General features: G+C 40.7%; 41 protein-coding genes and 2 pseudogenes. 20 read left to right on the top strand and 23 right to left on the bottom strand.

The features are described from left to right. Nucleotides 1–309 precede the first annotated feature (309 nt). Both ACE1AT_RS19675 and ACE1AT_RS19670 read left to right on the top strand, forming a co-directional pair. On the top strand, nucleotides 310–1272 hold the full coding sequence (locus tag ACE1AT_RS19675) for a phosphatase PAP2 family protein (protein ID WP_374871338.1): 963 nt from the start codon (nucleotides 310–312) through the stop codon (nucleotides 1270–1272). 40 nt (nucleotides 1273–1312) lie between these two features. Then, a complete protein-coding gene (locus ACE1AT_RS19670; RefSeq protein WP_374871336.1) occupies nucleotides 1313–1933 on the top strand; it encodes a Uma2 family endonuclease in 621 nt (206 codons plus the stop codon). Nucleotides 1934–2231: 298 nt separating this feature from the next. On the opposite strand, the gene ACE1AT_RS19665 is transcribed toward ACE1AT_RS19670, so the two are convergent. Then, a complete protein-coding gene (locus ACE1AT_RS19665; RefSeq protein ID WP_374871334.1) occupies nucleotides 2232–3521 on the bottom strand; it encodes a glycoside hydrolase family 10 protein in 1290 nt (429 codons plus the stop codon). Nucleotides 3522–3805: 284 nt separating this feature from the next. Between ACE1AT_RS19665 and ACE1AT_RS19660 the strand changes: the two genes are divergently transcribed. Further along, the gene (locus ACE1AT_RS19660) at nucleotides 3806–4786 is read left to right on the top strand and encodes an aldo/keto reductase (protein WP_374871332.1); all 981 of its coding nucleotides are present in this window, start codon (nucleotides 3806–3808) and stop codon (nucleotides 4784–4786) included. A 166-nt stretch (nucleotides 4787–4952) separates the two neighbouring features. Here the strand turns inward: ACE1AT_RS19660 and ACE1AT_RS19655 are convergent, their stop codons facing one another. From ACE1AT_RS19655 to hslO, 3 genes are all read right to left on the bottom strand, one after another. Then, nucleotides 4953–5615: an NYN domain-containing protein gene (locus ACE1AT_RS19655; RefSeq protein WP_374871330.1), complete on the bottom strand. Its 663-nt coding sequence runs from the start codon at nucleotides 5613–5615 to the stop codon at nucleotides 4953–4955. A gap of 408 nt (nucleotides 5616–6023) precedes the next feature. Then, nucleotides 6024–8057 carry a chromosome segregation ATPase gene (locus tag ACE1AT_RS19650; RefSeq protein WP_374871328.1) on the bottom strand — a complete coding sequence of 678 codons (2034 nt, stop codon included), beginning with the start codon at nucleotides 8055–8057 and terminating at the stop codon, nucleotides 6024–6026. Between the two features lie 154 nt (nucleotides 8058–8211). Beyond that, the gene (gene hslO, locus ACE1AT_RS19645; protein WP_374871326.1) at nucleotides 8212–9117 is read right to left on the bottom strand and encodes an Hsp33 family molecular chaperone HslO; all 906 of its coding nucleotides are present in this window, start codon (nucleotides 9115–9117) and stop codon (nucleotides 8212–8214) included. Between the two features lie 87 nt (nucleotides 9118–9204). Between hslO and ACE1AT_RS19640 the strand changes: the two genes are divergently transcribed. Together ACE1AT_RS19640 and ACE1AT_RS19635 are read left to right on the top strand one after the other, a co-directional pair. Next, on the top strand, nucleotides 9205–9348 hold the full coding sequence (locus ACE1AT_RS19640) for a hypothetical protein (protein ID WP_374871324.1): 144 nt from the start codon (nucleotides 9205–9207) through the stop codon (nucleotides 9346–9348). A gap of 23 nt (nucleotides 9349–9371) precedes the next feature. Next, nucleotides 9372–9752 carry a hypothetical protein gene (locus ACE1AT_RS19635; RefSeq protein WP_374871322.1) on the top strand — a complete coding sequence of 127 codons (381 nt, stop codon included), beginning with the start codon at nucleotides 9372–9374 and terminating at the stop codon, nucleotides 9750–9752. Nucleotides 9753–9820: 68 nt separating this feature from the next. Here the strand turns inward: ACE1AT_RS19635 and ACE1AT_RS19630 are convergent, their stop codons facing one another. Beyond that, entirely contained in the window at nucleotides 9821–11035 is a 1215-nt protein-coding gene (locus tag ACE1AT_RS19630) for an HhoA/HhoB/HtrA family serine endopeptidase (RefSeq protein WP_374871320.1), read from the bottom strand. A 272-nt stretch (nucleotides 11036–11307) separates the two neighbouring features. Next, nucleotides 11308–12285 (bottom strand): DUF1517 domain-containing protein, encoded by a 978-nt coding sequence (locus ACE1AT_RS19625; protein ID WP_374871318.1) that lies wholly within the window; start codon nucleotides 12283–12285, stop codon nucleotides 11308–11310. Between the two features lie 649 nt (nucleotides 12286–12934). Here ACE1AT_RS19625 and ACE1AT_RS19620 point away from each other — a divergent pair. Beyond that, a complete protein-coding gene (locus ACE1AT_RS19620) occupies nucleotides 12935–14167 on the top strand; it encodes a glycosyltransferase family 4 protein (protein ID WP_374871316.1) in 1233 nt (410 codons plus the stop codon). A gap of 61 nt (nucleotides 14168–14228) precedes the next feature. Here the strand turns inward: ACE1AT_RS19620 and thiS are convergent, their stop codons facing one another. Both thiS and ACE1AT_RS19610 read right to left on the bottom strand, forming a co-directional pair. Then, nucleotides 14229–14441 carry a sulfur carrier protein ThiS gene (gene thiS, locus ACE1AT_RS19615; RefSeq protein WP_374871314.1) on the bottom strand — a complete coding sequence of 71 codons (213 nt, stop codon included), beginning with the start codon at nucleotides 14439–14441 and terminating at the stop codon, nucleotides 14229–14231. After that, nucleotides 14407–15552, bottom strand: coding sequence for a thiamine phosphate synthase (locus tag ACE1AT_RS19610; RefSeq protein ID WP_374871312.1), 1146 nt, complete (start codon nucleotides 15550–15552; stop codon nucleotides 14407–14409). Before ACE1AT_RS19610 ends, thiS begins: the two co-directional genes overlap by 35 nt. 478 nt (nucleotides 15553–16030) lie before the next feature. On the opposite strand from ACE1AT_RS19610, the gene ACE1AT_RS19605 reads away from it, so the two are divergent. Next, nucleotides 16031–17956 carry a DUF1565 domain-containing protein gene (locus ACE1AT_RS19605; RefSeq protein WP_374871341.1) on the top strand — a complete coding sequence of 642 codons (1926 nt, stop codon included), beginning with the start codon at nucleotides 16031–16033 and terminating at the stop codon, nucleotides 17954–17956. A 415-nt stretch (nucleotides 17957–18371) separates the two neighbouring features. Beyond that, entirely contained in the window at nucleotides 18372–19592 is a 1221-nt protein-coding gene (locus ACE1AT_RS19600; RefSeq protein WP_374871310.1) for a YARHG domain-containing protein, read from the top strand. 154 nt (nucleotides 19593–19746) lie between these two features. On the opposite strand, the gene ACE1AT_RS19595 is transcribed toward ACE1AT_RS19600, so the two are convergent. The 4 genes from ACE1AT_RS19595 to ACE1AT_RS19580 form a co-directional block, all read right to left on the bottom strand. After that, the gene (locus ACE1AT_RS19595; protein WP_374871308.1) at nucleotides 19747–20508 is read right to left on the bottom strand and encodes a hypothetical protein; all 762 of its coding nucleotides are present in this window, start codon (nucleotides 20506–20508) and stop codon (nucleotides 19747–19749) included. A 225-nt stretch (nucleotides 20509–20733) separates the two neighbouring features. After that, a complete protein-coding gene (locus ACE1AT_RS19590) occupies nucleotides 20734–22833 on the bottom strand; it encodes an S-layer homology domain-containing protein (RefSeq protein WP_374871306.1) in 2100 nt (699 codons plus the stop codon). Between the two features lie 126 nt (nucleotides 22834–22959). Continuing rightward, the gene (locus ACE1AT_RS19585) at nucleotides 22960–23805 is read right to left on the bottom strand and encodes a neutral zinc metallopeptidase (RefSeq protein WP_374871304.1); all 846 of its coding nucleotides are present in this window, start codon (nucleotides 23803–23805) and stop codon (nucleotides 22960–22962) included. Nucleotides 23806–23994: 189 nt separating this feature from the next. Then, entirely contained in the window at nucleotides 23995–24315 is a 321-nt protein-coding gene (locus ACE1AT_RS19580) for a hypothetical protein (protein ID WP_374871302.1), read from the bottom strand. A gap of 533 nt (nucleotides 24316–24848) precedes the next feature. On the opposite strand from ACE1AT_RS19580, the gene ACE1AT_RS19575 reads away from it, so the two are divergent. Then, nucleotides 24849–25058, top strand: coding sequence for a hypothetical protein (locus tag ACE1AT_RS19575; RefSeq protein ID WP_374871301.1), 210 nt, complete (start codon nucleotides 24849–24851; stop codon nucleotides 25056–25058). Nucleotides 25059–25100: 42 nt separating this feature from the next. On the opposite strand, the gene ACE1AT_RS19570 is transcribed toward ACE1AT_RS19575, so the two are convergent. Both ACE1AT_RS19570 and ACE1AT_RS19565 read right to left on the bottom strand, forming a co-directional pair. Beyond that, a complete protein-coding gene (locus ACE1AT_RS19570; protein WP_374871299.1) occupies nucleotides 25101–25907 on the bottom strand; it encodes a hypothetical protein in 807 nt (268 codons plus the stop codon). Nucleotides 25908–25950: 43 nt separating this feature from the next. Continuing rightward, nucleotides 25951–26334, bottom strand: coding sequence for a transposase (locus ACE1AT_RS19565; RefSeq protein WP_374871297.1), 384 nt, complete (start codon nucleotides 26332–26334; stop codon nucleotides 25951–25953). 546 nt (nucleotides 26335–26880) lie between these two features. Here ACE1AT_RS19565 and ACE1AT_RS19560 point away from each other — a divergent pair. After that, a pseudogene (locus ACE1AT_RS19560) lies at nucleotides 26881–27306 on the top strand (magnesium transporter MgtE N-terminal domain-containing protein); the annotation flags it as partial. 244 nt (nucleotides 27307–27550) lie between these two features. On the opposite strand, the gene ACE1AT_RS19555 reads toward ACE1AT_RS19560, so the two are convergent. After that, entirely contained in the window at nucleotides 27551–27808 is a 258-nt protein-coding gene (locus ACE1AT_RS19555) for a hypothetical protein (protein WP_374871295.1), read from the bottom strand. Nucleotides 27809–28451: 643 nt separating this feature from the next. Between ACE1AT_RS19555 and ACE1AT_RS19550 the strand changes: the two genes are divergently transcribed. The 7 genes from ACE1AT_RS19550 to sfsA all read left to right on the top strand — a co-directional run bounded on the left by ACE1AT_RS19550 (nucleotide 28452) and on the right by sfsA (nucleotide 36402). Next, a complete protein-coding gene (locus ACE1AT_RS19550) occupies nucleotides 28452–30059 on the top strand; it encodes a peptide ligase PGM1-related protein (protein WP_374871293.1) in 1608 nt (535 codons plus the stop codon). Nucleotides 30060–30236: 177 nt separating this feature from the next. Then, on the top strand, nucleotides 30237–32024 hold the full coding sequence (locus ACE1AT_RS19545; RefSeq protein ID WP_374871291.1) for a serine/threonine protein kinase: 1788 nt from the start codon (nucleotides 30237–30239) through the stop codon (nucleotides 32022–32024). A 411-nt stretch (nucleotides 32025–32435) separates the two neighbouring features. After that, on the top strand, nucleotides 32436–32999 hold the full coding sequence (locus ACE1AT_RS19540; RefSeq protein ID WP_374871289.1) for a pentapeptide repeat-containing protein: 564 nt from the start codon (nucleotides 32436–32438) through the stop codon (nucleotides 32997–32999). Between the two features lie 360 nt (nucleotides 33000–33359). Then, entirely contained in the window at nucleotides 33360–34544 is a 1185-nt protein-coding gene (locus ACE1AT_RS19535) for a M20 family metallopeptidase (RefSeq protein ID WP_374871287.1), read from the top strand. Between the two features lie 299 nt (nucleotides 34545–34843). Further along, nucleotides 34844–35095 carry a type II toxin-antitoxin system Phd/YefM family antitoxin gene (locus ACE1AT_RS19530; RefSeq protein WP_374871285.1) on the top strand — a complete coding sequence of 84 codons (252 nt, stop codon included), beginning with the start codon at nucleotides 34844–34846 and terminating at the stop codon, nucleotides 35093–35095. After that, complete coding sequence (locus ACE1AT_RS19525) at nucleotides 35092–35367, top strand: type II toxin-antitoxin system RelE/ParE family toxin (protein ID WP_374871283.1); 276 nt, start codon at nucleotides 35092–35094, stop codon at nucleotides 35365–35367. Before ACE1AT_RS19530 ends, ACE1AT_RS19525 begins: the two co-directional genes overlap by 4 nt. A 207-nt stretch (nucleotides 35368–35574) precedes the next feature. Continuing rightward, nucleotides 35575–36402 (top strand): DNA/RNA nuclease SfsA, encoded by an 828-nt coding sequence (gene sfsA / locus ACE1AT_RS19520; protein ID WP_374871281.1) that lies wholly within the window; start codon nucleotides 35575–35577, stop codon nucleotides 36400–36402. A 31-nt stretch (nucleotides 36403–36433) separates the two neighbouring features. Here the strand turns inward: sfsA and ACE1AT_RS19515 are convergent, their stop codons facing one another. Then, nucleotides 36434–37930, bottom strand: coding sequence for an aldehyde dehydrogenase family protein (locus tag ACE1AT_RS19515; RefSeq protein WP_374871279.1), 1497 nt, complete (start codon nucleotides 37928–37930; stop codon nucleotides 36434–36436). A 231-nt stretch (nucleotides 37931–38161) separates the two neighbouring features. Between ACE1AT_RS19515 and ACE1AT_RS19510 the strand changes: the two genes are divergently transcribed. Further along, nucleotides 38162–38608: a hypothetical protein gene (locus tag ACE1AT_RS19510; RefSeq protein ID WP_374871277.1), complete on the top strand. Its 447-nt coding sequence runs from the start codon at nucleotides 38162–38164 to the stop codon at nucleotides 38606–38608. 152 nt (nucleotides 38609–38760) lie between these two features. On the opposite strand, the gene ACE1AT_RS19505 is transcribed toward ACE1AT_RS19510, so the two are convergent. From ACE1AT_RS19505 to ACE1AT_RS19490, 4 genes are all read right to left on the bottom strand, one after another. Then, on the bottom strand, nucleotides 38761–41040 hold the full coding sequence (locus tag ACE1AT_RS19505; protein ID WP_374871275.1) for an FdhF/YdeP family oxidoreductase: 2280 nt from the start codon (nucleotides 41038–41040) through the stop codon (nucleotides 38761–38763). 216 nt (nucleotides 41041–41256) lie between these two features. After that, nucleotides 41257–42627 (bottom strand): hypothetical protein, encoded by a 1371-nt coding sequence (locus ACE1AT_RS19500; RefSeq protein ID WP_374871273.1) that lies wholly within the window; start codon nucleotides 42625–42627, stop codon nucleotides 41257–41259. Nucleotides 42628–42648: 21 nt separating this feature from the next. Next, nucleotides 42649–44289, bottom strand: a complete 1641-nt coding sequence (locus ACE1AT_RS19495) for a cyclic peptide export ABC transporter (RefSeq protein WP_374871271.1) — start codon at nucleotides 44287–44289, stop codon at nucleotides 42649–42651. Between the two features lie 143 nt (nucleotides 44290–44432). Continuing rightward, a complete protein-coding gene (locus tag ACE1AT_RS19490; protein WP_374871340.1) occupies nucleotides 44433–45725 on the bottom strand; it encodes a glycosyltransferase in 1293 nt (430 codons plus the stop codon). An 889-nt stretch (nucleotides 45726–46614) separates the two neighbouring features. On the opposite strand from ACE1AT_RS19490, the gene ACE1AT_RS19485 reads away from it, so the two are divergent. Next, nucleotides 46615–47727, top strand: a complete 1113-nt coding sequence (locus tag ACE1AT_RS19485; RefSeq protein ID WP_374871269.1) for a DegT/DnrJ/EryC1/StrS family aminotransferase — start codon at nucleotides 46615–46617, stop codon at nucleotides 47725–47727. A 66-nt stretch (nucleotides 47728–47793) separates the two neighbouring features. Here the strand turns inward: ACE1AT_RS19485 and mnmE are convergent, their stop codons facing one another. Further along, nucleotides 47794–49176: a tRNA uridine-5-carboxymethylaminomethyl(34) synthesis GTPase MnmE gene (mnmE, locus tag ACE1AT_RS19480; protein WP_374871267.1), complete on the bottom strand. Its 1383-nt coding sequence runs from the start codon at nucleotides 49174–49176 to the stop codon at nucleotides 47794–47796. Nucleotides 49177–49373: 197 nt separating this feature from the next. Between mnmE and ACE1AT_RS19475 the strand changes: the two genes are divergently transcribed. Then, nucleotides 49374–49565 carry a hypothetical protein gene (locus ACE1AT_RS19475; protein ID WP_374871265.1) on the top strand — a complete coding sequence of 64 codons (192 nt, stop codon included), beginning with the start codon at nucleotides 49374–49376 and terminating at the stop codon, nucleotides 49563–49565. 74 nt (nucleotides 49566–49639) lie between these two features. On the opposite strand, the gene ACE1AT_RS19470 is transcribed toward ACE1AT_RS19475, so the two are convergent. Together ACE1AT_RS19470 and ACE1AT_RS19465 are read right to left on the bottom strand one after the other, a co-directional pair. Next, nucleotides 49640–50368, bottom strand: coding sequence for a Uma2 family endonuclease (locus tag ACE1AT_RS19470; protein WP_374871263.1), 729 nt, complete (start codon nucleotides 50366–50368; stop codon nucleotides 49640–49642). 68 nt (nucleotides 50369–50436) lie between these two features. After that, nucleotides 50437–50740, bottom strand: a pseudogene (locus ACE1AT_RS19465) (hypothetical protein); the annotation flags it as partial.

Raw genomic sequence — 50740 nt, 5'->3', positions numbered from 1 at the left:
TGTAGTTTTGTAGGTTGGGTGTAGCGACAGCGAAACCCAACATTATAGTCTGGTTAATGTTGGGTTACACTCCGTTCCACCCAACCTACATAATGTCCTTTTTGAAAAACTCCTCTTTTCAAGATGGACGAGGTTTAGTTTTCTTGAGTACCTATGTTGATAAACATTCGATCTGTCTAGGTACTCAAAATATTGGATATTAGTAAGATAAAGACCGGAAGGAGGACAAGGAGGCAATTTTTCTCTATTGTCTTCTCCCACTCCAAGCACACCCCACACTCCCCAATTCCCGATCTCCAATCTCTAAAAATGGGCAATTCTGTTAATTATTTTTCCACTGGTAATTCTTTGATCCGAGCGATACATACTGCTGTCAAAGGTAGAGCTAGATATAAGGTAAGTGGATTGTATGATTCACCAGATTTCAAAACGTACCTTGAATCTAGATTGTCAGAGGAGAAAGTTGTCACACAAGTTCGTGCTAATCCTGTGACAGGAAATGTTCTAGTGCTTTTTCATCCTGAGATTAATGCAAATGCGATCGCTTGGCTGATCCAAGAAATTGTTGTAGATTACAGTAAACAGAATCAAAAACTAGCTCCAGACAAGAATTTACCTATCCTGAGTACACCTGTAGAGAAAGAACTAGCCAAAGCTGGTAGCGAACTTGCTTTGGTGTCAGGTGCTGTTTCCACCCTGGTTTTCAGCACTGTATTACTACATAGATGTGGGCTAGACGAAGTAATTTTATTAACAATTCAAAAATTACATACGCCAGTTTTAGACCGGATCATGCTTAGTATCACTTTTTTGGGTGATCCGCTTTTTTTGCTGTTGCTTTGTCTGGGATTGGGAACTAGATCGGCGTACAATCAGCGTCCTGGGGAAGCAACCAGCTTGGGTATGGCCGTAGTTGGTGCGATCGGCTTGAATATTTTTCTCAAAGAACTATTTTGTAGAGCGCGTCCTGCACTGTGGGATCATCTGGTAAATGTGGGTCACTACAGTTTTCCTAGCGGACACGCTATGGTATCAATGGTAATTTATGGTTTTATTGGTTACACCTTAGCCAAGCAATTTCCTCAACATAAGCAGCTTATTTTTGCTTCGACTGCTGGCTTAATTAGTGCGATCGGTTTGACTAGGCTTTATCTCGGTGTACACTGGCCGACTGATGTGTTGGTTGGCTACGCCGCAGGTTTAGTGTGGTTGGCTGTGTGTTTAAAAATTGTCAACCAAGGCTTGATGAAATTGAAAAATGCACATGGTTGAATTACAGGACACTGCATGAACGTCCAATAAGGAGGTAAAAATGACACAAGCTTTACCAAAACTCTTGACGTTTGAAGAATTTGTAGAGTGGAAGCCTAATGAGGGACGCTATGAATTGCATGATGGAGTGATTATTAAAATACCACAGCCGCTAGGAGGTCATGAAGAGGTTACAGGATTTTTATCAATACAGCTGGGTGTTCAATGCTATCAATCAAAGCTCCCCTATCTCATACCAAAAACAGCATTGGTTAAATCTCAACAAAGCGAGTCTGCTTACTCACCAGATATACTAATTGTTAACCAAGCGCAACTACAAAATGAACCGCTTTGGGAAAGGGAATCAACTGTAATTTACGGGTCATCAATTCCTTTAGTGATTGAAGTAGTTAGTACTAACTGGCGTGATGATTATTTTACAAAATTAGGTAAATACGAAGAAATTGGAATATTAGAATACTGGATTGTAGATTACCTAGCTTTAGGCGGTAAGCGATTTATTAGCAATCCTAAACAACCAACTATATCGGTCTATTCCCTAGTTGAAGGTGAGTACACTGTCACTCAGTTTAAGAACAGCGATCGCATAGTATCACCAACATTTCCAGAATTAAATCTAACTGCTCAACAAGTTTTTCTAGCTGGGAGAGGGAAAGAGTAGGGCGATCGCAATCAATAGAAAATTTGAGGAACATGTAAGAAATACAGAAAATGTCAGCAGAATTAAATACAGGAATAATAACTTGGCTAAAGTTATCAATTATCAGTTAACAAGTATAAAATTTTGACTGATAATATCAGGTTCGGATAATTAGTTATACTTCCCACAGTCATTGCACCCCACCCCCAACCCCCTCCCCGCAAGCGGGGAGGGGTGGCGAAGCCGGGGTGGGGTTCAAAGGGAATTATAAGTAATCAAGCGAACCTGATATAACTGATAACTGATCACTGATAACTGTTTACTGTTGAGTGTTGATTGTGGCTTCTAATGGTTGTTCAACTCTGGCGCGGAGTGCAGGATTTGCAAACAAGGTTCTAAATGCAGCTTGTCGCTTGTCTGGTGGTTCAGGTGCGTATTCCCACAAGCTTTCGTAATAGAAGAAAGCTACACCTAAACCGCGTTCTTGGGCAGCTCGCACCTGGGAATTAATTTGTTGTATAGGTACTGGATTATTTCGCAACCCTGTCATAATACCAATGCCAGTTGGTATCTTTTGTTGTGAGAGTTGAATTTCAGGACGGGAAATCTTGGCGACGAAACTTTGCAAATTGGGACGATACACTTGCATGATCAGCTCATCGACAATATTTTGATCGAGCCAAGCTAGCCAATCTTGCAACTGGAATTTATAAGCAAAGTCGTAGTAATTGGGAGAAACAGAGAAAATTGCACCAGGTTTTCTGGCTTTCACAGCTTGATTGAGTTGTACCATAAAAGCTGTGATTTTATCTGCCCGCCAGCGCATCCATGCTGCATCTTCAGGATTACTGGGTGGGTTCTTTTTAGTTTCCTGCGTATACAAGGCAGTTGTGTATTTATCGTAGCCAAATTCGCGGGGTAAACTCATGTGGTCGTCAAACTGAATACCATCGACATCATATTGAGTGACGATTTCCACCACAAGATTAGTGATAAACTCTTGGACTTTTGGATGAAAGGGATTGAGCCACATTACCTCACCCGCAGCACTGATGGAAGTTTGGCTACCATCCCGTTTTTGGGTAAACCAATCTGGATGATTCATGGCTAGTTCGGACATCTGGGGAGCCATAAAACCAAACTCAAACCAGGGAATCGCAAGTAGTCCCTTGCGATGGGCTTGGTTAATTAAGTCTGCTAAAATATCATGTCCGTCTGAGCCTCGCAATACAAAGGGTTGAATACCTTCGCGTTTAGCTACGGCGCTAGGATACATGACATAACCAGAATTCCACACTACAGGATAGATTGTGTTAAAGTTCAAATCCCGTAATTGACTAACGGCATTTTCGACTTTGGCACGATCTCTAAGGGTGTTAAAGTCATTGTTGGTCATCCACACACCACGAATTTCCTGACGAGGAACCTGTGCTGTGGCAAAGTTAAGGTTGTTGCTTAAGGACACCGTCAAGAATGAGATTAAAAAAAGTAGTGGGAGAAGAAATTTCAGCGATCGCCTGCGAAGACGCCACCAAGTTTGAGATTTGTCTGATTTTTTATCTACCCACATGTGCGATCGTCTGCTTGGTTGATGAAGTTTACTAGCCATCGTGTCTACGAACTGGTTAATCAGTAGTTGTTCATTCCGTGCGAATCTAGTTACTGCCTGTCTTTTGAAATTGAAGCAGACTAAGCACAGTGAAATAATTGACGCAGCAACTAACACATTAGTGCCTAGTATCACTTTCGCATGAAGGGGAAATACTTAATCCAGGGATAAGTTTATTGAATGTATTGAATTGTTTAATAATGAATTTTGGAAAGTAAATAAGCCTAAAAAGTACAGACGCGATGTTCCTCGCGTCTCTATCAATGACTAATAACAAATCACAAATGACAAATGACAAAAAACTTTTTCTGCCAACAATGGGTTGTGGAACTTGGGCATGGGGCAATCGGCTGCTATGGGGATACGATGAAAGTATGGATCACCAATTGCAAGCAGTCTTTGACCTGTGTGTGAGTAATGGTGTGACTTTGTTTGATACGGGTGACTCTTACGGAACGGGGAAATTAAATGGTCGTAGTGAGTTACTTTTGGGAAAATTTACTCAAGAATATCAAGGTATAAATCAAGAAAATATTTGCATTGCGACTAAACTTGCTGCTTATCCTTGGAGATTGACACGCCAGTCGATGGTGCGAGCTTGTCAAGCTTCTGCTGAACGCTTGGGAAGAAATGTGGATTTGGTACAAATGCACTGGTCTACAGCTAACTATGCTCCTTGGCAAGAAAAAGCGCTGTTGAATGGTTTAGCGGATCTCTACGAACAAGGTTTGGTGAAAGGAGTAGGTTTATCGAATTTCGGCTCGAAACGGCTCAAACAGGTACATAAAAAATTTGCAGAACGAGGAATACCAATTGCGACTCTGCAAGTTCAATACTCATTACTATCTACTTATCCTGTCACCCAACTGGGAATTAAGGAGGTTTGTGACGAACTGGGGATTAAATTAATTGCTTACAGTCCTTTGGCGTTGGGAATATTAACAGGTAAATATTCTGAACAAGGCCCGTTTCCCAAAGGTATCCGGGGAATATTGTTTCGACAGTTATTACCAGGAGTGCGATCGCTTTTAGAGTGTTTGCGAGCGATCGCTCAATCTCGAAATAAAACCATGTCTCAAGTAGCTCTCAACTGGTGCATCTGCAAAGGAGCAATTCCCATCCCAGGAGCCAAGAGTGCAGAACAGGCGCAAGATAATATTGGTGCTTTAGGTTGGGAACTCAACTCTCATGAGATTGCAGAACTGGACAAAGCTGCTGCAAATACAGATAAAAAAATGGTACAGAATATTTTTCAGACGAAATAGGGCGATCAGGGATCAGGGATCGGGGATCGGGGATCGGGGACAAGGGAAGGGAGACAAAGAGGACAAGGGAGAAAAACTAATGACCAATGACCAATTACTATTGTACAGACGCGTAGACGCTCGTCAGAGCGGCTTCAAGGTAAGAGTATAATCGCGTCTCTAATGACTACATATAACTAGTATTAGAAACTTTTTGAATTTCTTCTTTGATACTATCGAGATCAATAAAGCAGTCGGCATAATTAATGAGACTTTCGCTAGTCATTGAGTGCAGACTGACGATTTCTACTCTCACTCCTTTGTAGGAAACTGCATTGACAGCATAGGCTAAGTCTCCATCTCCACTCACTAAAACTACAGTGTCGCAGTAGGAAGCCAAAGTCAGCATGTCTACAGCAATTTCTACTTCTAAATTGGCTTTTTTAGAGCCGTCAGGAAACTGAACTACATCTTTGGTGACAACACGATATCCATTGCGACGCATCCATAACAAAAAACCCTGTTGTTTGTCGTTGGTGCGGTCAACTCCACTATAAAAGAAAGCACGTAGCAATTTACCGCCTTTTGCGAGATGAGACAGTAGTTTGGAGTAATCAATTTCAATCCCTAATTGCAAAGCTGCATAAAAAAGGTTGGAACCATCAATCAAAACAACTATACGACCGCGATTTGAAATGTTATAAATAGCACTTTCTTCCGAAAAATCTGGTATTTGAATGTCTGTATCTTGATTATCTCCCTGGCTAAGATTTTGTTCCTGATATGGAGATTGGTGCCGCAATGCTTGATTTTGATTGTTTTTTTTATTAAAGTTAGTAATGTTAGTCATTATTGCCTCTATATAAAAATTCAAGAAATTTATTGATATTGCAGCCACTGGAAGGCTATATTTACCACAATCAGAGTATGATAGGTTATTCTGCAAGCAATTTTATCTTTTTTGCCCCATAAGTCTCCTCGACCAGGTCAGACGAGAATAAACCCTTGGTCATATTATTACTTTCCAGTGAAAAATCATAGCTCATTATTAAATCATCCATGCCGAATTCAAAGTTGGCAGGAAAGTTTTTAAATTGTCTAATTAGCAATTAAATCATTTTTATAACATGTATGTATGAATTCAACCGAATTATGTTAGATTTCTGATTTCACAGAAAAAGGATGTAGGGGTATAGGGATGTGAGGGTGTAAGTGGAATAATTTTTCATTCTATTCCTACACCCATAGGGAATTCAGATTACTGCTGCGGTTGAAACCTATTTGGCAATAATGGGTCAAATTGTTGCTCTGGTGTAGGTGCAGGATTCAGAAATTCGCGCCAAGTACGAATTTGTTCTTGTGCAGCATTGTAAACAGCCGAATTGCGTGGAATGAGCTTGGCTGTTTCGATCGCTCTGGAAATATCAGACTCACCTTGAGAGCGTGCTATATCCAATATTTGCTGACTCCATTGGTCGATCGCAATGCTCGCATCACTACTTAAAATATTACTACGAGGTACTCGATTGGCTAATCTAATTGCCTCTGCTAGAGCTTGGGGAGTACCAGTTAATGCCACTTCTCGCGCTCTCTTCCAGTTTTCGCGGGCGCGAATTTGCGATCGCCAATCATCTATAGCGGCTTGTGCTTCACCAGATAGCGCCCTACCTGAAGGTATTTGTTGAGCAACGTTAATAGCGGCGCTAAGGTTCCCACTCCTAGCTAGTTCTCGCGCTTGATCCAAGTAAGGTTGGTCTTCTATGCGCTCTATCTTCGCCGTCCAAATGGCAATTTTCCTCTGTGCTTCTCTATATAATGCCCGTCCTCGACGAATTTGGTTAGCTTCAGCGATCGCCGCACCCAAAGAGTTAATATCTTCTAACACAGCGATCTCTTCAGCGCGTTCTAAATAAGGTCTATCTTCGATTGTCTGTATTTGAGCAACCCAACCATTGATTTCTGCTCTTGCTTCTTCCCCACGCGGGTTGTTTTCGGGAACTTGTTGTGCTTCTGCAATAGCTGCTGTTAAATCGTTGATTGTTCCTTGACTCGCGATTTCCCTTGCTTTTTCCAGTTTAGAGACATCTTCAATTTCTAGTTGCCAACGCGCAATTAACTGTTGTGCTTTGTCGTAGACAGCTCTCGATGGATCAATTTGTTGAGCTTGGCTAATTGCTGTCTCTAAACCAGCAACATTACCAATCCAAGCATTTCTTTGGGCTTCTGCGATCGCAACGAAGTCTTCTGTTTCTGACTGTAAGCCTGTACTCAGAGGAATTTGTTGAGCAATAGAGATGGCTTCATCGGCTTCACGATTATCTAGTCTTTTCTGTGCCAAATCTAGCATTGTGCGCCCAAATTGGGGGATTGCTTCTTGAGCTTTTTGGTAAACGTAACTTTCCTTTTGGATTGACTCTGCAATTTTAATCGCTTTGAGTAAATTATCTACGCTACCGCTTTGGGCAAGATTTTCCGCTTTTGCGAGTTTATCGCCATCTTCCCGTGCGGTCGTGATCAATCTATTTAATTGGTCATATTTTATACTTGACCAAAATTTATTATCTACTCGTAATAATTTAGCAGCTGCCATAAATGCGTCGTGCCAGTGTTGTTCGCGCATTTCATTTTCTGCTTGTTGGTAAATACCCTCTGCTTCTGACCAAATTTTTTCCCAGTCGGTAATTTGCTCTGTTACTAATTTATGAGCAGCCATGTCTTCAGGGATTTGTCTCGCAGTGGCGATGGCTTCTTCTAATTTGCCTTGTTGGAAACTTTCGTCAGCTAATTTTAAAATATCCCGTGACCATTGTTCTAGTAAACGGTCTATTTCTGATCGTAAAGGATGGCTTTGTGGTAATTGTTTCACCAGAGCGATCGCTTGCAGTAAGTCTTTGACAGTTTGTTTAGAAGCAGCTAGTTGAGCACAATGTAAGCGTACTGACGCACTAGCCAAAGGCCAAAAAATAGATGGGCAATTCGGGGCAGATGGCAACTTTAACAGCATTGATGTTGCCATAAATGCTATACTTCCGGGTACTAATGTTAACAACAGCACCCACAGAACCCAGCTTTTTAACCAGCGTGGAACTTTCCCAGAACCACGACCACTGGGAGGTAGTTGTTCAGAAGTGTTTGGTTTGGACTGCTTCACAGACTTGGAGCTAGAGTCGGCAGGTGGTACACCAGACATTTTAGTCTCATTTAATTGCCCTGAGCGGGATAATCTTGTTGTTATATCTGGCTCTCTGGCTTTGCCTAGTGACCAACTTTTTGGAATATCCCGTTCTGTCATCTCTCACACCAAAGTAGTTTAATAGCGATTTGCTCTGAATCGCAACTATGCTGTTGCCATGGTAACTTTCTCACCAAGAAAAATCTACCTCTTGCATGGTTCTATCTCCATAGATATCATTACTACCCTCGAAACCCAGGATAATTTTATACTCTTATCTTGTAGCAGATGATTCTGCTTGCAAATCAACGATTAATTGAGCTAAATGATCGCTACTTGCTTGGTAAACTGTCCCACAAAAATCACAAGTTGCCTCTGCGCCATCATCTTTTATGATCATGTCTTGCAGTTCTTCTTCTCCCAACATTTTTAGCGCTCCTAAAACCCGATCAAAAGAGCAAGCACAGTGGAAACGTAGTATTTGAGTTTCGGAAAATAACGACACTCCCATATCTCCCAGCAAGTCTTGAAAAATTTCTGTTAAAGACTTACCAGCTTGCAGCAGAGGCGTAAACCCGCTTAAAGCTGCAACTCGTGATTCTAAAGTTTCGATTAAAGCTTCATCCCTGGCTGCTTTCGGCAAAACTTGCACTAGTAGACCACCTGCTTGTGTCACTCCACTTGGTTCTACAAATACACCTAATACTAGTGCTGAAGGTGTTTGTTCTGATGTTACTAGGTAATGAGCCACGTCATCTCCTATTTCACCAGAAACAAGTTCAACTGTACTAGAGTAGGGATAGCCGTAACCAATATCGCGTACTACATAAAGAAAGCCATCACCAACTGCACCACCGACATCTAACTTGCCTTGAGCATTGGGGGGTAGTTCCACTGCTGGGTTGCCTACATAGCCACGCACTGTGCCATCTAGACCTGCATCTATTAGTATACCACCCAAAGGACCATCACCTTTGACTCGGATGTTGACCCTAGAGCCAGTTCGCTTCATGCTAGATGCCATCAACAAGCCAGCTGTCATAGTCCGACCCAGAGCAGCTGTTGCAACATAAGACATCTGATGGCGCTGTCGTGCTTCTTCTGTTATACGAGTAGTGATTGCACCGACTGCACGAATTCCACCATCGGCTGCTGTAGCGCGAATTAATTGATCCGCCATGAAAATCCTTACATTTCTTTACAATTTTACTTTCTTTATTTTAAATTCATAGCTTGATCAAAAGTGACTAAATATTAGGAAACAAGGATGATAATAACCGTACCAACCACAAGCGGCTTTCCCCTATCCCTTGCAACGCCGATATTTTTGATTTGGAAGTCTCTAAGTTTGCGATCGCTATCGGTGTCAGATGCATTTAGTACTGCTGATCTCAAGTCTTTGTCATACTAAAAGAAAAAGCGATCGCGTTAACAATGCTAGGTAATTTCCAAAAAACTCAACTCAGGATAGAAATAGAAGCACCAGCAACTGCTATTAGTGACAGTCTGCTGCGTCCTGCACAACTAGAAAAATGGCTACTCTCTGGTCGTCTTTCCATCGGAATGCCAGAACAATTACATCCAGGATTTCAGTTTACAACTCGATTCGGGCCAGTTGCGATTCATCATCAAGTCGATGTCGCAGATTCCAATCGTCTGCGCTTAATCTTGAGTCAAGGAATTGATGGTTTTCACGAATGGTACTGGGGGGAAGGTTGGGTACAATCTCGCCTAGAAGGAATCTCAATTTTGCCACTTGCTTTAGGACAAAGTTTGAATTTACTAAGTTTGCGTCAGTTTTTAGTAAAAAAGTAAGTTAGTTGGTTGTTGTTTGTTGTCTGGAAAAAACAACAACCAACAACCAACAACCAACTAGTAACTAATTACGAAGCACCCTTTAATTCATCTGTGCGTACTGATAATTGCTGTGTCTGATTTCCGCGTTGGACTTTCACCTGTAATACTTGGCCGATACGAGTGTCTTCCACAAGATTTTGCAGTTGTTCAGCACTAGTAATTGCTTGTCCATCGATTTGGGTGATCACATCTCCGCGTCGGATACCTGCTGTAGCAGCTGGAGAATTAGGTAAAACCCGCATTACTAAAACCCCGTTCACTTCTGGAATCAGGAACTGAGAATTGGGGTCATTGTTGCTTTCTTTGGCTAACTGGGATGTGAGAGTGATCATTTGCACACCCAAGTAAGGATGAGCTACTTTACCACCGCGTTGCAGTTGAGCTGTGATTTGTTTGGCTTTGTCGATGGGAATAGCAAAACCAATCCCCATTGCATCAGCACGAATTGCTGTGTTAATACCGATGACTTCGCCTCGGTCATTCAATAACGGTCCACCAGAGTTTCCAGGGTTAATTGCAGCATCTGTTTGAATAAAGTCCAAGCGCTTGTCAGGGATACCAACTTGGGCGCTAGAACGTCTGAGGGTACTGACAATTCCCAAGGTAACGGTGTTGTCAAATCCCAAGGGATTACCAACTGCGATCGCCCAGTCTCCTACTTGGACATTAGAAGAAGAACCCAAAGGTGCTACAGGCAAATCACCGCCAGCGTTAATCTTAACTATAGCCAAATCGGTGACTTCATCCACACCTTGAACTTTGCCCTCAAAAGTGCGCCCATCTTTAAGGCGGACTGTGACTTTATCAGCATTATCGACTACATGGGCATTAGTCATAACTAAGCCACTTTTGTCAATAATGAAACCAGAACCTAAGCCACGTAATTGTTCCGGGGGTAACTGTTGAGGGAAACTTTCACCAAAAAACCTGCGGAAAAATGGGTCCTCATAAATATCAGGGAGACGACGGGTAACTGTACGCTCAGTATCAATCCGCACTACAGCCACACCCACACGATTCACAGCCGCAGTCACAAAGCTGCTGTTACCAATAGCTGCTGTGGCTGGTGATTGCTTTTGAGCAATAAGTTGTGGTGTGTCATTTGTAACTGACTTAGGTGCTGGGTCAGCTTGGGAAGGTGACACTTGGAGAGTGCCAACAGTTAGTACAACTCCTAAAATTATGGCTAATAAATGGGTTCCGAGTTGTCGAATAGACCTGGGTAGTTGGGAAAATCGCATAACCACAACCTTATTTTTCAGTCTAGTTAATTACGTAATCGTGACAGTTTCTCTAAAATTATTGTTGCAGATTTAATGAGAATCCTTACGTGTTGACGCTTCCTTTCATGTTGGAGTTTCGCAATGACCAAAACTAGGGGTGTGGGGTATAGGAGTTGTCAGTATTTAGAGAGCCTGATCCCCGACAACTCTTGCGAAGTCGGGGATCTTGTTGTTTACGACGAATGATTTAGAAGCAAAATTTTTCGGTTATCCCGACACAAACAAAACAATTAAACCAGTTTCAGTTCTGGATATTGTGCCAAAACATCTTCACTGGTAAGGACATCGCCTTCTGCTTGTGGAGTCCACAGTACTTCAAAGGCTAACAGTTGTTCACCAGGAATACTACCGATTTGACGTAAGGCTTGACGCAAGTCATCGGCGTTGTTGATTTGTGGTATTTCAAATTTACCAAGAGTCGCAGCCAACAGAGTCACAATGATGTATTCTCCTGGTCCTTCGCTGATTAGGCGAGTTGGGTTGTCGAGTTCATCCGCAGACGGTAAAGCCTCTTTGCGTGCGGCTTTGAGCTGATTGTTGAAGTTAGACAAAGTTTCTTCGCTGAACTTGCTACGTTCAGCCAATGCTAAACGGTTGAATGTTGATTCTGCTGCATTCAGACGTGCTTGTTGAGTACCACCACCTGCATAGACCCAATATTCTGGATGACGGAGTAAAGCGAGGCTAGCTTCTTGTAAGACTTCAGCTCTACCCTGTGAAGAATTGGTATCAGCAGTTTCGGCAATGTAGTTGAGTTCTGGTTGTAAACTACGGGCATTAGCTAATAAACCCACCTGTAACTGACTGATGGAAACTGTAGGGTTGCTGCTGTAATCGATATCGTCACCACCACCACTCACAGCACGACGGAATGATTGTACTAAAAAGCCAGCGATCGCCAAAAAAATCAACAGGCCAAATAGTCCACCACCAAAACCAAATATTGGCACTATAAAAGGAAATCCGAATCCACCACCTGGATACCCTGGATAATATCCACCGCCGTATCCCCCACCAGGAGGTGCATAAGTGCGGGGTGAGGAGTAGCCACGACCACTACTAGGCATTCGGAAGGAACCACCACCAATTCGACCCCCACTAGCTGCTAATGCGCCGTCAGCATGACTCAGCGCCAACGTGAACACCAAAAAGAGGAGGAGTAGCGGCTTTAAAAGTGGTTTGAAGACTTGTTGTAGTTTTTTATGCATAACACAGTTACTTGAAAAACGATATTGATTAATTTGTCCAAAGGTGGAATGTTTTTGCGTTTGGTGAGTGACGCTAGCCTGTACCATGCAGGGAATATAAAAGTGAAAGTAGCTCTCATCACTAGCTACATATTAAATTTATCGTTTCTTATCCTGTGTTTGCAGCTATCCTCTAGCCTAATCCGGTCGCAATAACCGTACTTGTTTGGGGATCGGGGAGCGGGGAGCGGGGATTGGGAGGACAAGGGAGCAGGGAGAATAATAATCCCCTTTCCCCTTTCCCCGATCCCCAACCACTTCTATTCGGCATTTTGGCAGAACATTTTGATGGTATTTAGTTATTCTACTGATTACATCTATACTAAGTAACGGTTACACAATTCTTTGCGATTATGCAGCTAGAGATGTAGCGATCGCAACTATAAAACCCAAGACCTACAAGTTCTTAAAAGAATAGTTAAGAGTTGATTAATAAAGTGAATATCAAATCTGAGAAGTGTGTTAAGAATGTGTAGCGCACTACTGAATTAGTTGTGTGACAACACTTGAGATTGATGTAATTATTAATTCAGTAGGGGCGTACATTTGTACGCCTTTACTATCAACCAACAGCGAAATCAGTTTTTAAATTTTATTTATTAAATTTCTGATGGAACAGATTTCATCAAGGGTAGCGACCGTTGGAGAACAAACTGTATCTCCAGATATTCTAGTCGTATGCCGCACTTTTCTACCCAGAGAAGGTGGTATTGAGGAGTATATTTATAATCGCTGTCTACAAGATACAGATCGGGTAATTCTTCTGACTGCTAGTTGTGCAGGAGATCAAGCTTTTGACAAGTCACAGGTATTTCCTGTGTATCGTTGGCACATTCCCCAGTCTTGGCGTGATGGTTTGAGCAAAAATATCCTCAAACCAACTCTAAATATAATTTGGTCAGCTGTTTTCGCAATAAAACTTTATTTTCGCTATCATTACCGCTATATCGAATGGGGTCATGGCTACGATTTTATTTCACTGTTGTTTTTGAGCTATCTTTTACCGATTCGCTTTTTTATCTATCTACATGGAAATGATATTTTATATACTTTACGCAATCCGATAATGCGATCGCTGTTTGCATTGACTTTAAAAAGAGCAGAAGGTATTGTTTGCAATAGTGGCTGGACACGAGATTTACTCACCACTCATTTTCAGATCAACACCCCCACTCACGTTATTCATCCTGTAGTTAGAAGAAAAAAATTTGGTGTAGCCAGTCCTACCGCAATTGAGGAATTACGTCTACGGGTACGCAACAACCATGACATTCCAGAAAATGCAGTAGTAATTCTCTCGGTCGGCTATCTACAACAGTATAAAGGTTTTGATTTAGTCATAGATAATTTACCACTACTGCTCACTTTCGGGCTGGAAGTTCATTACATACTGTGTGGACAAGGCCCTTTTGAGGCAAAATTACAATCTCAAGTACGACGCTTGCGCTTAGACAGATGGGTACACTTTGCTGGACATGTTGCTGAACGGGAATTGGCTGGTTACTATGCAGCCTGCGATATATTTGCTTTACTAACTTTATTTGATCGCAGTGCTAGCAGTCACTTAGGTTTTGGCATGGTCTACTTAGAAGCAGCTTACTTTGGTAAACCTATTATTGCCTCAAACTTTGGTTGGGTGACAGATACAGTTCGTCATGGGGAAAACGGCTTAATTGTCAATCCCTATTCTGGTTTAGAAATGTTTCAAGCATTTCGCCAGCTTTGTGAAAACCAGCAACTACGCGAACAACTAGGACGTAGGGGAAAAATACTAGCAAACAAAAGAAGCTTGCACCGATGGCTTTATATACCCGAATCCCGCTATTCTTGTTTGCTGACTTAGGAAATTTCAAAACATAAATCCTCCTTTCCTTGTCTCCCGTGTCTCCCCCTGCAATTGAATATTAACCCCCACCAACAATAGTGACAATTTCTAAGCGATCGCCTTGCTGTACTTTTGTTTCTTGCCAACACTGACGGTGTAAAATTTCACCGTTGTATTCTACTGCCACCAAGCGAGGATTAAACCCTAGTTGTTGAAGTAATTCAGGTAGAACAGTTTCAGGTACACAGCTACGAGGTTCACCATTGATCTGGATAGTAATTTGATTCGACATAGGAATGATCAGGATCTGGTTGAATACGATTCAGCTGCGATAGAAAATATTGTGTCACTAAAGTAGGTTGTTCGGCTTGCATAATGCCACGCACCACTGCTACACGCTTCGCTCCAGCATCAATCACATCATTGATGTTGTTGGGATCGATACCGCCAATAGCAAACCAAGGGATAGAACAATTTTTCGCAACGTAACGAACATAATCTAAACCAGCAGCAGCCTTACCTTCTTTTGTAGGAGTTTCATAAACAGGCCCAACACCGATATAATCTGCTCCTTCTTTGACAGCCCGTTGCATTTCCTCGGAATTTGTGGTAGAACGACCAATCAAGCGGTGAGGCCCCAGCAATTGTCGAGCCATAGCAATAGGCATATCTTGTTGTCCCAGATGTACCCCGTCTGCATCAACAGCCAAAGCTATATCTACTCGGTCATTGATAATAAAAATGGCGTTATAAGTATGACATAACTGCCGTAATTTCTGAGCTTGTTGGAGACGGACAGCATCATCAACTTTCTTATCGCGATACTGTACTAAAGTTAATCCTCCCTTGAGAGCAGCTTCGACTGTATCTAGTATTTTGTCACTGGGGGAGGTAACAAGATATAAATGCGATCGCACAAGTAACTGATGTCGTTGATAACCCATCAAATTACTTTCTAGGGTGTAAACCCGGTAACGCATCTGCTTCAAAGCTTTCCCCATATTTGGGTGATAAAGCTTGCCATATTCTTCCAGCACCCGCATAGCTTCTTCTACTCGACAGAAGTTAGCTTGTAGCAAAGATTTGATACTAGCACGCTGTTCTTCCTGGGGATGGGTTAATTCAGTACCAGGATCACCCGGTGTATCTCGAGCCGCCCTTAAATCAGCAGTATGCCAGGTTGCTAATTCTTGCCGCATCCGCTTGCATTCCCCAGTTAACTGGGTATTATTTAAACCAAAGCGACACCATTCCTCAATAATTCGCAAACCTTCACGCGCACGATCTAAATTTGCATCTAAGATGCGACAAATAACTTGACTTACTTGCTCTCTTTGGCTGTATGGCTCGACCATTACAACAATCCCATTAGTGTTTTGATCGTAACAGTCAGTCCCTTTCATAGTTGCAATAATTTTTTCATATATTTTGTTTCTTTAAATTAAAAATTTGAGGTTCGAGATAAAGAATTAGAAAATAGGAATTATAAAATATTTTTACTATAACCTCTACTCCTGGAGTGAAGGAGATCGGGGATCGGGGAATGGGGATCGGGGATCGGTTATTCTCATTTGTCACCACGTCTTACTGCTAAGAGTTTCCTTGTCTCCCTTGTCTCCCTTGTCTCCCTTGTCTCCCTTGTCCCCCTTATCATCCCCGATCCCCGATCCCTGATCCCCGATCCCCAATCCCCGATCCCATATGTGAGTGATATCATCGACATTTTTGCAATTTAGAGAGTATAAAAATTGCTAATTGGTTGTAAGGAGTGCAGAAAAAGTGAATTTACCCCTCGTTGTTTCTAAGTCTTGTCAGGCTGACGTTCTAGCAGCACAGAAGATTAATTTAAAGCATAATTCACATCCGTACTTAGAAGTAACAATGCTTTTTATTTATCATTCGGCGCGTTTGTTTCTGAACGCTGCTGGTATAGGAGTTGCAAGTCTGATGCTTATTAGCTGTTACTTTAATAGCGCCATTGCTCAGACATCTCCACCACAAAAGCAGATACACCATACTGAGAAAACAATCTCTCAGGTAAATGCGTTGTTTGTCAACCCAAGTGTCGGAAATGACAAGCAGGGAACCGGGGATGAAAATAGTCCTTTGAAAACTATTACCCAGGCTTTGCGAGTTGCTAACCCCAATACTGTGATTCTGCTTGCTAAGGGAACTTACACCACTGAGGCAGGAGAAGAGTTTCCATTGATACTCAAGCCCGGTATTAGCATTCAAGGAGATGGTAGTAGCAAAGGCCGTGACATCATCATCAGTGGAGGTGGTGATTACCTGAGTCGGAGTTTTGGTAGTAAAAATGTCGCCATTGTCAGTGCCAAAGGAGCAAAACTAACAGGGATAACGGTGACAAACTCCAATCCACGTGGTTACGGTTTATGGATTGAGTCTAACAATCTTACTGTTACAGATAATACATTTGTTGGTAATACTCAAGATGGAATTACTGTCACTGGCAACACTGCACCGATCATCCGCAACAATTTATTTGAGCGCAATAGTGCTAACGGGATTACTGTGACTGATACCTCTGGTGCAGAAATACGAGAGAATGTGTTTCAACAAACAGGCTTTGGTATCAACATTGCTCAAAAAGCTCATCCTCTGGTGGTAGGTAATCGAATTATTAACAATAGAAGTGGAATCATTGTGCAAGCTTCTTCTCGACCCATTTTGCGGAATAACGTGATTGAGGGTAATCAAGAGGATGGGTTGGTGATATTATCCCAAGCACAACCAGATTTAGGTAACACTTCGGAAGCAGGTGGTAATCAGTTTCGCAACAATGGTCGCTATGATATCAATGCTAGTGCTACTAAGCAGATTATTACTGCCTATGGAAACATTATTGCTGGCGATCGCATTGCTGGCGATGTTAACACAAGTGGTACAACAGATGCGATCGCTCAAAATTTACCATCCCTTCCCACTACCACAAATAGCATCCAGAAAACACCAGTAAACCAGGAAATCACCTTTTCTGCTCCCAGTGTCTCTACTAACACCATAACCACTACGGCTACTTCCACCCGGAAATTACCCCCTCTTCCCGTTCTCCAATCTTTTCAGCCGTCACTACCTCCCTCTCCCTCGCCTGTTGTATCTTCTTCTGTTAACAGGGCTTCCAAACCATTAAACAGACAACTACTACCACTACAACCAGCTAATTCGACTTCTAAGGTTGTTGGCACTGTTACCAAGCCAAAGCAATCCATACAACCAGCCACTCCTAGATTAGCTACGACTTCTAGCCAACCAAAATCACCAACCTCAAGAAACACTGCGAGATTTCCTATTCCTAGCAGCTTGACAGTTAAACAAACAGCTACAGGTTGGCAACAAGCAAGTACACCACAAATCAATTATGTACAGGTAGCACCAAATACAGTCGAATTTGTTGCACCTCAACCCCAATCTCCACCTAATCCAGTCACACCCACATCAGTCAAAACGGCAACAAATCAAATCCCATCATTGCCAGTGGTGCAATCTCCAGCTATTCCTAGCAATAATGTTCCTGTTAAGAATCAACTACCAGTATCCAAAAATCCTTCAACTACAGCCTATGCTGGCGGTTCACTAGGCACGCGCTACCGGGTAATAGCAGAAGTACAAACTCAAAGAGATCAAGAATTAGTCAGATTTCTAGCCCCTGGTTCCTTTCCCACTTTCTGGGAAGGTAAAGCAGTTATGCAAGCAGGAGTGTTTAGCAATCGGTATAATGCCGAGCAAATGTTAGCTATTCTTAACAATAATGGTTTGAGAACTGTGATTGAGCCAATTGGATACTAGGGCATGGGGCATGAATCAGTTATCAGTTAACAGTTATCAGTGATCAGTGATCAAATTAAACTGGTAACTGATAACTGAGAAGTTGTCCCCCTTGTCCCCGATCCCCATTTTTAAGACAGTTAGTTCTTTAATAAAAATTTAACAATTACTTCTTCACCCTTACTAATACGCCCTTTTTACCATCTTCTCGCGGTTGCTATTTTCACGCGAGTATAGAAAATTGTGTCAAAATTGATAGTCAAACAGTTGCAAAATTCCACAGTAGATTGAGAAGATAGAAAGACTTCATCGTAAAAACCATAACAGTAACATCTTTTTCCTAGTACTTTTAGTGAGAAACACTAGTGTGGAAATCCTTCCACAAACACCTCTTGCACTTGCAGCATAGACAACCACCTAGACTCTCAACAGCAACATGGATACTTGCAAAAGGACCACTTTCAACGAAACGAACTGCGATAAACCTGATGATACACAACAGGGGGAAGTGTTTGGCATCCCTAATCTACTCTCACTCCCATTAGGAGAGAATGATCCCGATATGATTGATCTCCAGTGTTTAGAAACTGAAGCAGATCCAAACAAACCTGAGTCAGACAAACAACAACAAGAAATTTTCCAGCAAACTACCTTGATTCAAAGAGTTGTTGTACCAAGAGCAGACTTTATCAAACAAAACTCCTGTGGTAAATCTGCTGAAATACCAATATATCCAATTCAACGCTATCCCCTTTACGAACCTACTGAGTCAACAACACAATCCACCCAAGAAAACTCAGTCTATAAACCTGTGAAGCAGGAGAAATTGCTGGATACAATTTCTTATATATTTCTGGATGATGAAAATCTCGATGAGATTGACCACTACACTCGAGAATCCCGGACATCTTCACCACAGTCCAGACTACAAACAAAAATGCCCAGCCGAGCATCAACCGTAGGGTTCAGTTCTAAGGTAGGGCTAGCTTCGATGATGTTTGCTGGAGGATTTGCTGTTGGAGGGGTTTCCTGTTGGTCTGTCATATCAGATCAATTTGCCTCAGCTAACACTAAGCAGAATAAATCAGTACAGAAATATGCCAGTAATATTTCTGCATACAGCACCAATGCCTTAGAAAAAATAAACATCAGTAAACCCGAAATCGAACTCCCAGAGTCAAGCTTTACAGCACTTGAGCCATCTGAGGAGAACGAATCGCAGGTGACTTCGCAACCCGCCAAAAAGTCTAGTTTGAATCAAACTGCATCTCCACTGTCTAAATCTCTTCCTAAAAAGGCTAATCCACAACTAGCTAATAACCAGGCTAATCAAAATCAAACTGAACCGCCACTACCTCAATCTCAAGTATTGGCTGCAACATCAAAGCCTTTATTCCAACAGCGATTGCTCACTTCAGCAGACCTTAAGGGTCGTAATGGGAAGGAATTAACGCTGATGCGTAATGAAATCTATGCCCGTCATGGTCGTCGTTTTAAAGAGCAAAAGCTACAGAGTTACTTTGAAAGTCAAAGTTGGTACCAGCCTCGTTATGCACTGGGAGAGTTTCCTGACTCTATTCTTTCTCAAATAGAGTTAAAAAATGCCGTCATGATACGTGAGTATCAGCGTATTCACGGTTTAATGGTTGATCTATAACTACCTTTGTTTGAAGGGCGACTTCAACCAGGGTGTTTTTCTGTCGCCCCTGTTATATGAAAGACTTAATTATTACTGACGTAAGATATTTCACAATCTAAAATCTAAAATTCAAAATCAAATAACGCGATCGCATTAATTATTATTTCAAAATTTAGGGTATTTCACCATTTATTGTTTCTTGAGCATAGGCACTTAGTAGCTTGTCATTAGACATCGCTTTCAGTTTTGAGGTAAATGACTGAGAGCGATCGCTTGTTTGGGGAGTAAATTGCTCAATCGGAGAATGATTTACAGCAGTTGGAAGCAGCTTGCGTTGTGATTTGGGAGTAGGAGTGGCGGGGAGGGAAGAAGACACGGTGACGCGGTGAGTGGGAGACGCGGAGAAATTATCAATATATCTCTCCGTGTCCTCATGTCCCAGTGTCCCAGTGTCCCCGTGTCCCCCTTGTCCCCCGTGTCCCCCTTGTCCCGGTGTTCCCGCGTCTGCGTATCCCCGTGTCTCCAGGTTTTCCTGCTTCACTTCATCGGGACGAGGGTTGTGGTAAGCAGAAAATTGAGACCATGTTGGCACTGAAGTCAAGCTTTCGGGAAACTTACTGCAAATTAGGCGCTCAAATTCCATATTGAAATGAAAGACAGCCTGCCCTCGTCGTTGCCAAAGTGTTAATATTTGCTGTACTGATATCGCTTTATAACGCCCCTGATACAGTGCTTCAATCACTGCCATATGTAACCAACTATCAGAGAATTGCTGTTGCCAACGATGAACTAGTTCACTGGCCTGATAACCACTGAGATCAAAACTATAGTGAATCAATAAGGCTATTGCCAAGTCGGCAGATGTTCCCAAGCTTGGTGTAAAAGGTGGAATTTCGGTTTGAGGCAATAGGGCTAAATCTTGCTCCCGTTGCATATGGCTAGCTTTTTGCTACTGTTTTTTAGATTGTTTTAAATAAGTTTATTTGTTGTGAAGACTCTTAGGGGATTGGGGATCGGGGATTGGGGATCAGGGATTGGGGATCGGGGATCGGGGATTGGGGATCAGGGATTGGGGAAAGGGGAGACAAGGGAAGGGGGAAGATAGGGTTCCCTTTGGGGATAAGGGGAATCATTAAGTGATAAAAGAGTGTCTTTCATTCTACTCTTTCCCCACTGCAAAAGGAGAAACAATATATGGTGAATTAATTTTTGGAGATCGCCCGATTGCAACTAATGCTTGGTATACCATTGCTGCTACTTCTGCCCGTGTTGCTTCTTTTGTTGGTGCAATTTGTTTAGTATCTGGGTAATTGACGATGATTTTTTGCAATGTTGCGGTTGCGACTGCGGTACGAGCATAATCGGGAATGCTATTGCGATCGCTAAACCCAGATAATACATCAGCATTAGCTGCTGGTAAACTAAGTCCGTTGACCAAAGAAACAATCACCTGTAACCGTTGCACATTTTGCTGCGGGCGGAAGGTGCGATCATTAAAACCACCGACAAACCCACCCTGTGCTGCTTGTTGAATAACTTTGTATGCCCAAAAATTCTTGGGTACATCAGTAAACTCTGGTGCGGAACGTTTAGCAGTGGGGTTAAAAGCTGCTGCGATTAAAGCAGCATACTGAGCGCGAGTCATTAGTTGATTTGGTTGGTAGCTACCATCAGCAAAACCACGGGTTAAATTCATACTCACTAATGCCCGAATAAATCCTTCTGCCCAGTGTCCCTTAAGATCGGTAAATGAGGGAATATCAGCATCTGGATTGACAATGTAAGGAGAAATTATTGGTTTTTGCTTACCGCTAGTTACCAGTGCTTGATAAATTAAAGCTACTACCTCAGCGCGAGTGATGTCCCGCAAAGGTTCCAGTATTTCCGTTTGCGGATAGTTTACCACTAGGAGTTTCTGGGTAGCAATGGCCACAGCTTCAGTAGCATAACTTGGTATTTGAGCGCGATCGCGATACACGGTTAACACATTTGGATTACCACCACTTAGTTGTAACCCATTTACTATCGATACGATTGCTTGAATTTTTGTTAAGTTTTGTCCTGGTCGAAATGTATTATCCGGGAATCCGCTTATAAAACCCATACTAGCGGCATGTTCGATGGCTGCGGCTGCCCAGAAATCTGGTTTAATATCAGTAAATTTACTGTATTTATTTTTTAGAGGTAGTTCAAAAGTTTTAGCAATCACAGCAGCATACTGAGCGCGAGTGATTGGGGCTTGCGGCTTAAATGTACCATCACCAAAGCCACTAATTAAGCCTTTATTGAGTAAAACTTCTACAAAAGCAACTGCCCAATGTCCTGACATGTCAGAAAAACTCGTGTTCACAGATGTTGGTTTGGCAGTGTCTTCAACAGTTGCACTCAACTCTACCAACCCCTTGATCCCCACAGGATTTAACAGGTTTCCAGCCGAAACTAATTTTGCTGATGTGGCATTTTGTACATCAAAACCAGAATTGTTGCGAAATATATTACCAGCCGGATCTTGTGTGCTACCCAAATCAGGGATCGCGTTACCATTTACTAACAAACCACCTTGGGAACTTTTTTCGATGACATTCTGGCGTAGTACTGGCCGTGGATCACGAGATAGAGCGATCGCAGTCTGATTTTCTGATAGTTTGTTATTTGCAATCAAAGGAGCAGCAAAATCACTGATAGCGATACCAATGGCATTTTTTTGCACAACATTCCGTAGCACTTCTCCTTTACTATTACGTGCCATTACTAACCCAGAAGCCCCATTTTCAGAAAATATATTGTCGAGGATCGCTGGTTTGGCCGTACCAGTAACAAATACGCCTTCTCGACCACATTTAATCAAACTACTGTTAGCTAAAGTTGGTGCTGTAGATTCAATCCAGATACCAGTACCTTTGGCGATCGAGTTAGTTACAGTCACACCCATGAGACTAGCATTATCCAGTAATAGCAGTGTGATGTTTTGCAATCCAAAACTTTCGCTTTGATACTCTCCACTTCCAGAAATAACGATACCTTGACCTTTTGTTGCTTCGTTACCCACCACCATTACCCCAGCTGGGACAATCAGTGGAAAAATCTCACCATTAGCACTGGTGTAGTTACCCGGTGCAAGCTGAATGATCATTCCAGTTTTGGCTGCTTTTAAAGCACTGGTAAGGGTTTTATATGGAACTAAGCGTGACCCAGCATTGGCATCATTCCCCATCATGGGGTTGACATAGATTGTAGCAATCAGGGTAGAGCTGACCATCGATTCTTGTGATTAAACGAATGTTTAAATTATGACTATCAAAAAAAAAGTAACTCTACTACTGACTGATGACAAGAACTTTAGTATGGCGATAGCAAAAAGTTTCGCGTCTTGTTCGATTAAATTCTAAGGATTTGCGACTGCAAAAGTATCACATTGTGCTGGATTACCTGTCTGAATACCCTGCTTAAACCATCGCACTCGCTGGGCTGAACTACCATGAGTAAAAGACTCTGGGACGACATATCCTTTTGACTGACTTTGCAAGCGATCGTCTCCTATACTGCTAGCAGCGTTTAGTGCTTCTTCAATGTCACCTGCTTCAAGAATTTGTCGTGATTGATCAGCATGATACGCCCAAACGCCAGCAAAACAATCGGCTTGTAATTCCTGTCGTACTGAAAGTTGATTGGCTTCTACTTCATTAACTTGACGTTGCAATCTACTGACGCGACTGGAAATACCCATAAGATTCTGGACGTGATGTCCGACTTCGTGAGCAATCACATAGGCTTGAGCAAAGTCACCTGGTGCTTGATATTTATTTTTTAAATCCTGATAAAAACTGAGATCAATGTAGAGCTTTTGATCCGCGGGACAATAAAAAGGGCCAACAGCCGAGCGCGCAAAACCACAAGCAGATTTGACTGCATCTGAAAAAAGCACTAACTTCGGTTCTACATAGGTTTTTCCACTTTGCTGAAACAAATTACTCCACGTATCCTCTGTATCAGCTAGAACAACCGAAACAAAATCAGCCGCCTGATCTTCCGTTGCAGGACGTTGCGTTTGAGAAGAGCGATCGCTCGGTGTTTGTGTTTGATCAAATATGATACTGGGGTCGCCTCCCAATAAGGCAACAATCACCGCCAAAACCACAGCCCCAATACCACCTCCGACCACAGGCGCAGAAACCCGACTTCCACGTCTATCTTCAACATTTGTACTTCTACGACCAAATTCCCAGCGCATAACCTATTATCTCCCAACTACCCAACCAAGAATTTCCCTGATTCACCAAAGATATTAGTGGTTTGACTTAGCCAGCTCATCTGTCACAAGGAAAGATCAATAGTCATACTTAGGAAAGGTGTGAATAAAAATTGCAACTGCGGAGGTGGTCGATGATTTTTGCTTCGCATTCAATATCTTGGGTAAGCTTTAATGGTTTGCGCCCTCCGACTTTCGGTCAAATAGTTCTAGTAAACCAACTGTGCCTACAAAAAAAGTATAAATTCCATATTTGATTGGTATATTATTCTTTGCAGATGCATAAAAAACTGCGATCGCAGCTTCAATTAAGTGAGCAGTTATAACGAAACGTCCCATCCAGAACATCGGACTCAGGCTGCTTGGTAACTGAAAGTTATGCAGTAATGCGTAAATATTTGCCAATTCTAGAGCGATCGCACTTGTAACCACAATAATAGATACAACTTTGATTAGATGAGACAAATATTGATTTTTAAGCTTTAAATTCATTTGTATGGCAAGAATTTGAGTTTAATCGGCGTTGCTGCTATGAGTTTAGCGTAGCTGGGAATTGGGATTGATGGGAGAAGGCATAGCTGGGAAAAATAAACACACATAAACCAGCTAGCCTCTAATAATCAAATGACTCAGCAAGACAACTCACCATTTCTATCTCACTCTCATTCCCCCTCCTCGCTTGCGGGGAGGGGGCTAATGTGCGATCGCATTGGGGAAACAGATCATACTAAGAGAAATTCGCTTGTCTCAGACATCGCCGCTTTTTACAGTAGAGTATCAGTAGTTAATTATTGATACATTTGCTGGAATTCTTCTAAAGTATTCACAGTTTAGAGGAGTTGGGGGAGTGCGATCACATTTAGTAAGGGTGCGATCGCATAATATTTTTGATTTTGGTTGTGATGAAACTTGACAAATAACTTGGCAGTGTCCTAGTTAGCGGTAGTGACTTTTTAGCTGTTAGTAAATATTCTACTTAATGTAAATACCTGTTAAAACTGTAAATTTATTAATCTAATTTTTTTATGCCAGACTATCCAGATGAATATTTAGAATTGCTGATTTTTTATCAACAAGAAATAGAAGAAATTATACAACAATTAAACTCTATACCAGGTTTACCATACTCATTAATCACAAAAGTTACTAACCTTCAATTCCGCATCAATTGGGATATACAAAATCAAATAGATAGAGGACAAATACCAGCGCCTACTGATCCTATTGATTTTTAAAGATCAAACAAATTTAATTCTAAATGTTTTAAGAGCAACTATTTATTTTTTTGTTTCAGACAACTCCTGTATTTTATGTATTAAAAATTGAATCATTTTTTCTACATTAGGTGTTTTCTTATAAAATTCTTTGATTTTTGGTTGCTCTTTAAGAGCTTCTTTAATAGCATTAAGTGCAATTTCATATGGTTCGTATATACCAGGCGAAACTTTTATCATTGCTGAAGCATACCTTTCTGGATCAAACTTTCGAGCTTTTCCATCTTCAACACTATAGCGCAACCAAATAATACAGTGACGGATGTTCTTGTCAATTTCATGTATGTATTCGTCATTAATTTGACATTTTGAATTTGATACTGAATCCATCGCGACTTCTATCAATATTCTTTTATTATCTCTAATATCCAGCCAATTAGCGATTTCTTTATCTGCTTTACGACGAACTTTGAATTGATTATTTGCTGATCGTATACTTTCAAATTTATCTATGATTTTCTGGCGTTGTTCATAAGGAATTTCTAAATCATCAATCTCTTTTTTTAAATCCTCTATATCTTTGCTATAGTCATTTTTAAACATATTCATCTCTTGGTCAATTTTCTCTGCTAAATTTGTATTTGTTTTTGCTTCAATTTCTTTAGAAACGATAGAGTCAATCCATTTAATACTACTAATAGTGATAGCAGCAGATCCAAAAATATAAGACCAGATAAACTTATCTCTTTCAGAAGGATTTTCAGAAATCTGGCTATATTTATAGCCTATTAATCCAGTCAATATACCAAAAAAAATAATGAAAACTGAGGAGGGTCTGAGCATGAAAAATTCTTTCCAATGATTTTTCATATTAAAAATCCTAAATCTCTAAAATGAAGTAAAAAGAATAAACTTAAAAATTCTTGAGGATATCAATATCTGCAATTTTATATATAATTTCTTGCTCCTCAATCATCGCCCTACGAATACGCTCAATCATGTAACAAGCAGTATTCTTATTAACCCCAATCTCTTTTGCAAGCTGACGCACACTGATACCTCCTGGTGAATCCAGCACAAGTCGAATCGCTATAAACCACTTCTGTAATTCTACATGAGTCTTGTGAAACAGAGTACCAACCGTAACACTATATGAAGTAAAACATTCGTTACAGTGATATCTGCGTTCACTTTTGTATGCAGTTGCTTTAGTTGAACCACAATACGGACACCTTGGCTTTCCAGCCCAGCGAATTTGCTCAAGCAGGGCAATGCATTCGTCGTTATTTAGTGTCATCGTTATGCTCGAAACTCTGAGCATAACAATGTCAAATTTTACTCTTAAATTCCTAGAGTTTTATTTATAAATTGACAAAAAACGACAGGAAAATATATCTTGTCGTTGTGTTATATTTTGCTTAATAATGTAAATATTTAAGTGAAATATTATTTACCTGTTCTTAACCTTTTCTCTCGCAATAATACATCTACCCAGGTTACATTTTTTCTGACAATGCGGGTACTGGTTGTTGACTGTAATCTACGATTCAATCACATCCAGACACCAAAGCCTGTATAGTAGGGTGCGTTATGCCTAACGCACCCTACAAAATTACACCCTGTTTTACCTAACTAGAGGTATTGACGGTTTTTGTCAAACCTGAAAATATGCAAGTTAACTGTTGCCAGGATAAAAAACTATAAAAATCTAGATAAAAACTTTACATCCACCCTAGCCCAAAGCAGAAAAAAATCATAAATTTGTTTTTTCCAATTCTCACTTTCCCCTCGACTAGGGGTAGCCTGATTCAAATTGGATTATCCCATCACTTTGATTGTTATTATGCAAACTCCAAACAATACGTCTCCTGTTCTCCAAGATTTTTCACGCAGGGAATTGCGGGATTTAGTGCGAGCGCAATTACAAAGTTTATTGGAAGTTGGGGACTTGCGTGGAGCTAAAGCCATTTTAGTACCTGTACAACCTGTAGATATTGCTGAAGCTATAGAAGGATTACCGGAAACAATGCACGCGATCGCTTTTCGGTTACTTTCTAAAGATGAGGCGATCGAAGTATACGAATATCTTGATTACACTGTCCAAGAACGATTGATTGAGGAACTCAGAAGTCAGGAAGTGCGTGAGATTGTCGAGTAAATGTCACCGGATGATCGAGCCAAGTTATTTGATGAGTTACCAGCAAAAATCGTCAAGCGTCTGTTAGAACAACTTAGTCCCGCAGAAAAAGAATCTACAGCTCAAATGATTATTTAGTAACTACTATTTGGCGCAAAAAGCCTGTAAATCTCCCAGAAGATGCTCTGATTGGAGTCATGTACCAAACATTTCAACCCAACGCGGATATAGTCATTAATCACACAGCACCAAATTGGCTGCTTACCGATACACAATTAATGCAAAATCACAACCAAGCATCTGTCAGTAGGAATTTGCAATCATCTAGTAAACACCCCCGTTCCCCCTCCCTATCTCCACAAATGATACTTAACTGTTAAAGTTGTGAATCACTGTCAGGGGCGACAATTTCACCTTCACCTAAACTCAGCACTAAGTCCTGATCGACAATCAGATCAGTGAGTTCCTTAGCTTGCAAATTCATTTCTTCACAAGCTTTTCTTAATTCCTGTGCAAAGGTATTCAAATCATCACCATAACCACATTGATAAGCGGCGGTTTCAATTCCCTGTTTGGCATTTGCTCTTGCACAATCCACTAAATCAGTACCATGCAAACGTGTTTTAGATGACATAATAAGCAGCTTTTTTTGATTTCAATTTGTTTGCCATATTATCAATCTCTCAAAGCTAACTCATCTCTCAAATGAAAGGTAAAAGTAGGTTTGTAGTGAGGACTTTAGTCCTCTAAGAGCTTAAAAAATTATAATCTCTAAAAATAGAACTCTTTGCTTACTACTTGTCGCTAGAACAAAAGTATGTAAACAAAAGAGCTTTTCCTCACACCAAAAGCACGCTCCTTGTTAACGAACCTCACTACACAAATCTGCCTTGATTAAAAATCGCTCCTCTCAGTAATTAAATTAACTGTTAAGTTATGGCAATTTATCATTCTCAAGATATAAACAAAAATAAAAATATATCAATCTTAAGAAGTAAACAAAATTAGGAAAATTTATTTCTCCTCAGTATTACTTTAGCAATAAAATTAACTCTTGTTTTTTAGCCGTGATTAATGGATGATTCACTATATATTGATCTCGATGAAAAAGAATCAGTTTTTCACTGAGTTTTTTATGCAATTCGTAAAATTTCAGCAACAAATTAATTAATTTCTAAGAAGTGTTGCATACCGTCCGCATTGGTTTATTACTTAGGATATATGTGAAATTAGGAAATCTGGCTGAGGGAACAAAGCAGGAGTACAGGGGTAAGATTATGCAAATATTAAACTTTTCTGATTTAGAGCAAACTGACCCGTTTAAATTTCTTCAGTTAACTTTGCGCGATCGCTGGCAAAGTATTGAAGGCCCTACCGAAAGCAGTGATGTAGATATATTAGTTATTCCCTCTCTTAGTATTGATCAGCGAGAACTTAAAAAAGTCGAAGGTTACGAACACTATGAAGAGCGATTATTATTCTCACTGATTCGTTTGTGGAATCCACGCAATCGATTAATTTATGTCACATCTGTGCCGTTACATCCTAGTATTATCGACTATTATTTACAACTTTTACCAGGCATACCCTTTTCCCATGCTCGCAATCGTTTGCTATTACTTTCCACCTATGATTCTTCCTTAAAACCCCTCAGTCAAAAAATTTTAGAACGTCCCCGCTTGCTGCGTCGTATTCGCCAAGCTTTAAGGCTTGATAAATCATTTATGATCTGCTATAATTCAACGCCATTAGAAGCAGAATTATCTGTCAAATTAAATGTACCATTATATGCTGCGGCACCAGAGTTGCAGATTTGGGGAACAAAAAGTGGTAGCCGTCAAATATTTGCAGAAACGGTCGTGCCATATCCAGATGGTAGTGAATTAGTTCACAGTGTTACCGATTTGGAAGAAGCTGCTGTGCAATTATGGGAACGCCAGCCGACATTAAAAAGAATGGTTGTAAAGCTCAATGAAGGCTTTTCAGGAGAAGGAAATGCGCTATTAGACTTAAGATCAGTGGCGGATGTCGCACCTCCTAATGGTTCTCATGCTGAACGTTTAGCAGCGATTAGCGATCGCTTGCCCAAAATGGGTTTTCAAACTAGCCAAGAGACATGGGAAAACTTTTCCGGACGGATTGCTGAGTTAGGCGCAATTGTAGAAGCATTTGTGGAGGGTGAAGTTAAGCGATCGCCCAGTGTCCAAGGACGGATTACACCGCTAGGTGAAGTGGAAATCCTTTCTACCCATGACCAAATTCTTGGTGGCCCAGATGGACAGATTTATCTTGGTTGTCGATTTCCTGCGGATGAAGCCTATCGTGTCCAACTGCAATTGTTAGGCACAAAAATTGGGATGAAATTGGCAGAAAAAGGCGCACTCGAACGATTTGGAGTCGATTTTATCGCCGTTGAGCAAGACAATGGACAATGGGATCTACAAGCAATAGAAATTAACTTGCGTAAAGGCGGAACCACCCATCCCTTTATGACCTTAAAATTATTAACCAACGGACGTTACGACTTTTCTACAGGCTTATTTTACTCCCAGCAAGGACGTCCCAAATACTACATCGCCACCGACAACCTGCAAAAAGATCGTTATCGAGGACTCTTACCTAACGACTTAATGGACATTATCGCCCATCACAGGCTGCACTTTGACACCGGCACAGAAACAGGTACTGTTTTTCATTTGATGGGCTGTCTGTCCCAGTTTGGTAAGCTAGGCTTAACCAGCATCGGCGATTCTCCTCAACAAGCAGACGAAATATATAATAAAGTCGTTAAAGTCTTAGATGAAGAAACCCATAGCAACAATCAAGATTATTCCTCCGTCTTAGAACATACTTTTCCCATGGCTTGGGATGGCTTTAGTTGTTAGGGAAAGGGGATCGGGGATCGGGTATTGATGTTTATTCTCTCTCTTGTCCTCCTTGTCCTCCTTGTCCCCCTTCCCAATTTTTAATTTTTAATTTTTAATTTTTAATTGATCAGCCCCCCTATCCCCAATCCCCGATCCCCTGATTATAATCAACTCAGCCATTGTCTTTGAGCGGTTGTGTTCAACACTACTGAAATTCACTGCATCAATCCAGACTGTCAGCGTCCCTATCCTCAGCGTTGGGGGAACAAATTCTGCCATTGCTGTGGTGCGCCTCTACAGCTGATAGATCGCTATGTCCCTATGAGGCGCTTGGGATCGGGAGGCTTTGCCCAAATTTACACAGTTTGGGATCAAAAAACTCAAACCCAAAGGGTGCTAAAGGTGTTGGTAGAAGATTCACCAAAAGCACGAGAGTTGTTTGCTCAAGAAGCATCAGTTTTAAGCAATTTGCGACATCCTGGCGTTCCCAAAGTCGAGTCAGATGGTTATTTTCAACGCGTTTGGGTTCATGGGAAGGGACAGCAGACTCTACCTTGTTTGGTGATGGAAAAAATTAATGGTCAAACTTTGGAGGAAGTATTATATAAGCAGTATCCTCAAGGATGTCCACAAGATTTGGTGTTGAATTGGTTAAGCCAAGCTGTGGAAATTTTACGGCATTTGCACCAACGCAATATTATTCATCGTGATATCAAACCTTCTAATTTGATGCTGCGTACTCTGTCTAAATCCCCCCTTGATCAAAGAAAAGGCAGAGAAGCAAATCAGCTGGTACTAATTGATTTTGGCGGAGCAAAACAATTTGCTGCAACAAGTGTTATTTCTCAACCACGATCTACAAAGTTGTTTTCTTCTGGTTATAGTCCGCCTGAACAGGTGATGGGAGGCCATGTTGAACCCAGTGCTGATTTTTATGCTCTGGGCCGAACAATGATTGAGTTACTGACGGGTAAGCATCCAGTGGACTTAGAAGATCCCTTGACGGGAGAGTTGCACTGGCGTTCACAATGTCGTGTTCACCCACAGTTAGCAGATTTGCTCGATGAAATGATCCAAGAAGAAGCGCGATCGCGTCCGGAAAAGACAGCTGTCATCCAAAGACGTTTAGCACAGATTGATCAATCACTACCAAATCCTGTAGGGACAAACAGAACAAACAGTCGCAACATAACTTTAGTTCTTACCAACACTCGATTATCTCCGATTCTGAGATTTTTCTCTAATTTAAGAAAACAAATTCAAAACTCTGTTGTTAATTTTGTCCAAGCCATTGGTCAAATAATTCTTTTTGTATTTGGTGCGATCGCTAAAGTTATTCGCGCCTGTTTGGATACTATTTGGACAATGATTCTCACCAGCGTTGGCGCTGCTGGAGGTACTTTTTTTGGTTATGTTTTAGCCAATTACACAGAATGGGGAAAACAAGTTGGCGAATCCTTGTCTAGTCAATTATCTCTTTTGTTAGGGAACAATCAGTCCGTGTTGGGATCAGAAATTCTTCTGTTTGCTGGCGCTGGATTAGGTACTGCATGGGGAATAGTGACAGCCGGAGGTTATGGACAGCGACGACGGTTTTTAGCTGCATCGTTGATGGGAATTTTTGGTTATGGATTTGGCTGGTTCATTCTGCAATTAATCACACCAAAAGAAGATGGTGAAGGATTGATAGCCTTGATTTTAGCAGCGGTTTCACTGCTAACCCTGGGCTTAGGTCTGCGTAGCCATCATATAGTTCATGCTGTGGTTACTGCTTTTGGTACAGCACTACCATTTGCATTTTTGCTTTATGTCGGTCTACCACCGAGCATATTCAACGACTTTTTTAATCCTACCAATAACTGGCATGAATTATTGTGGAAAATAGGTTTTTTTGGTTTGGTAGGTGTTGTAATTAGTTTTTGGTTGGGAGTGAGTCATTACTTAGTCGTGCCTGGATTGCGCTTGTTGGGATGGCGTGATTGAAAAGGGCATGGGGTATGGGGCATGGAGAAGAGACTTGTTAAATAATTCTCCCTTGTCCACGCCACGTGCTACAACGCTCTTAACCCGCAAGGGCGCAGTGGCTCCCCTTGTCCCCCCCTATGCCCAATATCAGCAAAATTAAATACTCAAAATAAGAATTCCCCCTTGCCTTTTGGTTATTTCGGCTTGGGGGAATGCAATATTTCGTTGGCTATAGAGTTTCAGTATAATGTTTGATGTTTTTATTCTATAAACTTTAGTTTGGTTTTGACTAGTGAAATCACTAGGTTTTACAGTAGTTTTACAGTTTCTTGATGTCTGCTTTATACCGATAAATTTTTGCGTCAATCCTATTATGATAACAGTACATCACCTAAGTGAATTTTCAACTTTGAAATTACTGTAAAAAACATGAAATTCCAGATTATCGCCACAGCTGCCTTGTTAGCCTGTATTGGAGTTACAGAGCAGGCTTTTGCTTTTAATCAACTAGATTTAGACCAGCTAAAAGCATCAGGTTCTTGTCCTCGGTGCGATTTAAGTGGTGCTGATTTAAGTAGAGCTAATTTGACTGGAGCAAATTTACGCGAAGCTAATCTGAAAGCAGCTATTTTAACTGGTGCGAATCTCACCAATGCCGATCTGACAAGTGCAAATCTGGAAAGTGCTACATTAACTGGAGCAAATCTCACCGCTGCTTCTTTTACAGGTACATATCTTAAAGGAGCATCCCTAGATAATACAAATCTGAGTTTTACTGGTTTTATTGGTGCCAATCTCGAAGGTGCTAACCTGAAGGGCGCTAGAGAACAATTTACTAATTATCGAGGCGCAAACTTCCGAGTCACCACTCTATCCAATGGTGTGATCACCTCTAATAAGCCTTATTGGTGGTCTTTACAGCGTTTTTCCCCAGGACAATGTAACAAATTTAACGAAGATAAAATTAGTGGCTCAACCTGTTCTACAGATTGATAAGTAAAAACAAAAAGCCTAAAAGCTTTATCAGACTGAATTTTAGTGGTTGGAATGTTGACTTCATCTATTTCCATCCACTTATTAATATTTAAGTATAAAAAATACATTATATTAAGCTATTAAATTTCTTCCTTATCCCCCTTGTCCTCCTTGTCCTCCTTGTCTCCCCAATCGCAAGAGCCAGAAACTGAAAACAAGCTAAATTACTCTTGACTGCGGAGTACTTTAAATGTCAAAGTACTTGGTCAATTAGTTTACATTAACTGAGCTTCAGTAACACTCGTTGTTGTGAATAAAAGTTATTTGTAGATTAACACTTCTTTATCATTAAACTAAAGACTTTAAAATAATAGAAAAATGCTTAGTCGTATTAAAGATTTAGCAACAATGATCGCTCCACGTCTAATAGAAATTCGTCGCCATATCCACTCTCACCCAGAACTGAGCGGTCAAGAGTACCAAACAGCCGCCTTTGTGGCTGGAGTTTTATCTTCCAGTGGACTGCATGTACAAGAAGGAGTAGGTAAAACGGGTGTGATCGCAGAATTGCGAGGTACAGGTGAGGATAAACGGATTTTAGCAATTCGTACTGATATGGATGCTTTACCCATACAGGAACGTACCGATGTAGAATTTACTTCTCGTACAGAAGGTGTGATGCACGCTTGTGGTCATGATGTTCACGCCACAGTCGGTTTGGGAACTGCGATGATTTTGTCTCAGATTTGCGAAGAGATTCCTGGGAAAGTACGATTTTTATTTCAGCCCGCCGAAGAAATTGCTCAAGGAGCAAGCTGGATGGTATCAGATGGAGCAATGGATCAAGTTAGTGGTGTTTTGGGTGTTCATGTTTTTCCTTCGATCCCCGCAGGTTCAATAGGTGTGCGTTATGGCGCCTTGACGGCGGCGGCTGATGATCTAGAGATTATGATTATGGGCGAATCAGGACATGGCGCTCGTCCCCACGAAGCCATCGATGCTATTTGGATCGCTTCCCAAGTTATTACTACACTACAGCAAGCAATTAGCCGCACACAGAATCCTTTGCGCCCAGTAGTATTAAGCATAGGCAAAATTAACGGTGGTAGAGCGCCGAATGTGATTGCTGACAAAGTTCAGTTATTGGGAACAGTGCGATCGCTTCATCCCGAAACCCGTGCTAATTTACCCAACTGGATTGAAAAGTTAGTTGCTAGTGTCTGCAATTCCTACGGTGCGAAATATGAAGTCAACTATCGTCAGGGAGTTCCTAGTGTGCAGAATGATTACTTCCTGACACAGTTATTACAATCATCCGCAGAAGAAGCATGGGGAAGCGATCGCGTCCAAGTTTTACCAGAACCTTCCCTTGGTGCAGAAGATTTTTCTGTATATTTAGAACACTCTGCTGGTAGTATGTTTCGTTTAGGTGTGGGTTTTCAAGATCGGCTCATAAATTATCCACTCCACCATCCCCTATTTGAAATTGATGAATCAGCGATCGTCACTGGAGTTGTGACAATGGCATATACAGCCTATAAGTACTGGCAACACGTCATTTAGCCTTTAAATGCTCGAAAATTAGGGCTTTTATCTTGAGAATTGACAAATAAATTGAGTAGCAAATTTGCAGTACCTTAAAAGTCCGGACACTCGGAATCTACCACGTTCGGATGGCAGTAGTGTCGGAGAACCGTTGGCACTTCATCACCAATCCACAACGCAACTTTGTCAGGGGTCACGCCAGAGGTAATAGCCCAAGTGGCAAATGTATGACGCGTGGCGTAGGGCTTGAGAACTAAAAACAAGCAGATCAACTATAATAAATATACAAATTTTATATTTTGTACATTTTGTTCAAAATGACAAATTCTATCAGTGCAACAGAAGCCCGTGCCAATCTCCAAGAGTTAATAAATCGTGTCGAGTATGGACGGGAACGTATTGTAATCGAGCGACACGGCAAAGCAGTGGTTGCAATGATCGCCCTAGAAGACCTCAAACGACTAGAAGCCCTAGAAGATGCCATCAACTCTGAACAGTTACGCCGTGCTGTTGCAGAAAACGATGGATTTACAACTTTAGAGGCAGTCATAGCCCGTTATGAAGAATGAGCGATCGCTACACTCTGAGAATTGCTAAAACCGCAGAAAAAGATTTATTAGACCTACAATCCAAGCAATTCAAGCAAGTTGTATCAAAAATTTTCTCTTTACAAGGCAACCCTAGACCGCAAGATTGTAAAGCTTTAAAAGGCTATGAAGGCGGTTATCGTGTTGACCAAGGAGAATATAGAATCCTTTACACGATTGATGATGACAATCAACTGGTTGATATTTTCCGTGTAGGAAAACGAAACGATGATGAAGTTTACAAAAACTTATAAGTAATCGCACAGAATTATTTACACTCAATATTTTGCCAGACTCAGTACCGTACAATTCTTAAAAAATTGTGTAAATAGTAACAAAGCCGATGTGAGTGCAAACATCGGCTTTGTCTTGAGTAGCGTTAACTAAGCTGATTGAAACATTTAAAATAGACACTGGCAATAAGCTACTGAACCTCAAAAGATCCCCTAAACCACTAACTAATGACTACCGACTACCTTTACTATTACCCAACTTTATATCCTGGTGTCTTACTCAGACGCTATAAACGCTTTTTTGCTGATGTTGAACTTGCTTCTGGGGAGGTAGTTACAGCACATTGTCCCAATACAGGGCCAATGACAGGAGTTTGCATTCCTGGTAATGCAGTGCAGCTTTCTAAAAGCGATAATCCTAACCGCAAATTAGCTTACACTTGGGAATTAATTCAAGTGCATGACAATGAACCAACGTGGGTAGGGGTTAATACAGGTTTACCAAATCGCATCATTAAATTAGCATTAGAAAAAAATCTTTTTCCCCAATTGGGTAAGTATAATCAAATTCGTGGTGAAGTTGTTTACGGACAAGATAAAAAAAGTCGAGTAGATTTTTTTCTATCTACAACTGCAACAGTAGAGCAACAATCAAACTCACTCTCAATTGAAATAGATCACCCAATTCTATCTCAACAAGCATCACGAGAAAACAGTGCATTACTATTAGCTGATCATGAACGTCCGATTTATTTAGAAGTCAAAAACACCACTTGGACACAAGGTAAATTAGCCCTATTTCCAGATACAGAAACAACACGAGGACAAAAACACCTGCGAGAATTAATGGCACTGCTCCCCCAAAGTCGAGCGGTCATGCTTTACTTTATTAATCGGGGAGATTGTGAAGAATTTGCCCCTGGTGATAGTGCTGATCCTATATATGGAAAATTATTACGGCAAGCAATATCTTTAGGTTTAGAAGTTCTTCCTTGTCGTTTTGAAATCTCACCAATAGGTATCCGCTACTTAGGATTGGCAAAACTTAAAATCTGATATTATAAATAAAAGCATTTGTGAACAATTCCTATTCGCGATTGTCAATCTGCGCTCGTTGCAAGCTACCAGAAAAGTCTACGTACACTGTCTTCCACTCCGTGAAAACGTCTAAGGCGGTAGTTCCAGCTTCTCGGTGTCCGTTACCTGTTTGTTTGACGCCACCAAAGGGCAAATGTACTTCTGCACCAATAGTCGGACCATTAATATAAGTTATTCCCGCTTCGATATCGCGCATGGCTGTAAAAGCGCGGTTAATGTCACGGGTGTAAATGGAGGAAGAAAGACCGTATTTGGTGTTGTTGAGGATTGCGATCGCTTCCTCAAAACTATTCACTTCTATTAATGCTACCACTGGGCCGAATATTTCTTCTTGGGCAACTCGCATTTCTGGCGTCACTTCGTCAAGAATAGTTGGTTGAAAGAAGTAACCGTGTTTTAGTTCTCCATCTGTTGCTATTTCTCCGCCAATTAATACTTTTGCTCCTTCTGTATGGGCAATATCCAGATATTTGCTAACTCGTTGCAGTTGTCTTTCGTTGATAATCGGCCCGATTTCTGTATTCGGATCACTACCAGCACCAAGGCGCAATTTACTAGTACGCTCTTTCAGCATCGTGGTAAATTTTTCTTTGATATCCCGATGCAGGATCAAACGACTGGTAGCGGTACAGCGTTGACCGGCTGTACCAAATGCTCCCCAGACTGCGCCATCTAAGGCTAGTTCCAAATCTGCATCTTCCATGACGATTTGAGCATTTTTACCACCCATTTCCAAACAGACACGTTTGTGGGTGCGTCCACAGATAGAGCCAACTTCTGCACCTGTTTCGGAAGAACCTGTGAAAGATACCAAATCTATATCAGGATGAGAAACTAGGGCTTTTCCAACTTCTTCGCCCACGCCATGCACTAGGTTAATTACACCTGGTGGTAAACCTGCTTCGACAAAAATTTCTACTAATTTTGTCGCACAGGCGGGGGTATCTTCTGCTGGCTTGAGGATAACGGTGTTACCACATACTAAAGCTGGCATTGCTTTCCAGCAAGGAATAGCAACCGGGAAATTCCAGGGAGTAATTAAGGCGCAGACTCCGATAGGCATCCGTACCGTCATCGCAAATTTGTTGGGCATTTCTGATGGTGTGGTTTGCCCAAACAAGCGTCGCCCTTCGGCTGCACTATAAAAAGCACAGTCAATACCTTCTTGTACATCTCCCCGCGCTTCTGCTAGGGGTTTACCCATTTCCTGGCAGATTAATTGTGCCAGTTCTTCTTTGTATTTGCTTAAAATTTCCCCAACTTTAAAAATATATTCTGCTCTAGCTGGGGCGGGGACTAATCGCCAACTCTGGTAAGCTTGGCGTGCTGCAACTACTGCTGCTTCTACATCAGTTGCAGCAGAACGCGCAAAATTAGCAATGACTTCACGCTTGTTAGCAGGATTGCGGCTTTCTAAAGTAGCTCCCGCAGTAGCGGTTAACCATTGACCATCAATATAATTACGACAAGTTAGTGGAGTGGTCATTCAATTTTAGATTTTGGATTTTGGATTTTAGATTTTGGATTTTAGATTTTGGATTGGTTTTACAGATAAATCTGGTAACTTCCCAATCCCCCGTTCCCCATTCCCTGTTTCCCATTTTCAAGATAGGCTTTACAAGAAATTCTACTGAACGTACTAATATCACGGACGTAGTTATGGACGATCAGTTTCTATAATTAATAAGACGAACGGGAGAAATCCACGAGGCAATAAATGAAACTCAAAAATTTGTCACTCATAGCCGCAGCTGTTGTTCTCAGTTTTACAGCCATGCCACAGCGCTCTGTGCAAGCAGAAAGCGCTCCAAAAGTTCCCTTGCAACTTGCACAAGCTAGCCAACAAGCACAACCACCCCGTATTCAGCTATCACAGCAACAACAACAAAAGATTTCCCAAATTCGTGCTAACGCCCGTAATAGCATTGAGAAGGTTCTGACACAGAAGCAACGCGATCAAATTAAGGTTGCTATGCAATCAGGCCAGCCTCCTCAACAAGCTTTTGCTGCACTAGATTTTACACCACAACAAAAAACCCAATTGCAGCAAATTTTGGCGTCTTCACAACAGCAGATGGAAGCTGTTCTGACTCCCCAACAAAAGAAACAACTAGACGAATATCGCCAAAATGTAAGACGCCAGCAACAACAACAACAAAAATAGTAACCTACAACATATCCGGTTATTAACTATATCGACTCCTTGTCCTGTCAAACCGCAGGTTTGAATTGGTTAGCGGTCAATTCGTCACCGGCCAAAAATTCATCCCACATCTGACCTGTACTCAGGCAGTGTGAGATGAATTTTTGTTTAAGCTAAAGTTTCTTGTTCTCGTTGTTAATCCCCGATCCCCGATCCCTAATTTCCAATCGCACCAGAGCATTATAGTCTGGTACACCTTCGCGCGATCGCTTGCTTTTATCTAACAACACATTCCCCTCTGGCCAGTGAATCTGCAAATTACCAGGCTGAATCGGTGCAATATATACTTTTCCCTGAAACTCTCCCAACTGATTTTTGAGCATGACTGCATCCCCATCTTTCAACCCCAACCTATCTGCATCAGCAGCATTCATTAATACCGCTTCTCGGAATGCGCCTGTAATGGCATCTTTGCGTTCTTGTACCATACTGTTAAATTGTTTACCCCGACGGGTTGCGACTAAAAAACAATCTGGTGGTAAAGGTGCATTGCTCTGCGCCCCTACACTAGGAGACAATGGTGCAAAATGCGCCTTGCCATCAACTGTGGGAAAATTCCAGCCAAAGCATAGATGTGAACCACCATACTGAAATTGATCGCCTGCTTGCTGCAAATGTTGAATCCCTGCATACAGAGGAATAACTTGAGCAATTTCTTGCCGCATCATAGCTGTATTTTCAAAATTTAGAGCCGCTAAATTTCGCGTCTCTACAACGCGCCTTGCTAATTCCATAAACACTTCCCACTCCGGACGCGCCTCTCCTATTCTGGGGCCAGGAATTTCTGGACTGAAAATGACTCGGCGTTCGGTACTAGTCTCTGTCACTCCTCCAGCTATTTCGTAGCGAGTTGTCGCGGGTAAGAGTACTACAGTATCGTTTGGTTCCACTAACATTTGACTGGAGAGAACAATATCCATGTGAACTCGCAACGGTACACGCTGAAGCGCCTCTTCCACATAATCAGGTTCTGGTAGCACTTCCAAGAAATTTCCACCCACAGAAAACAATACATCTAATTGCCCGTTGTATGCAGCATCAATCATCTCTGGAGCAATTAAACCCTTACTTGTAGGTACTTCAAACCCCCAAAGCTGACTTAACTGGGCTGCATTTTCGGGAGTAATGGGTTTACCACCAGGAAACACCGTGGCGTAACATCCCATCTCTGCGCCACCCTGCACCCCAGAATGACCGCGAATTGGCATTAAACCACAGCCTTCGCGACCAACAAAACCTCTAGTGAGAGCAAGATTAATAATAGCTCTAACATTATCTTCGCCGCATTCATGCTGAGTAATACCCATACTCCAAACAAACACGGCTTTTTTGGCTTCTCCTACCATTTTGGCAAAGGCGTACATCTGTTCACGAGTACTACCCGAAAGTTTTTCTAATTCTTCCCAAGTTTGATTTTCCAGGCTTGTCTTTAAATCTGCAAAACCACTGGTGTAATGATCAATAAACGATTCGTCTATCCAACCATTGGCAATTATATGCTTGATGGTGCCATTTAAAAATGCCATGTCACCACCCATATTGATCAAAAAGAAATCTTCAGCAAATTTGGTGCCAAACAAAGCACTTTCAGGAATGGAGGGAACCCAGTAGCGTTCCATCCCTGGTTCGCGGTAGGTGTTAATGACAACAATCTTTGTACCAGCTTTTTTGGCATAATGCAGATATTTGACTGTAACAGGCTGATTGTTGGCGACATTCGAGCCAATAAAGACTAATAAATCAGTACCCACCCAGTCTTTATAAGAACAAGTCGTCGCCCCCACACCTAAAGCTGCTTTCAGTCCGGCGGTGCTGGGAGAATGGCAAATACGGGCAGCATTATCAATATTGTTTGTTCCCATCGCCCGTACAGCTTTTTGAGTAGCATAATAAGTTTCGTTGACAGTGCCACGACTGGTAATGTAGAAACTGAGGCGATCTGGTGTCGTGGCACGGATATGAGTAGCAATTACATCTAAAGCTTCATTCCAGCTAACTCGGCGGAATCCTTTTTCTCCACATCGGCGGAGCATCGGGTATGGGAGGCGTCCGAATTCCCGCAATTCAGCACTTTTGTACATCTGTAGCTGTTCCACATTAGCCAGTAATTGGTGGTCAAAAGCTGGCATGGTGTTCATGCGTAATAACCGCAGGCGAACGTTACATAAATGTATTCCTTCTAACGTCCAATCTTTCATCCCGGTTGTACCTAAAGCACAACCGTCACAAACTCCCTGATTAAGAATCTCCCAAGCATAGGGTAAGCGATCGCGCGACAACCAAATCGCTCGAAATACCTCCCAGTAGTTATTCGGATACTGCTCTCCAATACCAAATGGCTTCCAACTTGCCCAGTTTGACGGTGTCCAGTATTTCTTAGGTTTAGGCAACATGACGAACTTTGCAAAGATAATAAATCCACCATTTTTAAGCTAACGTTTTGAGTAGCAATTGAGTACAATCGATGCTGCTCAAAAGCTTCAATACTGTTTCTCCAAACCGCGCACTCGAATTAATAGAAGAACAGGCACAAAACGAGCTTTTCATATCGGAGATCAACCGCCAAAGGTTTCTCAGATGATTTATACGCAAAATGCCAGTCTTTTATTTTACCAACTAGCTTTTGTTTTACTTCCTTGTAGTATGTCAGGATTATCTAAACTTTTCTTCTTGATATTTTGAGAATTTAAAAAGGCAATTACTAAAGTTTTTACCTTTTTAAATACTGTTTTTATATTTATTTTATCCCTCCCCTGTAAGATTTTCAAAAATTGAATTGGTTCTGCAAAAATAGATAAAGGTATTTGATTAGATACTATGAATTTAATATTATGGACGCCATAGCATAATTTCAATCCTTGATAACCACTATCCCATCTAAATATTTGTTCAATCCAAGCGTTTGTTTGTTCTTCCCCAGTTGTCATGTCGGTAAGACTAGGAGTTCTGTTTATGGAAACAACATCTAAGAATATTTTGCCTATAAAACCCGCATGTTTAGCTAAAATAGTAAGGTGAGAATCTTCACTTCTTGTACCTGGATACCTTTGAGAAATTACCACTAACAAGCTAATGAGAACATCAGTCTTTCCTAGTGTGCCTCCTCCTGGCATCCATTGGTAGCCGATGTATCTACCATGAACAGCATCTAGAAAAAATTGAAGAGGAGGAATTTCCTCACTAAAGTTAGGCAGGAGAACTTTCATTCCATCTAATATACTTTTTTGGTAAACAGCAAATTTGTTTCTTGTACCAAGAATATCTATTTCGGGTTCATTCTTAAGTTTGTTTACCATTAACATAAGACCATTAGATTCTGGCTCTATAAATGCATACTTTTGCTCCACTAAAAATTGAGATTCGGCATCAAAAGCAACTAAAATTGCAGGTGGTATCCATCCATTCTCTATACTCCTGAGTAGTAAAGAAGCATAAATATCTCCCAAAACCCGGATTTTACCTGCTGTATATTCTCCCTTTTTTTGATGGACAACAAATATTCTGTGCTGGGAAGATTGGTAATCAATATTGCTTAAGGAATAAACTTCTCCTTCACACTTTGCATTATCAAAAATTTTAGCTGGAATATTGTTTGCAAGCTTTTCCCCAGTATATAAATGAATGACTTGAACATTTGGAATCAAACTAAAGCGTTCAATAACAGACTGACATTCAAAGCCATTATTCAGACCAATAACTATATCAGCAATCACCCCAATTTCAGAGATTTTTGTAATGATCTTGGGGATAGTATATGGTAAATAATTTTCGGCTCCTTTTGCCACAGCAACAACCCCCAATATTCTTGTGCTATCAAAAGTATTATTAGTTATAGTCTTAATCCATTCTCTACAAGACAAAACACTCTCTACGTCTGATCTCAATCTTATATTTTGTTTTTCACGTAATGAAACTTTTGCTTTAAAATTATTAGTTAACAAGCCAGTTTTAACGATTTTATTGAGATTTGTAAAAAGCATTTTTTGGTACTCCTCACAGAATCAAATGTTAAGTAACTTAGGATTTTTGTCGTATTTAACTTTGCCGTATTCCAGCTTTACGATACGGTCTGCAATGTGAAAATATCGGTCATCGTGGCTGATAACGAGGACAGTTTTACCTCTACTTTTTAGTTCTGGTAGAAGTTGTGTGTAGAATATTTCTTTAAAAACAGGATCTTGGTCTGAAGCCCATTCATCAAACATATAAATGGGACGATCTTCTAGATAGCTAGTGAGTAAAGCAAGACGCTTACGCTGTCCCTGAGAAAGATTTGTTGTAGAAAGGACGCCATCCTTGACCTTAACTTTATGGTCAAGTTGTAGTTGGACAAGATAGTTTTGAGCTTGAGCATCTAGGTTGTTACTTTCTAAACCTAGTAAACGCTCAAAAATATAGAAATCAGAAAATACTACTGAGAATTGCTGACGATACCATTCTCTATTGTGATTATCGATGAGCTTCCCATCTAGATGAATTTCTCCAGTTTCAGGGATATAAAGACCAGAAATTAGTTTAGCAAAGGTAGACTTACCACTACCGTTACCTCCTACGAGAAAAATTAATTCTCCTGGATGTAATTTCAAGTTAATAGGGCCAAGAATAAAGTTTGTTTCCTCTCGCTCCTGATAATAAGTATGAGTGACGTTCACTAGTTCTAAATACTGCCAAAAATTTTCTGAATAAAGCCCTTGTTCAGAATGAGTTTCGTTTGAGTAGTTAGGCAATGAAAGACCCAGAGATTCAACTTTTTTTAATGCCACTAAGACTCTAATTATATTGGGCAACATACCCATGATGTGTTCCAAAGGTGACATCACATAGATGATAGTCAGGGCATAAGCAGATAGGATTGTGGGAGGAATTTTTGTGATAGAAGGTAGAGTGAATAACAACAAACCGATAGCAACAAAAAAAAGAATTTGTCCCCAACTACCAGTAGCTGCAAAAACACTCATTCCGACAATATTATGATGGCGGGATGATAGAGCAGTAGTACGAAGGTCTTCTCTGAGAAATGATAGCCGTCGCTCACGATGCAGCTTGAGTTCCTTTGTACCTTGAGTTATGGCGCAGAAATGCTTAAATAACCTATCTTCCTGCTCGCGAGCCAATTTCAGTAAGGACATGGCTTTGATCATTGGTAGTAAATAGCTGAATATTCCCACCAACAGGAAGCAAAAACCGATAATGAATACAGTAGTAGACAGCCAACCGAGGTAAATTAGGCAGGCAATTACAACGGCGATATTGATACAGAAGAAAGGAATAATTAAAACTGTGCTAGAAATTGTTCCAATATCTTCAGTCAGGGTAGCTAAAAGACGATAAGCACCAATTTGTTCTAACTGACGTAAGGGAGAAGCTAGTATACGGCGGCTTAACAACATCCGCAGGTCGAAAATGGCTTTTTCTGAAAGATTAATGAGTAAAACTTGAGAAGCTAAATTAGCAATTAGTCGTACTAGACACAGAGCAGCAAAGCTCCAAACTAAGGTATTAGTTGATGGTTGATTCTGATTCAATGTGGCATTAATTAGGGCAATCAGACCAGCAGCACAACCGCCACTAAGAATACCAGCCAACACGGCTAGGCTAAGGAGAAGAGCGGAAGTGCGTAACAGAAGGCGGAAAAGGTTCATTGCTTATCCTTAACTGCCAAAGGATTTAAATTTCAGAGCAAACGATATTGGGTTTTGTAGAGCAACAGATTTGGATCTGCTCTTTATTTAAACATTTAGGATGCTCTCTTCAGTACGTCGTATCCTTACTTTTAGATTTAGAGTTATCTCTGCTTTAGCTTTGCTATTTGAACAAGTTCATAAAGTTTGTTCTCAAATTTTTGCATACATACTGACCAATCAAAATTAATTACAGATAGACGAGCCTGTTGAGACATTTCTTGTTTGAGGTCAGGATTTTCTAGAATTGTAATTACCTTTTCTGCAAAGTCTTTTGGGTTATTAGGTTTTGCTAAAAAACCATTTTGACCGGGAATTACCTGTTCTACATTTCCTCCTGCACGGGCGGCTACAACAGGTGTTCCAGAAGCTAATGCTTCACTATTTGTTGTACAGAAATTTTCAGTAATGGAGGGGTTAACAAATACATCTGCTCGAGCAAACCAACCCAAAAGTTCTGTTCCGTAGGATTCACCCCAAACAGTAACACTGGATTTAAACCTTTCGGCGTCGCGGCGGATCTCCTTGTATTGGGAACCCTTACCAACAATGACTAGATGAACATCAGGAATTTTGGCGGCAATGAATGAAAATATGTTTAGCAGTTGAATGACGTTCTTTTCTGGAGCAAGACGTCCGACAAACAGGAGAGTTGGTCGGTGATCGTTAGGAATTGGGTTATAACAGAGATTGAGGGGGTGAAATTTTTCGCAATCGACTCCTTGATAAGGTAAGTACTCACTGCGCTGACATTTTAAGCTTTTATATTTAGCAAGCTGTTGTTGAGAAGGAAATAAATTTAGGTCATAAGCCTTACTGAACTGCTTGACTAGAGTGGGAATAATAGGACGTAGTAAATTGAAGAAGAAGTTACCTAAGTAATATCGAATGTAAGCAATGATATCAGTATGAAAGATAGATATGATTGGAATACCTCTTTTATTTGCATATTCAACTCCTATCGGCCGACCGTAACCTTGCAAGAAAAGTGAATAATACCCCCTTATATGGGGTGCTTCTTCAACAACCACGATATCAGGTTGAAAGCCTTCCAATAATTTGGAATCATTCCAATGGCGGTAGTTCAGTGGTTGAGGAAGAGTCTTGTATAAAATTAGCGGTTCTGTTGGATATGCATAGGAGCAAAAATTAGGAAAAGACTGTAGCTCTGTTAGTCCTGGCATCGGACGACAACTAATCTCTTTAGGATACTGCTCGTTAATTTCTGGGTGAATAAGAAAGACTTCATGCCCCTGTTTTAGTAACCAATGCGCCCGTTGGTGTACAGCAACTGAAACTCCTGTTAAGAATGGCGCATACGCTCCTGTAATCAGTGCAATGCGAAGAGGCCGCTTTATCTGACGAGGTTGCTTTGTTAGAAGAAGTTGCTGTTTCATAAAAACTATATTTCCTGCTAAATTTGTCATTACAAATACTTTCATTCAGTACTTCAAGATTAATTTTTATAAAAAGATATAGAAATCAAATTTGCATCTTGTAAGTACACCGAGAAAGAAAACTTTGTATAGCAAGCTTATAGCCAGCTTTTTTTACATCAGATCGGATTCCTATAGCAAAATCGATTTTTATTATTTGCGTATTTTATAGACAGAGATATTTTTAAATCTCACTATTAAACATGATCATATTGGCTCTTTGAATTGATACACATATTATGCTAATGAGATATTTAAATTCAACTCATATGCAACATTTTTAATTTTGTAATTCATATTACATCTTTCCAAATGTCATAGTAGAGAATTCTTTATAAAATACAGCAATAATACCAATTCTTCGTGAAGCTGCATAGAATTTTACCCCTCCCCGCAAGCGGGGAGGAGTGGCGAAGCCGGGGTGGGGTCTTTGTATGCGTCTTCATATAGAATTGGTATAAGTCCCAAATAGAGTAAATAATATTGACTTAGGTAGTGCTATTAGGACTAGTATTGTGGATTAATGACAAAACAAATATATTTTGACTATTTTAGATATTAATTGGATTGAAGTTGCATTGAAGTTGCATATGAGTTGAAAATCAGTATCTCTTCAAGATAAGATATGAAACAGTCCAATTTAACGAAATAAATCCATGTAAATGTATAGCAGTTCTATTTAATTACTGAACTTACTTGTAAAGATAGGCAACTCTATAACAAATAAGAATAGACATAGAGGTTTAATTAGTTATTTTTCATATTAGATATGAGTTTTGCATAAAGATTTTTTAATCTTTGTCTGAGAATACTTGAACGCAAGTATTACTAACAAAAGGCTTGCTCAAAAATGTATAAAATTCCTATTTATCAACCAAGTCTATTTGGCAATGAAAAAAAATATGTAAACGATTGTCTTGATTCTAATTGGATTTCTTCTAAAGGAAAATATGTATCTTTATTCGAGAGGGAATTTGCAAAATATGTTAATGTAAAACATGCTACAGGAGTATGTAATGGGACAATGGCTTTACATCTAGCCTTATTAGCAGTTGGTATAGGTTGTGGGGATGAGGTAATTGTTCCAACACTAACTTATATTGCTTCAGTGAATGCTATTGCTTATACAGGTGCTACTCCTATATTTGTTGATTCTCTTTCTGATACATGGCAAATAAATCCTCAAGAAATTCGTAGAAATATAACAAATAGAACTAAAGCTATTTTAGTTGTACATCTATACGGTCATCCTTGTGAAATGTCAGTTATTAAAGAAGTAGCTGATGAATATAAACTATTTCTGATTGAAGATTGTGCTGAAGCTATAGGTTCTAAATATAAAAATCAGCATGTAGGTACTTTTGGTGATGTAGCTACTTTTAGTTTCTATGGAAACAAAACTATCACAACTGGTGAAGGAGGAATGTTGATCACCAACGATCAAAGTATCTTTGAACTTGCACTTCATTTCAACAGACAAGGTTTAGCTAAGTATCGAGAGTATTGGCATGATGTAGTTGGTTACAATTACCGTATGACTAATATTTGTGCAGCGATAGGTTTAGCTCAAATAGAAAAAATTAATGAAATTTTGCCAAAAAAGCGCCATATTGCTGAACTATACAATAAATGCTTAAAAGATACAAAATTAAAAGTTCATCCTGAAATTGGTAATGTTTTTCATTCATACTGGATGGTTTCTATTCTCATTCCTGAAGCAAATCAACGTGACAAATTGAGAGAATATTTAGCCGAAGCAGGTATTGAAACTCGACCAGTTTTTTACCCAGTTCATACTATGCCGATGTATTCTCAGAGATATGAACGCCATAGGGTTGCTGAGGATATTGGTCGGCGTGGTATAAATCTTCCCAGCTATCCCGATTTGAAAGATGAGGAAATTGAATATATATGTGAAGTATTGAAAAAGTTTGACTTGAACTTAGACCATGATCAGACTTGATAAAAACTAAATTTAAAATTATTTAAATGACAAATGACAAATAATAAATGACCAATGGTCAATTTATTATTTACCAATACAAAACCGACTAAAAATCCTATCCAAGACAGATTCTGTTACCTCTTCTCCTGTAATTTCCCCTAAAGCATGAATTGCTCCGCGTAGATCAATTGTCCAAAAATCGAGAGGTAATTGTTGAGCGATCGTTGCTTGCACTTGTTCTAAAGATGTTTTGGCTTTAACGAGTGCGGCGGCTTGTCTTCGATTAATTGCCAAATCCATGTCAGCAGCTTGGATTTTCCCGGCTTGTACTTGCTCTAAAATAGCTGTTTCTAGAGCTTCAATTCCTTGATTTTGGGCTACTGCTGTTTTCACAACTTGGTTAATTTCTCTGGAATACTGTACTGTTTGGGCTGATGCTAGGTCAATTTTATTAATCACTAAAATTAAAGGACGATGTTTTACCTGTGCGTAAATTTCTTGATCATCTGCTGTCCATCCTGCGGAAGCATCAATGGTGAGCAGGACTAAATCAGCAGCTTGGGCAGCACTGCGAGAACGCTCGACCCCAATTTTTTCCACTTGGTCTTCTGTGGCTCGAATACCCGCAGTATCTAACACCTGTACAGGAATTCCACCGACAACTAATTGTGATTCCACAACATCACGAGTTGTACCAGGTAAGTCAGTGACAATGGCGCGATCGCTCCTACTCCAAGCGTTCAACAAACTGGATTTTCCTACATTCGGACGCCCGACAATCGCTACTTTTAAACCTGTGCGTAACAGTTCGCCCTGATCAGCAGTTGCGAGTAGCTTAGTTATTTTTGTGGAAATTCTGTCAATTTCTGATATAATACTTTCATAATCCAGCGGCGCTAAGTCTTCCTCAAAATCAATCCGCGCTTCAATTTCCGCTAAGATATCCAAACATTGACCACGTAATAGCCGAATTGGTTGAGCTAGTTTGCCTTGTAAACCAGCCAAAGCAGTTTGTGCAGCTTGGGGCGATCGCGCTCCGACTAAATCAGCTATACTTTCGGCTTGGGTTAAGTCTAAGCGTCCATTTAAAAACGCCCGTAAGGTGAATTCTCCAGGCTGTGCAAGTCTAGCGCCATTTTCCAAACATAGTTGCAACACCTGCTGTACTGCCATAATTCCTCCGTGACAATGGAACTCGACAACATCTTCACGGGTATAGGAACGAGGAGCTTGCATGATCAGCAGTAGTGCTTCATCTACTAGTTGTCGTGTTTGAGGATGACGAATATAACCATAGAGAATGCGGTGACTTTCCCAAACTTGACGCCCAGGCGCATGAAAAATAGTTTTGGCAATGGGTATTGCTTCTAAACCAGAGACGCGCACAATTCCAACGCTACCTTGTTGGGGAACAATAGCAGTTGCGATCGCAGCGATGGTTCCAGTTGTGGCAAAAGTTTCCGACATCGGCGCCTTTTTCAGGAATGATGATTGAATCTATAAGTTGATTGTAGTGAATGACTGAGTTTTGACTCTGCACGGCGGTTATGATTTTAGAAATGTTACATCAATGTTTCCAGAAGCAGTCACAAGGTTAAGATTTATGAGAATAGCTCAAGTATTCTTGCCTAACAGCAATTACTAGTGTGATCAAGGAGGTCAGCGTGGAAGAGGGTAAAACAAATAATCCCCAAGCCAGCGACAAAGAGAATATTAAAGATGAAAAATCTTATGTAGAGGAGGCTTCTAAGTTTATCGAAGAAACTTCTTTAGACAAGATGCATGAGATTGCTGAAGCTGCAAAACTCAAAAAACTTATGGAACCGCCAAAATGGGTATTTCCAGAAGATCCATAGTCATGAATTTCTAAAACACTATTTACCTCTCTGCACCCCCCACTTCGGGGGATTTTAAATTTATAAATCTGAAATTACAAAGAATCTGGATCTACACCTAATTCTCGCAGTTTTGCTGCCAAGCGATCGCTTCTTTGTTTTTCTTGTTCAGCATGTTGTTTTTCTTGTTCCGCACGTTGCATTTCCTGTTCCGCAACTTCTTCTGGTGTGGGAACTAGTTCACCTGCTGCTGTAAAAAAGCGTAATTTTTCCTGATAGACTCCCAAGAATAAATCTAGCTGTTGACTCCATAACCAGCCTTGAGGATTTGATTCGATGGGTTGATAAGTTCCACCAACCAAAATAAATCCAGCAAATTCCAAATTATTCGGATCAAACCAGAAATATTCGGGTGTACGAAAGATATCTTGATAAATCTGTTTTTTTAAACCTTTATCAGTTGCTGCTGTTGAAGTTGAGAGTAGTTCAATAATTAAGTTTGGATATTTCCCATCTTCTTCCCAAACCACCCAACTTTTACGCGGTTTGCGTTCAGTCCCCAGCACCATGAAAAAATCAGGGCCACGAAAATGTTCTGACTTGCGCTGACGAGGGCTATAGTAGACGGTAAGATTTCCGGCGGCGAAAAAATCGGTGCGATCGCGCCACCACCAATCTAAGCATTTTAACAACAGCAGCATTTGCTGTAAATGAAAATATGTTTCCAAAGGCGGTTCATCACTGTCTAAATCACCAGGAGGAAATATAATAACATCTTCTGGTGGTTCCAATTCTGGGGTTTCTATTTCTTTGGCGACAGACATGGCTGCAAGTGTAGTGGGCGATATAAATTTATAGTAGATGATATAAATTTAGGGTAGCAGTGAATTCCCTAGTCTTCGCTTCTCAAGGTTTGAGCTATCAAGTAGACTTTAGTCCATTCACCCATTGCTTGATATGTTTTGAGTTTCAACTGTTGTGCTACACCTTCTATAGTATTTCCTGCTTGTCGTAGTTCTAGAACCTGTCGCTGAGTTGGGGTCAATTTTTCATGTAATTGCTGAAGTTGGTTTGGTGTCAGTCCCAGATTATGATCTTTTAATGATGTTTGTAGCCAGGATTCGACTAGTTCTGGTTTATCTTTGAGAGCAAAAACACGCACTGCGTGGTAGCTCACTTTTTCTCGTAACCGATAA

Origin of the sequence: Pelatocladus sp. BLCC-F211 (assembly GCF_041928655.1) — a bacterium.
In the GTDB taxonomy this organism is placed as follows: Bacteria; Cyanobacteriota; Cyanobacteriia; order Cyanobacteriales; family Nostocaceae; genus Pelatocladus.
This window is presented reverse-complemented; position numbering and strand designations above follow the sequence as displayed.

Excerpts from the sequence above, each read along its gene's own strand:
- ACE1AT_RS19675 (WP_374871338.1), top strand. The coding sequence starts at position 310 with ATGGGCAATTCTGTTAATTATTTTTCCACTGGTAATTCTTTGATCCGA.
- ACE1AT_RS19670 (WP_374871336.1), top strand. The coding sequence starts at position 1,313 with ATGACACAAGCTTTACCAAAACTCTTGACGTTTGAAGAATTTGTAGAG.
- ACE1AT_RS19665 (WP_374871334.1), bottom strand. The coding sequence starts at position 3,521 with ATGGCTAGTAAACTTCATCAACCAAGCAGACGATCGCACATGTGGGTA.
- ACE1AT_RS19660 (WP_374871332.1), top strand. The coding sequence starts at position 3,806 with ATGACAAATGACAAAAAACTTTTTCTGCCAACAATGGGTTGTGGAACT.
- ACE1AT_RS19655 (WP_374871330.1), bottom strand. The coding sequence starts at position 5,615 with ATGACTAACATTACTAACTTTAATAAAAAAAACAATCAAAATCAAGCA.
- ACE1AT_RS19650 (WP_374871328.1), bottom strand. The coding sequence starts at position 8,057 with ATGACAGAACGGGATATTCCAAAAAGTTGGTCACTAGGCAAAGCCAGA.
- hslO (WP_374871326.1), bottom strand. The coding sequence starts at position 9,117 with ATGGCGGATCAATTAATTCGCGCTACAGCAGCCGATGGTGGAATTCGT.
- ACE1AT_RS19640 (WP_374871324.1), top strand. The coding sequence starts at position 9,205 with ATGATAATAACCGTACCAACCACAAGCGGCTTTCCCCTATCCCTTGCA.
- ACE1AT_RS19635 (WP_374871322.1), top strand. The coding sequence starts at position 9,372 with ATGCTAGGTAATTTCCAAAAAACTCAACTCAGGATAGAAATAGAAGCA.
- ACE1AT_RS19630 (WP_374871320.1), bottom strand. The coding sequence starts at position 11,035 with ATGCGATTTTCCCAACTACCCAGGTCTATTCGACAACTCGGAACCCAT.
- ACE1AT_RS19625 (WP_374871318.1), bottom strand. The coding sequence starts at position 12,285 with ATGCATAAAAAACTACAACAAGTCTTCAAACCACTTTTAAAGCCGCTA.
- ACE1AT_RS19620 (WP_374871316.1), top strand. The coding sequence starts at position 12,935 with ATGGAACAGATTTCATCAAGGGTAGCGACCGTTGGAGAACAAACTGTA.
- thiS (WP_374871314.1), bottom strand. The coding sequence starts at position 14,441 with ATGTCGAATCAAATTACTATCCAGATCAATGGTGAACCTCGTAGCTGT.
- ACE1AT_RS19610 (WP_374871312.1), bottom strand. The coding sequence starts at position 15,552 with ATGAAAGGGACTGACTGTTACGATCAAAACACTAATGGGATTGTTGTA.
- ACE1AT_RS19605 (WP_374871341.1), top strand. The coding sequence starts at position 16,031 with ATGCTTTTTATTTATCATTCGGCGCGTTTGTTTCTGAACGCTGCTGGT.
- ACE1AT_RS19600 (WP_374871310.1), top strand. The coding sequence starts at position 18,372 with ATGGATACTTGCAAAAGGACCACTTTCAACGAAACGAACTGCGATAAA.
- ACE1AT_RS19595 (WP_374871308.1), bottom strand. The coding sequence starts at position 20,508 with ATGCAACGGGAGCAAGATTTAGCCCTATTGCCTCAAACCGAAATTCCA.
- ACE1AT_RS19590 (WP_374871306.1), bottom strand. The coding sequence starts at position 22,833 with ATGGTCAGCTCTACCCTGATTGCTACAATCTATGTCAACCCCATGATG.
- ACE1AT_RS19585 (WP_374871304.1), bottom strand. The coding sequence starts at position 23,805 with ATGCGCTGGGAATTTGGTCGTAGAAGTACAAATGTTGAAGATAGACGT.
- ACE1AT_RS19580 (WP_374871302.1), bottom strand. The coding sequence starts at position 24,315 with ATGAATTTAAAGCTTAAAAATCAATATTTGTCTCATCTAATCAAAGTT.
- ACE1AT_RS19575 (WP_374871301.1), top strand. The coding sequence starts at position 24,849 with ATGCCAGACTATCCAGATGAATATTTAGAATTGCTGATTTTTTATCAA.
- ACE1AT_RS19570 (WP_374871299.1), bottom strand. The coding sequence starts at position 25,907 with ATGAAAAATCATTGGAAAGAATTTTTCATGCTCAGACCCTCCTCAGTT.
- ACE1AT_RS19565 (WP_374871297.1), bottom strand. The coding sequence starts at position 26,334 with ATGACACTAAATAACGACGAATGCATTGCCCTGCTTGAGCAAATTCGC.
- ACE1AT_RS19555 (WP_374871295.1), bottom strand. The coding sequence starts at position 27,808 with ATGTCATCTAAAACACGTTTGCATGGTACTGATTTAGTGGATTGTGCA.
- ACE1AT_RS19550 (WP_374871293.1), top strand. The coding sequence starts at position 28,452 with ATGCAAATATTAAACTTTTCTGATTTAGAGCAAACTGACCCGTTTAAA.
- ACE1AT_RS19540 (WP_374871289.1), top strand. The coding sequence starts at position 32,436 with ATGAAATTCCAGATTATCGCCACAGCTGCCTTGTTAGCCTGTATTGGA.
- ACE1AT_RS19535 (WP_374871287.1), top strand. The coding sequence starts at position 33,360 with ATGCTTAGTCGTATTAAAGATTTAGCAACAATGATCGCTCCACGTCTA.
- ACE1AT_RS19530 (WP_374871285.1), top strand. The coding sequence starts at position 34,844 with ATGACAAATTCTATCAGTGCAACAGAAGCCCGTGCCAATCTCCAAGAG.
- ACE1AT_RS19525 (WP_374871283.1), top strand. The coding sequence starts at position 35,092 with ATGAGCGATCGCTACACTCTGAGAATTGCTAAAACCGCAGAAAAAGAT.
- sfsA (WP_374871281.1), top strand. The coding sequence starts at position 35,575 with ATGACTACCGACTACCTTTACTATTACCCAACTTTATATCCTGGTGTC.
- ACE1AT_RS19515 (WP_374871279.1), bottom strand. The coding sequence starts at position 37,930 with ATGACCACTCCACTAACTTGTCGTAATTATATTGATGGTCAATGGTTA.
- ACE1AT_RS19510 (WP_374871277.1), top strand. The coding sequence starts at position 38,162 with ATGAAACTCAAAAATTTGTCACTCATAGCCGCAGCTGTTGTTCTCAGT.
- ACE1AT_RS19505 (WP_374871275.1), bottom strand. The coding sequence starts at position 41,040 with ATGTTGCCTAAACCTAAGAAATACTGGACACCGTCAAACTGGGCAAGT.
- ACE1AT_RS19500 (WP_374871273.1), bottom strand. The coding sequence starts at position 42,627 with ATGCTTTTTACAAATCTCAATAAAATCGTTAAAACTGGCTTGTTAACT.
- ACE1AT_RS19495 (WP_374871271.1), bottom strand. The coding sequence starts at position 44,289 with ATGAACCTTTTCCGCCTTCTGTTACGCACTTCCGCTCTTCTCCTTAGC.
- ACE1AT_RS19490 (WP_374871340.1), bottom strand. The coding sequence starts at position 45,725 with ATGAAACAGCAACTTCTTCTAACAAAGCAACCTCGTCAGATAAAGCGG.
- ACE1AT_RS19485 (WP_374871269.1), top strand. The coding sequence starts at position 46,615 with ATGTATAAAATTCCTATTTATCAACCAAGTCTATTTGGCAATGAAAAA.
- mnmE (WP_374871267.1), bottom strand. The coding sequence starts at position 49,176 with ATGTCGGAAACTTTTGCCACAACTGGAACCATCGCTGCGATCGCAACT.
- ACE1AT_RS19470 (WP_374871263.1), bottom strand. The coding sequence starts at position 50,368 with ATGTCTGTCGCCAAAGAAATAGAAACCCCAGAATTGGAACCACCAGAA.